Raw genomic sequence first — 53,909 nt, forward strand, 5'->3', positions numbered from 1 at the left:
AACCAATACAGTAGTAAAATGATAATTGTTATAATATAACAATATTGTGAGAATAAAGCGTACTCTTATTTTTATAAAAGCACCTTTCACCACGATATGTTTAGCAAAGGCAGCCGTGTTATCGGCCACCTAAGGTTATTATAAATTCTGTTTGATCAAGCCTAAAACCGTTTGAATTTCCTCATCACTCAATGCACCTTCCTTAACAAACAGTACCTTACCTTGCTTATCTTGAACGATGATCGTTGATAATTCCTCTTTTAAATCCCACGCTTTGGCTACATTTCCCGCTTCATCTAGCACCATGGAAGACCACGGAAACTCTTTCTTGCTGTCTTGAGCGGAAGATTTGACAAACGATCCTGTGCCCCAAATCGCATCATCTTGGTTGATGATCGAGGTGGTTTGATAACTTTCTGCGGGAAATTGTGCGGCCGTAATGGCAGCCATCAATGGTGCATTTAACGCTTTAGCACTGCTGCGACCAGCAATGGCTTGAATGACGCGCACTTTGCCTAGCAGTTGGCTGGTATCCCAAGTTTGAAAGGCCGTTTTATCATCTTGTAGGATGATTTCACCATATTTTTCCACTGAAACATCAGCAACTTGCTGACCTTGGGTAATGTTGTGTGCCATGGCAAGCGCTGGACAGCAGGCCATTAGAATGGCGATCACTCGTTTACTTTTCATTGTAGGGGTCCCTTTTAGTTGAGCAACAAAGGTATAGCATAGAATCAATAAAACCACGAAAAGAGGCCATTAAGCGGTTAACAAAATGCTAACAAAGCCTCAATTCTACACGCTTTATTCGCTGAGCTGGGGTGGGAAGCAGATGCCTGTTCCTCCTAACCCACAATAACCATTCGGATTTTTAGCTAAATATTGTTGATGATAGCTTTCGGCGTAGTAGTAAGGACCAGCGGGTGCAATTTCGGTGGTAATTAAGGCTCGTTGACTGGCTGACAACGCCTGCTGGTATCGCTGCTTTGAGGCTTGTGCTATTTGCTGTTGTTGTTCTGAATAGGTATAGATAGCGGAGCGATACTGAGTGCCTTTATCGTTACCTTGACGCATGCCTTGGGTCGGATCGTGCTTTTCCCAAAAATGACTTAATAGCTTTTCTAATGGCAAGCGCTGTGGATCAAAGATTACGCGTACCACTTCAGTATGGCCAGTTTCACCACTGCATACTTCTTCGTAAGTTGGGTTTGGGGTAAAGCCGCCGGCATAGCCTACTGAAGTCGACACCACACCATCGAGTTGCCAAAATAAGCGTTCAGCGCCCCAAAAACAGCCCATACCAATCACTATTTGTTGCTGATGCTCATTAGGCTGCTCAGTGATGTTGCTGTGGTTAACGTAATGAATTTCCTCCACTGACATAGGGGTTTCTCGTCCTTTCAGTGCTGTTTGTGCGCTGACCATTGTTTGTTTATTGAGCATGAGCTTTCCTTTTGTGTACCGATTTTTGGCTTTATTTATTGTTGTTGAGCCACTGTTTCACATTCAGCCCGAATAATTGACTGATTTCATACAGACGGAGCTTGCTATTGGCGGTATGATTTCCATCCATTAACGATCTGTTTACTCAACTGTTCCTTTAATTAAGCATGAGACGAAAATCATTACCAGTTCTATTCACGATGCTACTTATTTCCACTTCGGTGTATGCCAAGGTGGCGTTAACCATTAATGGTTTAGAGGGTGAATTAGAAAACAACGTTGAAGCCTATTTATCGTCGATTCCAGAGAGCGACTATTCAACGCATCTTCGTTTTCAATCTCGTTTAGAGAAAAGCATGACGGAAGCGCTTGTCGCGTTGGGTTACTACCATCCTCAATTTGAGTTTGTGGTGGTGAGCGATGAGCAAGAGCTGATGGTCAATATCAATCCAGGACTGCTAACAACCATTAAAGAGATGGATGTGGTGATCAGCGGGGAAGCTGAATCTGATGCTGATTTTGCCAATCTCATTAACCGCAATGCCCTTAAAGTGGGCGCGGCGGTTAATCATGGCCAGTACGATGCTTTGAAATCGGGTATCCGCAACTTAGCGTTGCAAAAAGGTTATTTTAACGGGAATTTTGAATTAAGCCGTTTGGAAGTTGCGCCAGAGTTGAATGAAGCTTTCGTACGCCTTCATTTTAACAGTGGTATTCGTTATCATTTTGGTCCCTCGCTCATTACTGGTAGCCAAATTGAAGATCAGCGAGTTCGCTCACTTCAGCCCTATAAAACCAATGATCCTTACCTTGTTTCCAAGGTAGGGGAATATAACCAAAACTTATCCAATACCGATTGGTTTTCCTCTGTTTTTGTTGAACCCGATCTTAGCCAACTGGAGAACGGTCGCGAACTGCCGATGAAGGTTTCCCTTGCACCGCAAGCTCGAAATCAGCTTGAAACCGGTTTAGGTTACTCAACGGATGTGGGAGTGCGTGGTTCATTCAAGTGGAAGAAACCTTGGGTTAACAGCCTCGGCCACAGTTTTGATAGCAGTTTCTCCCTTTCTGCCCCAGAGCAGACCATTACCGCTGGCTACAAAATACCGCTAGAAGATGTGCGGCGTGAATATTATCGAATTCAGTATGGAATGAAGAATGTCGATAACCGTGATACGAAGAGTTTGGAGTCTAACTTATCGTTTGAACGCCACTGGCTGCGTGATGGTGGTTGGCATCGAACCCTATTCGTTCGTTATTTGATAGAAAACTACGAACAAGGTTTGCAAAGCGATGTCGGCCAGTTTGTATTACCGGGAGCGACCTATTCTCGTACGCGTGTTCGTGGTGGTTCAATGCCGATGTGGGGCGATAAACAGAGCATCACACTTGAGTATGGCGATCCAAATTTCGTCTCTGAAACGCGTGTGGTGCGGTTGTTGGCGGGCACTGCTTGGATACGCAGCGCTGGGCAAAACCACCGTGGTTTATTGCGTTTAGACGGCGGCGCAAACTTCAGTGAAGAGTTTGACAAACTCTCGCCTTCTCTGCGCTTCTTTGCTGGTGGCGATAACAATTTACGGGGGTATAGCTATCAATCTATCTCACCTAAAGATGCCAGCGGCGCACTGACTGGGGCCAAATACATCGCCACCAGTTCGTTGGAGTATCAATATCGCTTGGTTGGAAATTGGTGGGGCGCACTGTTTGTCGATTACGGCGATGCCTTTAATAACTCGCCGGATTGGAAAACTGGTGTGGGAGCCGGGATTCGCTGGGCTTCTCCGGTTGGACCGATCCGCTTAGATTTTGCATGGGGGCTTGACGCTAATCCCGGCGATGAATTTCAGCTGCATTTCACCTTGGGGCCTGAACTATGACCAAAGTGATGTTGAAGATAACCAAATGGGCATCGGCGATTTTATTCACCTTGTTGGGCGCGGTATTTATTGCACTCGCAGCCTTGTTGTTTACCAATACAGGGCTTAACGGTCTGTTGTGGGGAGCGCAAAAAGCGCTGCCACAACTGCAGGTTGCCAGCGCTCAAGGTGCAATTTTTCCACGTTTCACGCTCAACCAAGTCACCTTTTCCGATGAAGCATTAAAGCTCGATCTCGATGTACAGCGAGTGACATTAGCCATAAGTGCTAGCTGCTTATTGGAGCCTTCAATTTGCTTAAATGAACTGGCGATCAGTGGATTAAGGCTGGCACTGCCAGAGCTTCCCCCTTCGACGCAAGGTGAGCCTTCGTCTGCCTCTGATCCCATTACGTCAATCTCTACACCGGTGCCAATTAAGGTTGGCCGTGTGGAGCTCAATGATATTCAGCTGGATATTTTGGGTAATACGCTGGCATGGAAGCAATTTTCTACTCATGCCTCATTTCAAGGTAATCGCTTACGGATTGGCAAAACCAGTTGGAGCGATATTCAACTGAAGCTTGCGACCAATGACGAGGCAGATTCAGCCTCAAGCGCACAATCCAAATCCACTCCATCCACAACCGTATCATCGACGGCGGCACCTGCGGTGAAAACGCCCATCACCTTGCCAGAAGTGATCATTCCGCTGCAATTGGAAGTGGAGCGTTTTGATATCAACCAGTTTACTCTTCAGCAAGCTGAGCCTTTGGTTGTCAAGCATCTTGGTTTGGTCGCCAATGCTTATCAGAGCAGTGTTTCATTAAAATCACTTGAGCTTGAGCTGCCACAATTGATTGCCAACCTAAAAGCTGATGCGCAGTTGAAGGGAGACTATCCGCTCAATCTCTCTTTAAAAAGCACGCTCAAAATGGCCGAAGCTCAGGGGCAAATACTGGCACTAGAGGCTTCGGGTAGCTTGGGTGATTTAACGCTCAACGCGAAACTGGGCGGGCTTGCGCAAGCAAACTTAAATGCGCAATTGGCGCTACTGCAACCTGAGATCCCGTTTGATATTTCGTTGGATGATGTTCAAGCACAGTGGCCATTGATTGGGCAAGGAGACTATTTTGTTCGCGTACCGAGTTTAAAAACTCAAGGTTCACTCGACGGATATAGCGTGGCGCTCAATGGCCAACTGCAAGGTAAAGATCTGCCCGATGTGACGCTGGATGTTGCTGGTAAAGGCACTTTACAGCAAATCAACTTAGATTCTTTGCTAATCGACACTTTAGGGGGGCAAATTGCTGGCCAAGTGATGGCCAACTGGCAAGCCCCAATTCACTGGCAAGCGGCGCTGAATTTAGAACAGATTCAGCCGGGATTACAGTGGCCGCAAGCCGAAGGCGTGATCAGCGGTAAGCTCGAAACCACGGGTGAGCTGACCGAGCAGGGCGGTTGGAACGTTGCGCTGCCTATTTTGGATATTGAGGGTGTGTTGCGTGGCTACCCACTGAATATTGAAGGTCAATTAAACGCATCAGATATGACAGGGAAAGGCGCTTTTACTGTGTCGACCAGCGGCTTAACGTTAGCCCATGGACCCAACCAGATTACGGCCAAAGGTGAGCTGGATAAAGAGTGGCGTATGGGCTTATCGGTTGATTTTGCTGATTTGGCGAAAAGTGTTCCTGATTTGCACGGCAAAGTGATTGGCGATATTTATCTGCGTGGTGATTTACAGCAGCCACAAATCAAGCTGCGCCTCAATGCAAATGATCTTGCTTGGCAGCAACAAGCGACTTTAAAGCAGGTGACTTTAACTGGTGATGTTACGCCACTTCCTGTGCCACAAGCCGAAGTGAAATTGCAGGCGAGCCAGTTGAGCTACCAGCAGCAGTTAGTTGATAGTGTGGACTTGCGTTTTTCAGGTACGCAGGCGCAGCATCAACTGAGCTTAGACGTCATTTCAAATCTGATTTCAACCAGCTTGGCGATCAGCGGATCTTTTGAAGATAAGCCGACGATGCAGTGGCAAGGTGCGCTGGAACGAGTACAACTGTCCACAGAACAAGGGCCGTGGCTATTAAACCAAGCGACACCTGTTGCGGTTAATATCGAGAAACAACAAGCTACGATTGCCGCGCATTGTTGGCAGCAAGAGGGAGCATCGCTCTGCTTAGATAAAGACGCGACTGTGGGGCAAAGTGGCGCGGCCGAGCTCTCTCTCAACCATTTTGATTTTCAGCAAATCGCAATGTTTTTACCGCAAGAGACTCAACTTAAAGGCCAAGCCGATGTCAGTCTCACAGCTCAATGGGCGCCCAATACTGCGCCTCAAGCGAAAGTGTCACTCAGCTTAAGCCAAGGTGCAGTCACGCAGCACATCGACCAAGCCATTACTTTAGGTTGGGATAGCGTCACTATTGAAAGTACGCTTGAACAGAACAAGCTGTTTGCTCGTTGGCTAGTGGATGTGACCGATAATGGCGATCTGTCGGGGCAAATAACCATTGCGGATCTAATGGCAAAAGAAAAAATGATGGATGGCGCATTAACGCTTTCCACCTTTAATATTGATTTTTTACAGCCGCTGCTTGGGGATTATAGCCAAGCGAAATCGAAGATTAGCAGTCAACTTGCCTTCAGTGGGCCGATGTTGCACCCGAAAGTGATGGGCAGCGTGGTGGTGGATGACATTGTCGTCAAAGGCGATATTTCGCCGCTGGATGTTACCTCGGGCCGAGTGGCGATGGACTTTAATGGTTACCAAGCCTTGCTCAATGCAGCGATTCAAACTGCGGATGGCGAGTTGAGTATCAAGGGGGATGCCGACTGGCAGAAAATGGAGCAGTGGCGTGCCAACCTGCGCGTGTTGGCCGATGAGCTATTGGTGGATCTACCGCCTATCGTCAAGATTAAAGTTATCCCAGACATGAGCATCACACTAGAACCTCAACTGGCCACTGTGACAGGGAATATTAACCTGCCTTGGGGACGTATCGTGGTAGAAGAGTTGCCTCCGAGCGCGATTGGTGTCTCCAAAGATCAAGTGATATTGGACGCTGCTTTACAGCCTGTGAGCGAGCAAAGCGCCATGCCATTTAACGTTGAAACTAATGTAAACATCTCGATTGGTGATGATTTCCGGCTCAGTGCCTTTGGTTTGCAAGGCGGCTTGATTGGCCGCCTCAATGTGGCGCAAAAGGATAAAGGCCCTTTTATTACTGGAGAAGTAAACATCCAAAATGGTTCGTATCGATCCTTTGGACAAGATTTGCTGATCCAAGAAGGCAAAATTTTAATGAATGGACCGGTTGATCAACCTTATGTTTCGATTAAAGCGGTGCGCAACCCGGATAACACACAAGATGGCGTGATTGCAGGAGTAAAAGTGACCGGCTCTGCCGATGAACCCGCAGTCTCCATTTTTTCAGAACCCGCGATGCCACAAGCTAATGCACTTTCTTACCTACTTCGTGGTCAGAATATTGATGGCGAGGCGGGTGGTAATGCGATGACCACTGCCCTGATTGGTTTGAGCTTGGCACAAAGCGGTAAGGTGGTGGGCGAAATTGGTCAAGCCTTCGGCGTGCAAGATCTGCAATTGGATACGGCCGGTTCCGGTGATGATTCACAAGTGACGGTAAGCGGCTATATTTTACCGGGGCTACAAGTGAAATATGGTGTTGGTATTTTCAGCTCGGTGGGCGAATTTACCGTGCGTTACCGCTTGATGAGGGATTTGTACGTTGAAGCGGTATCCGGTTTAGATAGCGCGGTGGATCTTTTGTATCAGTTTGAATTTAACTAGGGACAGTCATATGCAACATCTGGTTTTTGTCTACGGCACATTACGCCGTGGTGAAAGTAATGCGCATCTGCTTGAGACAAGCGAAATGTTAGGATCGTTCTACACGCCGGCTGACTATGCGCTGTATGATCTAGGTCCATATCCTGGCTTGGCTCAGGGACAGCAATCGATAGTCGGTGAGGTATATCGAGTGGATGAGCAGACACTAGCAAAACTCGATCTTTTAGAAGATATTCCCATCGAATATCGCCGTGAAACGATCGAAACCCCATTTGGCCGTGCGTGGATTTATCTCTATCAAGATCACAGCCGTCTTACTGCTGTGATTGATTCTGGAGACTGGTGCCAACGGGTTTAACGAACGGCGTTGAAAATGGAAATAAAAAAGCCACACCGCATATTAGCAGGATGTGGCTTTTTATTTATAACGACACTTATCCCCTTCCTACTTGAAGCTGCAGCGGTGTTGGCTACGTTCGTTCACCCCAATCACATAGTTTGCCTATGCTAATGGGGACTCACTCACTTGCCGCCTACCTGCAACTCCAAGTTGTTTGGGTATATAACTATCGTGACTGTTTAATGATGGTGACTATTTTTGAGCGCGTTCAAATGAAGTCAGGATTTCAGCTCGCGCGGCAGCGGCATCTTCCCATCCATCGACTTTGACCCATTTGCCCGCTTCAAGCTCTTTATAGCGTTCAAAGAACTGTGTAATTTGCGCCTTCAGTAGTGCTGGCAGGTCATTTACGTCTTGAATGTGGTCGTACTCTTTGGTGAGCTTGGAGTGAGGAACCGCCACCACTTTGGCATCTTCACCAGACTCATCGGTCATCTTCAATACGCCAACTGGGCGGCAGCGAATCACCGATCCTGGCATGAGCGGATAAGGCGTGGGCACCAACACATCGACAGGATCGCCATCGAGCGATAAGGTGTGATTCACATAACCGTAGTTGCATGGGTAGAACATAGGTGAAGACATGAAACGGTCCACAAATACTGCGCCAGATTCTTTGTCGACTTCGTATTTGATTGGGTCGGCGTTGGCTGGAATTTCAATCACCACGTAAATATCATCAGGCAGTGATTTTCCTGCCGGAACGTTGTTTAAGCTCATTTAGCATTTCCTTTTTCGTCGCTGGACTTGAATTGTTTTGGGTTGATTAACAGAACGTAAACGCTTGTGTTGCAACTTTAGCGGTAAATAGGAAACGGTGTAAACCGTAAAAAGAGAGTCTTGCCTCATATTTATCGATAAAAAAAGCGCCTAGAGTTAGGCGCTCATTGAGCTGATTTAATCGCGATTGAGTTCCAAGAACTCTTCCAATTTATGGACCATATTTTTTGAACCGCAGAAGAATGGCACACGTTGATGCAGTTCTGTCGGCTTAATATCCAACACGCGATTAACACCGTCAGAAGCAATACCGCCTGCTTGTTCAATCAAAAACGCCATTGGATTACATTCATACAATAGGCGCAGCTTGCCGTTTGGATGGCTTTGCGTGCTTGGGTATAGATAGATCCCACCTTTGAGCAGGTTACGGTGAAAATCCGCCACTAGCGAACCAATGTAACGTGAGGTGTAAGGGCGATTATCTTCAGGCACATTCTCTTGGCAGTATTTAATGTATTTTTTGACGCCGGTTGGGAAGCGGATGTAGTTACCTTCATTGATGGAGTAAATTTTACCATCATCGAAGGTCATCATATTGGGGTGTGAAAGATAGAAAGTGCCGAGTGACGGATCATAAGTAAAGCCATTCACGCCGTTGCCGGTGGTATACACCAACATGGTTGAAGAGCCGTAAATAACATAACCAGCCGCAACCTGTTTATTACCGGGTTGTAAGAAGTCTTCTTGTGTTGGTGGCGTGCCGACTGGCGATACGCGGCGATAAATAGAAAAAATCGTGCCGACAGAGACATTGACATCGATGTTGGATGAGCCGTCCAGCGGGTCCATCAACACCACGTATTTTGCGTTTTTGTTGAGCTCTTTGCTGAACGCAACCGCTTCATCTTCTTCTTCACTGGCGACACCACACACTTGATCGCGCGCTTCAAGCGCCGCTTTAAATTTTTCGTTGGCGTAGACATCGAGTTTTTGTTGTTCTTCGCCTTGAATATTATCCGTACCAACTGCACCGGTAATATCAGCAAGGCCTGCTTTGTTGATTTCTCTATTAACAATTTTTGCCGCAAGACGAATAGAGGACAACAGAGATGAAAGATCACCGCTTGCGTGGGGGAAGTCATGTTGTTTCTCAACAATAAACTCGCCAAGAGTGCGAATCTCAGACATGTTATTTCCTTAACATAGCTATATAGGGGGGAGTGATTGTTTCACAACGCATCCTCTTGTTGGGATGTCGGCCGAAACGAGTGACCCATTTGATAACGTTTGGGTAACACTGCGATTTTAGGGCTTAGATCTTTTTAATGGTAATGAAGTAACAGATTGAGATCTCAATTTGTTTGTCGACTTTTTAGAAGTTGCAAACATGCTCGCTTTTCTTAAATGGATGGTGATAATGGAGGCAATCACTCACAACGCCATGTGCGAGGCTAGGATTTATGCATATTCACATTCTTGGGATTTGCGGTACGTTTATGGGCGGTGTTGCCGTTTTAGCGCGGCAATTAGGTCATAAAGTTACCGGCAGCGACGCCAACGTTTACCCACCGATGAGTACGTTATTGGAGTCTCAAGGGATCGAGATTATCGAAGGCTTTGACCCTGCTCAATTAGAGCCCAAGCCTGATTTGGTGGTGATTGGCAACGCCATGAGTCGCGGCAATCCGTGTGTTGAATATGTGCTGAACCACAACTTGCGTTACACCTCTGGCCCGCAATGGTTGCAAGAGTTCCTGTTGCATGACCGCTGGGTCCTTGCGGTGGCTGGTACACACGGTAAAACCACCACGTCGAGCATGTTGGCGTGGATCTTAGAAGATTGCGGTTACCAACCGGGCTTTTTGGTGGGAGGCGTACTTGGCAACTTTGGCATTTCTGCGCGTTTGGGCGAAAGCATGTTTTTTGTGGTTGAAGCCGATGAATATGACAGCGCTTTTTTCGATAAGCGTTCTAAGTTTGTCCATTATCATCCACGCACTTTAGTGTTGAATAATTTAGAGTTTGATCATGCGGACATTTTTGACGATCTTGAAGCGATTAAGCGCCAATTTCATCATCTAGTGCGCACTGTTCCGGGCAATGGCCGTATTTTTGCTCCGCAAAAAGAGCGCGCATTAGCGGATGTTCTCGCACGTGGCTGCTGGAGCGAAACCGAGTTTACCGGTGAGCAAGCGCAGTGGAAAGCTGAAAAAATCACGCGTGATGGTTCGCAATTTGATGTGTTCTTTGACAATGAACGCGTGGGGCGCGTGACTTGGGATTTGGTTGGCGATCATAATGTCGATAACGCCTTAATGGCGATTGGCGCAGCGCGTCACGTAGGGGTCACTCCAGATTTAGCCTGTCAAGCTTTGGGCAAATTTATCAATACCAAACGTCGTTTAGAGCTCAAAGGCGAAGTGAACGGTATTACGTTGTATGACGATTTTGCTCATCATCCAACGGCCATTGAACTTACTTTGGGTGGTTTACGTAACAAGGTAGGCGATCAGAAAATTATCGCGGTTTTAGAGCCTCGTTCGGCTACGATGAAGTTGGGCGTACATAAGCAAACTTTAGCGGCGTCATTACAGCAAGCCGATTCAGTTTATCTCTATCAGCCTAACAATCTTGCTTGGTCGGTGCAGGATGTGGCTGACCAATGCTCACAACCAGCGCAAGTGAATGATGATATTGATGCTTTCGTCGTGCAAATTGCGCAGGAAGCTCAGCCGGGCGATCACATTTTGGTGATGAGCAATGGTGGCTTTGAAGGTATTCATAACAAGCTACTGCTTGCGTTGAATCAAGCCATGTAATGCCCGCGACACAAACGAAATAGAGAGTTATGACAACAAAACAGAAAGCCATCACTTTAGCCTTTACTGGCGCTTCAGGTGCTCCTTACGGACTTCGTCTGTTGGAGTGTTTATTGGCTGCAGATTACCGAGTGTATCTGCTGATCTCTTCAGCCGCGCGCGTTGTGCTTGCAACCGAGCACGGTTTGAAGTTGCCCAGTGGGACTGAGGCAGCCAAAGCAGCGTTGGTGGAACATTTACACTGCGATGCCTCACAGCTTGTCGTGTGCGGCAAAGAAGAGTGGTTCTCACCAGTGGCTTCGGGCTCTGCTGCGCCAAAACAGATGGTGGTGTGCCCATGCTCGGCAGGTAGCGTTGCGGCGATTGCCCATGGCATGTCCGATAATTTGATCGAACGTGCTGCCGATGTAGTGATGAAAGAGCGTGGCCAACTGGTGTTAGTGGTGCGCGAAACTCCGTTTTCCACCTTACATTTAGAAAACATGCTCAAGTTGTCGCAAATGGGCGTCACCATTATGCCCGCTGCCCCCGGTTTTTATCATCAGCCGCAGTCAATTGAAGACTTGGTCGATTTTATAGTGGCGCGTATTTTGGACCATTTAGGCGTTGAACAAGGGCTTGTGCCACGTTGGGGATATGACTCACGCCCAACGGTGTAGCTTATTGCGTTAATTCCAATTACAATCCACCTCACTCAACGGGGAGCAAATCATTCATCTCAATGAATGCTGCTGAGATCAAGCGTGAGCTTGGGACCCGTAAACCTGAACCAGATAATGCTGGCGTAGGAATTGGGTTAGGATCTCAGAATAGGAATAATGGAATATTCTCATCCTCCTCAAGCCTGTGCCGCTCAACCAAGGAGAGCGACCAGTTGAACACCACTCTTAATACCATTGCACTTGCCACCATCACCTCTTTTTCAGCGCATGCCGCTGACAATATCCTTACCGTTTATACCTATGACTCGTTCGCATCAGAATGGGGCCCGGGACCGGCGATTGAAAAAGCATTCGAAGCACAATGCGTTTGCGATCTTCAGTTTGTGGCACTCGATGATGGGGTATCGATCCTAAACCGTTTGCGTCTTGAAGGTAATAACAGTAAAGCAGACATCGTACTCGGTTTAGACAACAACTTAATGGCCGAGGCCAAACAGACTGGCTTATTGGCAGATCATAATGTCGAGACGGGCCAAGTCACGCTACCCGGTGGTTGGAGTGATGAAACATTTGTTCCTTATGATTACGGCTATTTTGCCTTTGTTTACAATAAAGAGAAATTAGCAAACCCACCAAAAAGCTTAAAAGAGTTGGTAGAAAAGCGCGATGATCTTAAAGTGATTTATCAAGATCCGCGAACTTCAACACCCGGTCAAGGCTTACTGCTGTGGATGAAATCTGTCTATGGTGAGAAAGCCAATTTAGCATGGCAACAGCTCGCCAATAAGACGGTGACAGTCACCAAAGGTTGGTCAGAAGCCTATGCGATGTTTCTAAAAGGTGAGTCCGATCTGGTGCTCTCTTACACCACCTCTCCAGCTTATCATTTGATTGCGGAAAATGACGCTAAGTACGCGGCTGCCGATTTTGCCGAAGGACACTACATGCAAGTGGAAGTCGCTGCGAAAGTAAAACACAGTGATAACGGCAAATTGGCCGATGAGTTCATGCACTTTATTTTAAGTGATCAATTTCAGTCGGTGATGCCAACCGGAAACTGGATGTATCCTGTGACGTCTGTCGCGCTACCGAAAGGTTTTGAAACGCTGGTTGTGCCACCAAAGGCGCTTACCTTTAGCGCACAAGAGGTGTCTGAGATGCGTAAAGCGTGGATCCGTGAGTGGCAAACCGCCTTAACGTTTTAAGGTTCGATAAAGTTTGAATGCTATTCCTAAAATAGGCATTGGGGTCGCGATGCTTGTCGCGACCTTTGTCATCAGTGCGTTGGCGGCGTTGCTGTTACAAGCACCCAGCTTAAATGTGATGCACGTATGGCAAGACCCGTATTATCGCCATGTTACTCAATTTAGTTTTTACCAAGCCAGCTTGTCGATGCTGCTCAGTGTTGGTTTCGCGGTTCCTGTTGCTCACGCACTTTACCGTCGTCGATTTTGGGGACGTGCGCTGCTGATCAAATTGTTTGCAACGACCTTAGTGCTTCCGGTGCTGGTGGGCGTATTTGGTTTGTTGGCCATTTATGGTAATAGCGGTCTGCTCGCCTCGCTGCTCGCGTGGTTTGATAGCAAACTGCCGTTTTCCATTTACGGATTAAACGGTATTTTACTGGCGCATCTGTTTTTTAATCTCCCGTATACCAGCCGTTTATTGCTGCAAGCGTTAGAGTCGATCCCGGCTGAACAACATAAGTTATGCGCGCATCTTGGCATGAGCCATTGGCACAAATTTCGTTGGGTTGAATGGCCGCGTTTGCGTCAGCAGCTTCCTCATGTCTGTGGTTTGGTGTTCATGCTCTGTTTTACCAGTTTTGCCACTGTGATGGCACTTGGCGGCGGGCCTAAATCAACCACGATTGAGCTGGCGATTTATCAGGCGATCAAATTTGATTTTGATTTACAAGCCGGCGCGCTGCTTGCGCTGTGGCAGATGCTGTTATGTGGGCTGCTGTCTCTATCCATTTCACGTCTAGCGAAGCCGTTAGCCATCACCACAGGGCGTCAAGCGAGTGATTATGTGGTTAGTCGAGACAATCGAAAAGCACAATACTGGGACGGCGCATGGATCTTCCTTGCGTTGCTGTTAGTACTTCCGCCGCTGGTGATGGTCATCTTGAGCGGTTTAAATTCGCAGCTTTTTCACGTCTTGAGCGATGAGCAATTCTGGCGTGCGCTTTGGGCTTCACTGCAAGTGGCGTTATTGGCAAGCGTGGTTGCTGTTTCGGCTGGGGTTGCCATACTGATCACGACTCGCGCTTGGCGCCTGCAGCAGCACAACGGTAAGGCGGACCAATTAGAGTTGATTGGCGCGATTATTTTGGTCACGCCAGGGCTTGTTATCAGCACCGGGCTTTTTCTGTTACTGCGTATCTGGACCGATGCATTTAGCTTAGCGTATTGGGTGGTTTTTTCCGTCAATGGCTTAATGGCATTGCCGTATGTGTTGAAAACATTGGCGCAACCTATGCTGCATATCGCGCAGCAATATCAATGGTTATGTGCCAGCCTTGGCATTAAAGGGTGGCAGCGTTTGCAAGTGATTGAGCTGCGTGCGTTGCGTAAACCCTTAGCGCATGCCTTTGCGATCAGCTTTTTGCTCTCAATGGGGGATTTAAGTGCGATTGCTCTATTTGGTAGCCAAGAGTTTAGAACCTTACCGCTTTACCTGTTCCAACTGCTGGGCAGTTACCAAATGCAAGCGGCGGCGGTGGTTTCTCTTACGCTGTTGCTACTCAGTGTGGGGTGTTTTGCCCTCATTGAGCGGTTATTTCACTCACATTCAAAGGTAAAGCAATGTTAGAACTCAAGGCCGTACATTATGAGTATCAACAGGAGTGGTTTGAATTTTCGCTTTCTGTACCGCGAGGGGCGATTCTCTCTTTGATGGGGCCAAGTGGCGCGGGCAAGTCAACTTTACTGAGCTTAGTTGCGGGCTTTATTGCACCGAAAAGCGGCGATATCCGAGTGCAAGGGCAATCCTTACTTGGGCAGGAGCCACACTTGCGTCCTTTTTCGATGCTGTTTCAAGAGCACAATCTTTTTGCCCATCTCACTGTGCGTGAAAATATTAGCCTTGGGTTACATCCGGGGCTGAAATTAACCACTTCGCAAAAGGCGTTAGTTGAGTGCGCCGCGCAGCAAGTGGGTTTGGCTGCGCTACTTGATCGCTTGCCTGAGCAGCTCTCAGGGGGGCAGCGTCAACGAGTTGCTCTGGCGCGCTGTTTTGTACAACCACATCCTATCTGGCTGCTGGATGAGCCCTTTTCCGCCTTGGATCCGCTGCTCAGAGAAGAGATGCTGCTTTTGGTTAAGCAGTTAGCCGCAGAAAGAGAGATCACTGTAGTGATGGTGACGCACCATATCAGTGATGCCAAAGCGATTGCGAGCCATTTTGCGTTTATGGCTCAAGGACATGTGTTAGTGAGTGATCGCATTGAGGCACTTTCCGCGCAACACGCAGACGCGCAGCTCAGTGATTTTGTGCGTGCAGGGGAATAAAAAAAACCTCACACGTTTAGGTGAGGTTTTTGCGTCTAATCAGCACTATGACAGGTTAAACTGACTTATCGTTATGCTCCCTGAGCACTTGGAAAATCTCTCGTGATGCTCTTGGTGGTTTGCTGTTGGCTTTCTCTTTATTTGCTTGACGCGCTAATTGGCGCAGACGTTGACGATCCATATCTGGATAGAGTGCCATCGCATCTTCAATCGCGCTGTCACCTTTCTCCACAATACGATCACGCATCTGTTCGAGCTTGTGCAGCATGGCGGTATTTTGTGAATGCTTATTGCGCAGTTTATCCAATGCCGCTTGAATCGGTTCGGCATCGATGGTACGCATCATTTTACCAATGTATTGCAGTTGGCGGCGTCTGGCTTCCATGCTAAAACGCTGAGCATCTTTGATGGCATCCATCAAATCTTCAGACATCGGGATTTTTGCTAACTGAGACGGCTTCAGAGCAACCAGCTCTTCACCCAGTTTTTGTAGCTCAGTCATGTCGTTTTTCATTTCGGTTTTGCTAACCCAAATGATCTCCTCTTCTTCTTCCCAAGGAGCTTTTTGATTCTTACGCGCCATTTTCTTCATCTATTGAGTTATGTATGTCAGCTATTTTAGCAAGAATCGTGGGGAGAAAGCGAAATTCTTGTTATCCTAATGGCATTGTTTGCTAATAATTGATGAGATATGGACGTAAAACAACAAGTTGCTCAGCAGCGCATCGAACTTGAAGCGGCGGTTGCTAAGGCATTAGAGATGGCTGCGCTCAGTTCTGATGCTGCTGAAGTGGCGATCACCAAAAGTACCGGCCTGAGTGTTTCGACGCGAATGTGTGAAGTTGAAAACGTAGAATTTAACAGTGATGGGGCATTAGGCATCACTGTGTATCGTGGGCAACGTAAAGGCAGTGCGTCGACGTCAGATCTCAGTGAAAAAGCAATTGCGCAGACGGTCGCTGCAGCGCTTGATATTGCGCTTTACACTTCTGAAGATTCTTATGCAGGCCCTGCACCTAAAGAGCTAATGGTGCGAAATATTCCTGATTTAGATCTCTTCCATCCGGATGAACCTAACCCGGACATGGCCGCTAAAATTGCCATTGCTGCAGAAGAGAAAGCGTTAGCTTACAGCAACAAGATCAAACAAAGTGATGGCGCAAGTTATGACAGCCATTACGGTGTGAAAGTGTATGGTAATAGCCATGGTTTGCTCGCGAGTTATGCCTCTAGCCGTCATAGCATTAGCTGCTGCGTGATTGGTGAGGGTAAAAATGGTGAGATGGAGCGTGATTATAGCTATACCGTTGCACGTCACCGCGACGATTTATGGTCGCCAGAGCTGGTCGGGCAACAAGCCGCAGAAAAAACCATCAGCCGTTTAGATGCAAAAAAACTGAAGACGGGCAAAGTTCCGGTGATGTTTGCCGCAGATGTAGCGACAGGTTTGATTGGCCATTTGGTGATGGCGATCAGTGGTGGCAGCTTGTATCGTAAATCTTCCTTTTTACTTGATAAGTTAGGCGAGAAAATTTTACCCGATTGGTTCAATATTGCCGAAAAACCCCATGTATTACGTGGGTTGGCATCAAGCCCATTTGATAGTGAAGGGGTATTTACTCAAGACCGCCAAATTATTACCGATGGCGTGCTCTCGACTTATCTTCTGAGCAGCTATGCCGCTCGTAAAATGAAGATGACTCCAACTGGTCATGCGGGTGGCATCCATAACTGGTATGTTCAATCCACAGGGCAAAATTTTGAGCAGATGCTCAAAGCGTTGGGTACAGGCTTGTTAGTCACTGAAGTGATGGGCCAAGGTGTTAATGCAGTGACAGGTGATTATTCGCGTGGCGCCGCTGGTTTCTGGGTTGAAAACGGTGTGATTCAATACCCTGTATCTGAGATTACTATCGCGGGCAATTTGAAAGATATGTTCCAGCAAATGGTGGCGGTAGGGAGTGATGTCGAAACACGCTCGCAAATCCAAACTGGGTCTATTTTACTTGAATCGATGAAAATTGCGGGCGAATAATCGCTTAAGCTGAATATAAAAAAGCTTGGTATAACAACCAAGCTTTTTTTATGGGTGGTTTGAGTATGTATCACTATAGGGTTACATCAAAATATGGCTACATCAAAATGGTCGCCAAGCCGAGAAAGACCGAAAGCCCAACCACATCGGTGACGGTTGTTAACGCCATTCCGCCAGCAAGAGCCGGGTCGATTTTCATTTTTTTCAGTAAAATTGGGATGGTGACGCCGGCGATCCCGGCAATGAGTAGGTTGGCCATCATTGCTGCGGAAATGATGCCGCCAAGCATCCAATTGCCTTTCCATGCCACCACAATGCCGCCAATAATGGTAGCCCACATGATGCCATTTAAAAAACCGATTGCCGCTTCTTTGAATAGCAATTCGCGTTGGTTACTGTCACCGATATGTCCCAATGCTAAACCACGAATGACCAAGGCCACGGTTTGGTTACCTGCGACACCACCCATTGAGGGCACTATGGTCATTAGCACGGCAATGGCGGCCATTTGATCCAGTGTTGCTTCAAACATGTTAGAAACAGAGGCTGCGGCGAGGGCGGCCAAAACATTTGCCCCAAGCCAGATGGTCCGTTTACGTGCGGATTTGACTACCGGAGCAAAGGTATCTTCGTCATCGTTCATACCAGCCATGCTCATCATTGAGTGTTCGGCATCTTCACGAATGATGTCAACGACGTCATCAATGGTGATCCGACCGACCAAGTGCTGGTTTTCATCCACCACAGGCGCGGACACCCAGTTGCGACGTTCAAACAGGCTGGCAACATCTGAGTCGCTGGTGGTGACCAAAATCGCCTCATCGGCATCATCCATGACTTCACTTACTGGAATATCCGGTTGCGTGGTCAGCAAGGTGGTGAGTGAGAGATGCCCAATCAGCTTACTTTCATCGTCAATCACGTAAAGTGCATCGGTTGCTTCGGGCAGATCGCCGCGCATGCGTAAATAGCGTAAAACCACGTCAATATCAACATCACCACGAATGGTGATCACGTCGGTATTCATGATCCCGCCGGCTGTTTCCTCTGAATAGGAGAGTGCGGTTTCAACGCGCTGGCGATCAGCGCTGTCCATCTGCGAAAGCACTTCGCGTGACACGTCATCTGGCAAGCTACGCAGTACATAGGCCACGTCATCGGTGTCCATGCCTTCGGTCGCTTCTGCAAGTTTTTCGGGTGCCATTTTGGAAACTAGGGCATCTTTGACGTCTTCGTTGAGCTCATCAAGGATTTCACCGTAGTCTTCTGGGTCGGTGAGTTGCCATAACACCTCCCGGCTTTTACGTGGAGAGGCTTCTAAGAGGTGAGCAATATCTTCTGGCTCCATGTCCTGCAATTGGCGACGGACATGGACAAAACGACCATTTTCTAAAGCTTCGCTGACTTCTTGGAGGGTTAGGTGAGCTTGATCAAATTCAATTTGCTCGGCCATGGTTTCCCCCTACTTAGGATTCTTACAATGTGTTGAATAGTAACTTAATTCTAGGCCTTATTTAATAAGTTCTTATTAAGCACTGAATTTATTTTGACTATCAGGGGCGCGCATGCGCTGTCTGTGGGAGAGTGGAGTGTAAGCCTTGTGCTTACTCGTCTTCATCGAATTTATGTTCAATCAGCGAACTAACCGCTTGCAAAGCAGGCTCTGCTTGTGAGCCTTCAGCATTGATGGTGATGTATTGACCTTGTGCGGATTCGAGCATCAATAAACCCATTACACTATCTGCAGTGGCTTCTTTTCCTTCTTCACTTTGAATGGTGACCACCGCATCAAAAGATTGCGACAGTTCAACCAGCTTAACGGCTGCACGAGCATGAAGGCCCAAGCGATTTTGGATTAAAACCGTTTTACTTAATAGTGGCATACCATCGCTCCTATTGCTGTTTTTCTAATGATGTATGGCGTATCTGTACTTGGTGACCTAATTGAGCAAAGTACTCGCCAAGCTGTTGAGTCAGGTAAACGGAGCGGTGCTTACCACCGGTGCAACCAATCGCAATTGTGAGATAACTGCGGTTGTTTTTTTCGAGCATCGGTAGCCAGTATTCAACAAACTTTTGAATTTGTTGTTTAAGTTCAATTACTTCACTATGGCGTTCAAGAAACGACTTAATTGGTGCATCCAGGCCAGTTAATGGGCGAAGATCGGGTTCCCAATGTGGGTTGGGTAAAAAACGCACATCAAACACGTAGTCTGCATCGCTGGGTAGTCCATATTTGAAGCCAAAAGACTGAAAGACCATCACCAGATCTTTGCGCTCACGTCCTTCAATTCGCATGCGTACGGTTTCGCTCAACTCATGCAACGATTGATTACTGCTATCGAGCACTAAATCGGCTTGCTCTTTGAGCGGCGCAAGCAGCGACTTTTCCAATTCAATCGCTTGCGCAAGTGAAGGTTTATCGGCGTTTAATGAGAGAGGATGGATACGACGCGTTTCGCTGTAGCGCTTGAGTAGTGTCTCTTCACTGGCATCGAGAAACAGCACACTAACATCGTTATTCTGTTTTAGCTGCTCTAAAACATCCGCAACCAAACTAGGCTCTTGGGGCAAGTTACGGATATCAATACTCACCGCGACATTTTGTTTGCTGCCTTGGACTGATTGAATAAACGCATCCAACAAGTTGACGGGAAGGTTATCGACACAATAGTAGCCGAGATCCTCCAGTACTCGTAAAGCAACGCTTTTCCCTGCGCCTGATTGACCACTCACAACGATTAAACGCATAGTTTCGGCTCGGTGGTTATTGGTTAGTCATGATGTCGTACAGCTCTTGATCGCTTTGTGCACTTCGAAGCTGTTTTAAAACTTGTTTGTCATTGAGGCGCTCGGCCATACAAGCGAGCGTTTTTAAATGCTCTTTGCACTGCTCTTCAGGAACGAGCAACGCAAACAGTAGATCGACAGGTCGATTATCAATGGCATCAAACTCAATCGGTTCTTCACACTGCAGCAAAACGGCAATGGCACGATCACTGTTAGTCATTCTTGCATGAGGAATGGCGATGCCATTACCAATACCAGTACTGCCCATTTTTTCTCGGCTGAGCATGCATTCAAACAGCTCGGTGGAATTTTGACCTGAATACTCAGCAGCGATTTCGCTAATGATTTCTAGGGCTCTTTTTTTACTGGTGCATTGGACCGCACTTTTCGTGCAGTCCAATGAGAGTACTTCGCTTAATTGCATGATTAATGACTACTTAGCTTTTCTTTATGCTTGTTGAGTTGTCTTACGAGTTTATCCACTAAACTATCAATGGCAGCATACATATTTTCATTGTCAGCCACGGCGTGGATATCACCTTGATTTATGTGGAGCGTAGCTTCAGCGATCTGTTGTACTTTTTCAACACGTAAAACAACCTGTACGTTATTGATATGGTCAAAAAATCGCTCAAGTTTTTGAAACTTCGAGTTTACATAGTCTTGCATTGAATCGGTCAGATCAATGTGATGGGCATTAATGTTGATTTGCATAGACTTTCCTTCTCTGTTTTGTGCCTTACAGTAGGCGTTTGCGCTGACTCGATGGAGCAATGCCCAACGATTCACGGTATTTAGCTATCGTCCGTCTAGCTACCTGAATCCCTTGGTCAGCCAGTAGATCTGCAATTTTACTGTCACTTAATGGTTTGGCTGTATTTTCAGCGGCCACCAGTTTTTTAATCAGTGCTCGTATTGCAGTCGATGAACACTCTCCCCCGCTGTCGGTACTGACATGGCTGGAGAAGAAGTATTTCAATTCGAAAATACCACGCGGAGTATGCATGTACTTCTGCGTTGTCACCCTTGATATGGTGGATTCATGCATTTCTACCGCTAAAGCAACGTCATTGAGTACCATTGGCTTCATCGCCTCTTCACCATACTCAAAGAAATCACGTTGATGTTCAACAATACACTTGGCAACTTTGAGCAGTGTCTCGTTTCTACTTTCTAAACTCTTAATTAGCCATTTTGCTTCTTGCAAATTGCTGCGAATGTAGTTGCTATCGGCACTGTTACCCTTGCCTAATGCTGCATATTGTTGATTTATCTTAAGTTTTGGTACGCTATCTGGGTTTATTGTTACCACCCATTTGCCGTGATCTTTGTAAACAGACACGTCAGGCACAACGTATTCGGCGTGCTCGGTTGAAATATTATTTCCCGGTCTTGGGTCAAGTTGTTGAATGAGCTGCAATACCTCTCGCAGATCTTCTTCTTTTAACTTGGTTTCTTTGATGATCAACTTGTAGTCACGATTGCCGAGCAGATCAATGTGTTGGATCAGCAGCTGCTTAGCTTCTTCTAACCAAGGGGTACTGGCAGGGTAGGTCGCTAATTGTAAAAGCAGGCAGTCTTGAAGGTTGACTGAAGCCACACCGAGGGGATCAAACTGCTGAACACGTTTACGAACGGCTTCAATTTCATCAAGCTCGATATTTTCATCGGCAAAGCTTTCTAAAATATCATCCAAAGAAACGGTGAGATAACCGTAGTCATCGATGGCGTCAATCAAGGCAAGAGCAATGCTGCGGTCGGTGTCGCTAAACGGTGTGAGATCTAATTGCCACAGTAGATAATCTTGCAGGGTTTGCGTTGTTTCACCTTGGTACACGGGCATGTCATCATCAAGGGCGATCCCTGTGCTGCCTGTGTTCGCGCTGTAGACATCATCCCATGTGGTGTCGATCTCAAGCTCGCTGCTGATTTCGGATTTTTCAATTAAGTCAGAGCTGTCTTGGGGTTCAATATCTAACACCTCAGCACTGGTTTCTTTTTCCTCATTGATGCTATGAACATCGGCGGTGGCATTCTCTTCATAGGCCTCTTCAACATCCAATAATGGATTAGACTCTAGAGCCTCTTGGATCTCTTGTTGGAGTTCCAATGTGGAGAGTTGCAACAAACGAATGGCTTGTTGTAACTGCGGTGTCATCGCTAATTGTTGGCCGAGCTTCAGTTGTAATGAGGGTTTCATTCAGTGCCAGTTACCTTATTATTTTTAGAATTGATGTCACTCTCTACTTAATCATAGACGGAATTGTTCACCGAGATAAACTTGTTTTACCTCTTCATTATTGAGCACGTCATGTGGTGTACCTTCTGCGATCAAACGACCCTGGCTTACAATATAGGCTTTTTCACAGACGTCCAATGTTTCTCGAACGTTGTGGTCTGTGATTAAAACGCCTAAGCCACGATCTCGCAGGTGTTGGATGATCTTTTTAATGTCGATAACGGAAATAGGGTCGACCCCTGCAAAGGGTTCATCAAGCAAAATAAATTGTGGGTTTGCGGCAAGAGCGCGGGCAATTTCAACTCGGCGACGTTCACCACCCGATAGCGCCATCCCCGCACTATGGCGGATATGTTGAATGTGAAATTCTTCTAGTAGATCTTCGAGTTTATCTTGGCGCTCTTCACGTGTCATTGATTCACGGGTTTCAAGTACCGCCATGATGTTATCTTCGACCGATAATTTTCGGAAAATAGACGCTTCTTGAGGTAAGTAGCCGATCCCTAAGCGTGAGCGACTGTGCATAGGTAAAATGCTGATGTCGTGATCATCAATGCTGATCTTACCTTCATCACGAGCGACAAGGCCGACGATCATGTAAAACGATGTGGTTTTTCCTGCGCCGTTAGGGCCGAGTAATCCAACAATCTGCCCCGATTCTACTTGCAAGCTGACGTCAGAGACGACTTTGCGCTTTTTATAGCTTTTCGCTAAATGTTCTGCTTTAAGTATGGCCATAATTATTCTTGTGTCGTAGTGGCTTGCGGCTGAAGCACGGTCGATACTCGCTCGTTAGAGTTACCATCAGCCATCAGTTTCTGTGACGAAATTTTGTAACGAATTTTCGTACCACGGATGATGCTATCGTCTTGTGACAACATGGCTTGATCGATCATCGTCAACTGATCTTCGGCCAATTTGTAATAGAGCTCTTTCGCCTCACCATACAAGGTTTTGCCATCGTCGGTTAATTGCGAAAAAGTGGCGAGGTTGCCATATCCTTCAATTTCTTGAATGGAGCCATCTTTCGCATCACGGGTTACAATCACTTTGTCGGCGTTGATATTGATACTGCCTTGTTTGAGATTGACATTACCAAGGAGTGTCATTTGGTTGCTTTTCATGTCGAGCAGTTGGCTGTCTGCATTCAGATAAATCTGCTGAGCACTGTCGGTAGACAACGCGGATACGTGACCAGAAATCGCTAAACAAGCAATAAGACTAAGGTGTGAGAGTTTCATATCTACCTTGCACATGGTTATAAAGAATAGCGGTATTGTCGGCAAAGTTGCCTTTCATCGCTTGTCCTTGTGTTTCGAATTGTGGCCCAACCAAATCGACCTGATTATCGGCCCAAAAATCGCGATTATTGAGTTGAATGCTCATCTTAATGGTTGAAAGCGTATCAAAACTAGAATCTGCTAATAGGTTTTTTGCCAGTACGTCGTCATACAGTGTGAGTACTTGCTCTTCATCGAGTACGCCGCGTTTAGCGGTAATCTCCCACTCTTGCAAAATACCATCACGGAAGACTTTGAGTATCGGGTACTCGAAAATGGTGTCGCCACTTTTTGCGTAATGATCCAGATGCGTCGATTGAATGATGTAGCTGCGGATACCTTGCTCGTTATAGGTGGTGTTGTCGAGATTTTTTCCACTAAACGACGGTAACTCCAAGTTCGGAGCAACTTGTATATCGGTATTTTGTTCTTTATCGAACAAGTAATAGGCTGACCACGATGCGATAAAAATCAGTATCACATAGAGGACACGAGATAAACTCATACACTTAAGCCTTTGTGCACATCTAACTCACCGCGAGCTTGCAAAATCAAATCACACACTTCGCGTACAGCGCCATGCCCACCTTTTATATGGGTCACGTAGTTTGCGCGTTTAACTAATAGCGGGTGACCATCCGCGACACAGACTTTCAGCGCGACTTTTTCCATTACTGGCCAATCAATCAAGTCATCACCGATATACCCTGTGTGTTCTGGGGCAATATTGAGCTGGCGATAAATATCGTTATAGGCTTTGACCTTGTCATCCTGACCTTGATAAACCAGTGTAATGCCTAATACGGCCATACGGTTTTCGACAATTTTTGACTGCCTACCTGTAATGATCGCCACTTCAATGCCAGCATTCATCAATGATTTTATGCCGTAGCCATCTCGAGTGTGGAAGGTTTTTAGCTCTTCGCCTTGATTGCCCATATAAACTAAGCCATCAGAGAAGACGCCATCCACATCGCAGATCAGAAGTTTTATCTGCTTAGCTATATCGAGAATAGGCGGTGAGACCGGGCCGTAGAGTGTATCAATCATGGTCATCACATCACTCCTGCTTTGAGCAAATCGTGCATGTTTAATGCACCGACCAATGTGCCATTTTCGCACAGCATCAAGCCATTGATTCGTTTATCTTGCATTAGGTTTAACCCTTCGACCGCGAGCATGTTAGGGCTTGCTACCGTTGGGTTTTGCGTCATCACCTCGCTGATTGCCGCGCTGTGAATATCGATTCGTTTGTCTAAGATGCGGCGTAAATCGCCATCAGTAAAGATGCCAATAAGCTGCATGTTGCTGTCTACTACCGCGGTCATCCCCAAGCCTTTTTGACTGATCTCAAGTAAGGCATCGCGGATCAATGCATTTGGTTGCACTGTTGGTAGTGCATCGCCAATGTGCATGATATCAGAGAGCTTGAGCAACAATTTTCGACCTAAAGCCCCACCGGGATGAGACAGCGCAAAATCTTCAGCGGTAAAACCGCGTGCTTGCAAGAGTGCGACGGCTAACGCATCGCCCATCACTAGCGTTGCGGTGGTGCTGGAGGTTGGCGCAAGACCAAGCGGGCATGCTTCTTGTGGGACAGTGATTTGCAAATGAAGATCGGCCAACTTTGCCATATTCGATGACGGGTTGCCTGTCATGCTAATGATGCGAATATTGAGCCGTTTTAGCACAGTAAACAGCGACAAAATTTCCGAGGATTCGCCAGAGTTTGAAATAGCAATTACGATGTCGCCACGCTCGATCATACCAAGGTCACCGTGCGCCGCTTCTCCCGGGTGTACGAAAAATGCCGAAGTGCCAGTACTGGCTAAGGTCGCGGCAATTTTCTTACCGATATGGCCTGATTTACCCATACCCATCACCACAACTTTGCCGTGTTCATTGGCAATGATCATTTCACACGTTTGGCAAAATGAGTCGTCAAAGTATTGCTCTAGCTGTTGTAAAGCCGCCATTTCGGTGGCAAGAACTTGCTGTGCAACGCTGCGATAATCAAACTGATTCGACATTCGATACTCCGAGTTTGGGTTAAGCGGTCATATTCATAAGTAGATAAGCTTGGTATCCGATAAAAGCGAGGAAGAGCACGCCTCCCTCAATGCGGTTAATACTACGCGATTTGCCTAAAGCCATGGCAACCAGTAGCAGAGATACGCCAAGCATCACCCAAAAATCGCGTCCCATCGCATGCTCACTGAGTATCGATGGATTAAGAATGCCGGGTAAGCCCATCACGGCAAGAATATTGAATACGTTCGATCCAATAATATTGCCCACTGCCATATCATCTTCACCTTTCAACACGCTTGTGAGTGAGGCGGCCAATTCTGGCAAGCTGGTCCCAACAGCGATGATCGTCAGACCAATCACCAAATCACTCATACCAAAAAACTTGGCAATGACGACAGCGTTATCGACTAACACGCTGGCAGCAATCGGCAGGATAATAAGCCCAATCACTACCCAAATAGCCGCTTTTGCATTGCTCACGCCTTGCGGTATTTCAGATTCCTGCTCGGCAAGTAGCGCGTCACCATTTTTTTGTTCGTTACGGCTAATGCGTAGCATCGCGATGATAAACACGGCGAAAAGTGCAAACAGCAACACACCTTCATAGAATCCTAAGTGGTTATCCCACAATAACGCACCCGCAAGTAATGTGACCGCAATCATCAGCGGCAGTTCACGGCGGAGCACCGCAGAACTAACTGACAGCGGTTTTATCAGAGCCGTAATACCCAAGATCAAAGCAATATTAGCGATGTTAGAACCGAGTACGTTACCGACGGCAGTATCGGTTTTTCCATCCAAAGCGGCCGTTGCCGATACCATCATCTCTGGTGCTGACGATCCCATTGCTAAAATAGTCATGCCGATCACTAATGGCGAGATGCCGAAGTTGCGAGCAAGCGCGGCAGAACCAAAGACTAACTTGTCAGCGCTCCAGACTAAAAACACCAAACCTACAATGAGAAACGCTACCGCTTCGATCATGATGATACCTAATTAATGAAATGAGTGAAAAAATGATGCAATTAACCGCTAATTTTGACGTGTTGGTTGCGAAAAGGGAAGCTGAAGATCCAATTAATTACGTTCAATTCATGGTTTAGTTAGCTATCCATCAATAAATGACCGGAAGATTGTTTTGGCGAAAGATGATGCTTTACTTTAGGATGTAATTGAACAGTGCTTTTAATTTTAGAACGTTATGCTTATGATTGCCCATCATTTTGGGGCGGACAACAATAGTGAAACACTCATGATGCCAATCAACGATCTTGTCACAATCAAGAATTTAACCTTCTCCCGTTCAGGACGGAAGATTTTCGATGACGTGAGTCTCAGCGTTCCGCAAGGAAAAATTACCGCTATTATGGGGCCATCGGGTATTGGTAAAACCACTTTGCTACGTCTTATTGGCGGACAATTGTTCCCTGAACAAGGTGAGATTTGGTTCGACAAACAAAACATCCCGATGCTCAGTCGCAAAAAGCTGTATCAAGCTCGTAAAAAAATGAGCATGTTGTTTCAGTCGGGCGCGTTATTCACCGATTTAAATGTGTTCGACAATGTGGCTTTCCCTTTACGTGAACACACTCAATTAGATGAATCGCTGATTAAGACATTAGTTTTACTAAAATTAGAAGCGGTTGGTCTGCGCGGTGCCGCCTTGCTCATGCCGAGCGAATTATCCGGTGGCATGGCAAGAAGGGCTGCATTAGCGCGCGCGATTGCGCTGGATCCGGAACTGATCATGTATGATGAGCCGTTTGTGGGGCAAGACCCGATCACCATGGGCGTGCTGGTGGAATTGATCCGCAATTTGAATCAAGCTTTAGGGGTGACCTCGATAGTGGTCTCTCATGATGTTCCTGAAGTGATGAGCATTGCCGATTGGGTTTATTTGCTGGCTGACGGCAAAGTGATTGCCAAAGGAACGCCAAACGATCTTTATCAAAATAGCGATCCTCGCGTACAACAATTTTTACAAGGCGAGGCTGATGGCCCAGTACCATTTCGCTTTCCAGCGCAAAGCCTAGAAAAGGATTTATTCTCATGATGTCTACATTGACTGACTGGATTGAAGGGCTCGGTCGCCGTACGCTCGAATTTTGCCAAGCTTTTGGCAAAGCTAGCTTGATGCTGTTTGGCGCATTAGTGAGCCGCCCACGGCCTATTCAGAATTTTCCATTGTTAGTGAAGCAGCTCTACAGTGTTGGTGTTCAGTCGCTGGCGATTATTGTCGTTTCTGGCTTGTTCATTGGCATGGTGTTGAGCCTGCAAGGCTATGTGATTTTGGTCGATTACGGCGCGGAAGGTAGCCTTGGGCAGATGGTTGCGCTCTCTTTATTGCGTGAACTTGGGCCCGTGGTGACTGCGCTGCTGTTTGCTGGGCGTGCTGGTTCTGCACTTACCGCTGAGATCGGCCTGATGAAAGCCACCGAGCAGCTTTCCAGTTTAGAGATGATGGCGGTTGATCCGCTCAAACGTATTATCGCTCCTCGTTTTTGGGCTGGGCTAATATCAATGCCGTTGCTAGCGATGATTTTTATGGCGGTCGGAATTTGGGGAGGCCAGCTTGTTGGCGTGGATTGGAAAGGGATTGATCACGGCAGTTTTTGGTCTGCGATGCAGTCATCGGTAGAGCTAGGGCAAGATATTGGCAACAGTATGATCAAGTGCGTGATGTTTGCCATCACAGTGACTTGGATTGCACTGTTTAACGGTTACGATGCTATTCCAACCTCGGAAGGTATTAGCCGTGCCACCACAAGAACCGTAGTGCATTCGTCTTTAGCTGTATTAGGGCTAGACTTTGTACTCACCGCATTGATGTTTGGGAATTAATCATGCAGCAAACACGAAAAATAGAACTTTGGGTCGGTAGCTTTGTCCTTGCTGGAATTTGCGCAATTCTGGTGATGATTTTTCAGGTCGCTGACGTAAAAGGGTTGGGTTCCAACCATACTTACCAATTGAAAGCTGAATTTGACAATATCGGTAGTTTAAAAGTGCGCTCGCCAGTCAAAGTGGGTGGTGTAGTCGTTGGGCGAGTGGCCGAGATTAAACTCGATAGAGAGAGCTTGCTGCCTGTGGTTACTATGGCTATTAACAGTCAATATGATCAATTTCCAGAAACGTCGAGTGTGCAAATTCTAACTTCTGGATTGATTGGCGAGCAGTACATTGGGCTTGTGCCCGGTTTTGTCTTTGAAGATGAACAGATGTTAAAAGAGGGCGACTTAATTGAAGACACAAAATCCGCCCTCGTATTAGAAGATTTGATTGGTCAAGTGCTGTATAGCGTCGGTGGTGGCTCACAAGAAAAAGGTAAGGAGTAACAACAGTGTTTAAACGGACGTTGATTTTTGTATTTACCCTCTTTGCCGCTATGTTTGTGCAAGCGGCCAATGTGGATAAAACCCAGCCCTATACCATGATGAAGCAGGTGTCTGAAACGGCATTTACTCGTTTGAAAGCCGAACAAGAAGCGATTCACCACCATCCTGAATATTTGAAAGAAATCGTGGAACAAGAGCTGATGCCTTACGTCAATGAGCAGTATGCGGCACTGAAGTTATTGGGCCCAAACTTAAAAGGGGCCAAGCGTGAAGATGTCGCAACTTTCATCACCGCATTTCGTGCCTATCTTGTCAGTGCATACGCGCAAGTATTGACTCAATACAGTAACCAAATTATTGAGTTCGAGCCTGAACAGGCGGTGTCGGATGATAAACGCATTACCAGCGTGAAGGTGGATATTATTGATACGCCACGACCTAACATCAAACTTGAGTTTAAATTGCGCAAAGAGAAAAATGGCGAATGGCAAGTCTTTGATATGATTGCAGAAGGAGTGAGTTTGCTCTCCAGTAAGCAATCTGAATGGAGCGGTAAAATTCGCCAAGATGGCATCTTAGCGGTTGCCAATGAACTGCAACAATTGGCGGATCAGCCGATCCGTTTTGAAGGTAAAGCGCAATGATTCATCCGCAGTGGCATCAAACTGATATGCCGATTGCGGCTTTGTCGGGCGCATTAGACAGAGAGCATGTGCCTGATTTATGGGCGTTTATCCAAAAGTGGAACCCGGTGAGTACACAGTTTGAGATTGAACTGAAAAACGTTGAGCGCATAGACTCTGCCGGAATGGTGATGTTAATCCACCTAATAGAGCATGCAAAAAAACGAAACTGTCATATAATGCTCAGTTTCGTGCCAGAGCAACTGCGCACACTATTCCAATTGAGCAACATTGATCGTTTAATGGCTCAACATATAAAGAATTAAGCAGGGGAACATTGTGGACAGCGCAAAAGTACAACAGTTATTAGAACAAGCACTAAACCTTGAAGAGATCCACGTCAAAGGTGAAGGTAGCCACTATGAAGTTATCGCTGTTGATGCTTGTTTTGCAGGGATGAGTCGCGTTAAAAAACAACAACTTATTTATGCTCCACTGATGGAGTACATTCAAAGAAACGACATTCATGCCCTTTCTATTAAAGCGTTCACACCAACAGAGTGGGCTCGTGATAAAAAGTTGATGTCGCTGTAAGGTTTATTGATGGAAAAGTTTCGAGTTATTGGGTCAACACAACCTCTTCAAGGTGAAGTGACCATTTCAGGTGCCAAAAACGCTGCACTGCCTATTTTATTTGCGTCTATTTTGGCCTCTGAGCCAGTAGAAGTGGCCAATGTGCCACACCTTCGCGATATTGATACCACAATGGAACTGCTCAAACGTTTAGGCGCTAAAGTCGAACGTAATGGCTCAGTTCATGTCGACCCTAGTCAAATTGATGAATATTGCGCGCCGTATGATTTAGTCAAAACCATGCGTGCTTCTATTTGGGCTCTCGGTCCATTAGTGGCTCGTTTTGGTTATGGCCAAGTTTCGCTACCTGGAGGTTGTGCCATTGGCGCTCGTCCTGTCGATCTGCATATCCATGGTTTAGAGCAGCTTGGTGCCACCATCACCTTAGAAGATGGCTACGTGAAAGCCAGTGTCGAAGGTCGTCTACAAGGTGCACACATCGTCATGGATAAAGTGAGCGTGGGTGCCACCATTACCATTATGTGCGCCGCAACCCTTGCCGAAGGCACAACCGTGCTCGACAACGCTGCGCGTGAGCCTGAAATTGTCGATACCGCACTGTTTTTGAATAAGCTGGGTGCAAAAGTGTCCGGTGCAGGCACCGATACCATTACCATTGAAGGTGTTGAACGTTTGGGTGGTGGTAAACACGCTGTTGTGGCTGATCGTATTGAAACGGGCACGTTTTTAGTCGCGGCGGCTGTTTCTCGCGGAAAAATTGTTTGCCACAACACTCACTCGCATTTGTTAGAGGCCGTGTTAGCGAAACTGGAAGAAGCGGGCGCTGAGATTGAAACGGGCGAGGGCTGGATAAGCCTTGATATGACAGGAAAAGAGCTTAAGGCGGTTTCGATTCGCACTGCGCCTCATCCTGGCTTTCCAACCGATATGCAAGCACAATTTACCCTACTCAATATGATGGCAAAGGGTGGTGGCAAGATCACTGAAACCATCTTTGAAAACCGTTTTATGCACGTTCCTGAACTGATGCGTATGGGAGCAAAAGCGGAGATTGAAGGGAATACAGTGATTTGTGGTGATGTGGAATCGTTGAGTGGCGCGCAAGTGATGGCGACCGATCTACGTGCCTCAGCCAGCCTAGTGATTGCCGGTTGTATCGCAAAAGGTGAAACCATCGTCGATCGCATCTACCATATCGATCGCGGTTACGAAAGAATTGAAGATAAACTGTCGGCTCTTGGCGCTAATATTGAGCGCATTCAAGTCAGCAGTTAAACTCTCGCTCATGCAATGGAGCCGAAATCTCTGGGTTTCGGCTTTTTTATCCTTGCTCATTTTTTATCTTTGTTCCATGGAGAACTGAAATGATTGCTCTTTTGCGTCTATTGGCAGTCGCACTGTTTGCCATTGTGATGTTTGTTTTTGGATGTGGCTACTGTTTACTTAGCCCACGCAATCCCAAACATGTATTTACGTTTGGGCGTTTATTCGCCCGTATGTCAAAATTGATGGGTATTAAATTAGAACTGCGTATCCCAGAAGATGCTTATCAACGCGGCCAGCACATCTACATTGCGAATCATCAAAATAACTGGGATCTGTGTACTGTTGCTGCGGCTGTAACGCCGAAAGTCGTGACAGTAGGAAAAAAAAGTTTAGTTTGGACACCTGTGTTTGGTCAGTTGTATTGGTTAACAGGGAATATTTTAATTGATAGATCCAATCGCAACAAAGCAAAAGGCACCATTGATCAAGTTGTCGATAGCATAAAAACCAGTGATGTGTCTGTGTGGATGTTTCCAGAAGGTACTCGCTCGCGTGGCCGTGGCATGCTGCCCTTTAAAATGGGTGCATTTCATGCGGCAATTGGCGCAGGTGTACCGATTATCCCCATCGTTTGTAGCTCAACTAATGATATTAAGCTGAGCCGTTGGGACAATGGTCATGTGATTGTTGAGATGCTGCCACCGATCAGTATTGAAGGATATGGGAAAGAAAACTTACGGGAATTAGCGACATTATGCCGTGAGCAGATGGTGGCCAAATTAGCGCAGCTGGATGAAGAGGTCGCGATGCTTGATGGTAAGCAGGTCACATCACGCAGTCAGTAACCGCTTTACTAAATGGTGGGAAAAAGAAGTATGAAGGTGGTGCCTTGTCCCACTTCAGATTCGACCTGCATTTTCCCACCATGCTTTTCAACAATACTGTATGAAATCGATAAACCCAAACCCGTCCCTACGCCGACAGGTTTGGTGGTGAAGAAAGGATCAAACACCTTGTTGATGATGTCTTGATTCATGCCATGCCCATTATCCGCCACAGTGACCCTCACCCAGCGTTTCCCTTTTTCGACCACAGAATCGGTGCTAATCGTTAACTTTCCTTGTGCTTCGCAAGCGTGAGAGGCGTTAATAAATAGGTTCATAAACACTTGTTGTAGCTCTGCTGATATCCCATTGATTTTCGGCAAAGCCTCATCCAATCGCTGCTCGACCTCCATCGTATATTTAAATTGGTTCCAGACCATGTGTAGTGTTGATTCAATACACGAATTTAACTCACACTCGACAAATCGGCCATCACTGGAGTGAGAAACGCTTTGTAGGCTAGTGACAATGTCTTTTACGCGGAGCAATCCACCCGAAGTCTCTTGAAGCATGTCAGTTAAATCACTTTCGACAAAACCAATATCATGGCGTTGATAATAATCTTGATAATTGCGGTAGAAATCCGTGTTAGCAATTTCGGCTTTGTGCTGTGCTACCAAAGCGACAATTCCTATATAGGCGTGAGAGTAATCACGCAGCGTATTTAAATTACTCAGACAAAAACCGATTGGGTTATTGATCTCGTGAGCAACGCCAGCCGCCAGCAGACCGACGGAGGCCATTTTTTCTGATTGTACAAGCTGTGCTTGCGCGCTATGAAGTTGATCTAGAGTCTCTTGCAGCTCTAAAATTTTATCGTAGAGCTCGCGGCTTTTTTCTTGCAGTAACCGCTCTGCCAGCAAACGAGCCTGACGCTCACGCTCATAAATGCGTTGATATTGCTCTATTTCACTCATGTTTGCCCTTAAAGATGACAACAATTTCACAAAATGAAGCACCATGATGCATGCATTGGGGCTGCTCGATTTCGACTTCTTCACCAAATTGTTCTGAAGCGCCGATGATGAGTCCTTCCGCCGCAGCGCACAATTTTCTTTTCGAGGTGTAATACATGGTTAATCGATCGCCCTCGCTTTTACATTGAAATTGCGGCAAATAGGCATCGGGGTAGAGCCGCTTCACTTCTTTATGGATCACTTGATCGACCGAAATCAAAAACTCTAATAAGTTGTTTTTATTTGGATAATTTTCAGGAAGGCTGTTGTACAGGCGAGAAAATAGGTATTGCCCATAAAGCCGGACTAAATCATCGGTGGGGATGTTTTTCTGCTTGCTCAAATAAGCCACCATTGCAAGCAGTTCGTCATCGGAGTATTGCTCTCCAGCGGTGTAGATGCCTTGAGAGCTAGGTTTTAAATCCTCGAGCATTTGATCCCAAAACAGTGCGCCAAATTTTTCGATGACTAAATCAGAAAGAACGGTATAGATAATCCCTTGCATCTCACGACCTCGAACGGTTCAAAAGTACGATAAGTGTTGGTGACTAACCCTAAAGTAGCAAGTATGAGGTGTAAAAATTGATTTTTTTTGGATTAAACAAAAACCTCGAACGGGGTTCGAGGTTTGAAAAAGCACATTCACGTCAGAGTGGTATGCTGGTGGTGCTTACACTGTGCTGATTATGAGCAATGCTTACTTACGTACCGCAATCGCTTCAATTTCAATACCCACATCTTTAGGTAAGCGAGCGACTTCTACGCATGAACGCGCAGGGTAGTTTGCCACGTTATGTTCATCAAAAAATTTACCGTAGACTTCATTCACCGTGCCAAAATCATTCAGATCTTTAACAAATACAGTCATTTTTACGATGTCAGAAACCGTTAAGCCAGAAGACTCCACCACGGCTTTTACGTTGTCGAGAGATTGACGAGCCTGCACTGCGATATCTGCTGACACTTCGCCGCTGACTGGGTTGACTGGAATTTGCCCTGAAGTGAGCACCATATTGCCAAGATCGACACCTTGTACATAAGGGCCAATTGCGGCAGGAGCGGATTCGGTATGAAGTACTTTAGTCATGATTGTGTTCCATCTGTTTTTATGGGAAGGGTAGGCGTCAGTTTGCCTTTAAAGAAACGGCAGGTAAAGTGCAAAATGCCCCACTAAAGTGAGGCATCGATAGACTTAAACGGGGTTAATTATGACTCGCGTTCGGTCACAATCTCACGTGAGTAAACTTTCTCACAATACTTACATTTCAAACGAATATCGTTTTTCTTTTCGAAAACCTTAAAGCTGCTTTCGACCGGTTCATTGTGGGAAATACAGTTGCTGTTTGGGCAGGCAAAAACATCATTGATTTGCTCAGGCAGTGTCAACGCTAGCTTTTTCACCACTTGGTAGTTTTCGATTTGGTTGACAGTCGCATGCGGTGCATAAAGTGCTAATTTATTGGCTTGGGCTTCATTAATGAACACATTTTCAATCTTCAGCAGATCTTTTGCGCCCAGCGCGGAAGAGGGTAAATTTAAGCCAATCGTGACACGTTGATGAGAATTGTGCATATCGAATAACTTTAATACTTTAATACCGATTTGCGCAGGAATGTGGTCGATAACCGTGCCGTTTTTAATGGCTTCAACCTGCAATTGAGTCTCTTTAGTCATGGTTGGGGCTCCTTTATTACAGGGTTTCGTTTAACACAAGCGCCAGCAAAGCTTCACGGGCGTAGACCCCGTTTTCTGCTTGTTGGAAAAAGTAAGCGTGCTTCGTTTTGTCCACATCAACGGTGATTTCATCCACGCGCGGAAGCGGATGCAGCACTTTTAAGTTATCGCGCGCACCTTCAAGCATGGCGGCTGTTAAAATATACGCCGATTTTATGTGCGCGTACTCTGATTCATCAAAGCGCTCTTTTTGGACGCGCGTCATATACAGAATATCTAACTGTGGAATAACGCTTTCCATATCGGTGTGCAGGCTGTACTCAATGCCTGCATCATCTAACTCTTCGCAAATATAGTCAGGCATAGCCAGCGCATCCGGCGCAACAAAGAAGAAGCGAATGTGGTTAAATTTAGCCAAAGCTTGAGTTAAAGAATGGACGGTACGGCCATATTTCAAGTCGCCAACAAAGGCGATATTAATGTTATCTAAACGGCCTTGTGTTTCGGCAATGGTGAACAAATCAAGCAGTGTTTGAGTTGGGTGTTGGTTAGCGCCGTCGCCAGCGTTAATCACAGGAACGCCGTTTGAAAATTCAGAGGCTAAACGTGCTGCGCCTTCTTGGGGGTGGCGCATCACAAACGCATCCACATAAGAGGAGATCACTTGTACTGAATCGGCCAGTGTTTCGCCTTTTTTCGCCAGTGACGTATTGCCACCATTATCAAAGCCAATCACGCTGCCGCCGATGCGTTGAATAGCGGTTTCAAAAGACAAACGAGTACGAGTCGACGGCTCAAAAAAGCAGCTTGCTACCACTTTGTGCTTAATCAGCTCTGGTTTTGGTTCCGCTTTGAGTTGGCCTGCGGTTTTCACAATCAATTCCAGCTCGTCACGAGAGAGCTCCGGAATCGAAATAATGTGCTTTTGATAAAGCGAATTCACCATGGTCGTCTTCCCTATAATTTTCTAGTAGCCATAAAAAAGCCCCCCAATAGGGAGGCTTTAAAAATCAAGAGAGGGGAAAAATAACGCGCCCAGTAAGTCAGCACGCTGACCTACATTGAATCGAATTGCGTTGTAGATGTGAATAACAACGTCCGTTTTCATAGCTACCCCTCAGACAAATTGCTGGGAATTATACGCTTTCGTTGTGTGAGCGCAAGCGATTACCTCACAATCCTCTTCATCATTGGCACTGTCGCTGCGTTAGCTGCTTTCACTCACCCGAATCACTTACTCATGTAAGTTTATCGGGCTTCGTTCTCTTGCTGCCTTGCGACAGCACCAATGATTTTGAGGATTAAAAGTCGCTTTGGCACTGTCGCGGCGTTAGCTGCTTTCACTCACCCAAATCACTTATTCATGTAAGTTCATCGGGCTTCGATCCATTGTTGCCTTGTTTTTTTAAGCGCCGAGAGTCGCGACCATCACAGCTTTGATGGTGTGCATGCGGTTTTCAGCTTCATCAAACACAATCGAATATTCAGACTCAAACACCTCTTCGGTGACTTCCAACCCTTTCATACCATATTTTTCCGCCACCTCTTTGCCTACGGTGGTTTCGTCGTTATGAAACGCAGGCAAGCAGTGCATAAATTTTACCTGTGGATTACCAGTTTGCTTAATCACATTCATATTGATTTGGTAAGGCGTCATTAAGGCCACGCGTTCATCCCATGCATCGGCTGATTCGCCCATAGAAACCCAAACGTCGGTATAGAGAAAATCGCATCCTTGCACGCCTTCTTGTACATTTTCAGTGAGCGTGATTTTGGCTCCCGTCTGCTTGGCAATTTCTTGGCAAGTGGTGACGAGAGATGCTTCTGGCCAAAACTGTTTGGGTGCGACGAGGCGAATATCCATGCCCATTTTTGCTGCGCCCACCATCAGTGAATTGCCCATGTTATTGCGTGCATCGCCTAGATAAGCTAGTGACACTTGGTGCAACTGTTTACCACGGCCATGCTCAATCATGGTTAAAAAGTCAGCTAAAATCTGTGTTGGGTGGAACTCGTTGGTGAGCCCGTTCCATACAGGAACGCCAGCATGTGCGCCAAGCTCTTCGACAATTTCTTGTCCAAAACCGCGATATTGGATGCCATCGTACATTCTTCCGAGTACGCGCGCGGTGTCTTTCATCGACTCTTTATGACCAATTTGCGACCCTGATGGCCCGATGTAAGAGACTTGAGCGCCTTGATCAAACGCGGCCACTTCAAATGCACATCGCGTCCGTGTTGAGGCTTTCTCAAAAATCAGCGCAATATTTTTACCCGCTAATCTTTTCTGTTCTGATCCGGCGTATTTCGCTTTTTTGAGATCAGCAGAGAGATCGAGCAGAAATTGGATCTCTTTCGGCGTGAAATCGAGCAGTTTGAGAAAGTTGCGGTTGCGTAAATTGAAAGCCATATCCCAGTCCTAAACGGTGAATGATGAATGGCCTTAGTAAAACATATAAATGCTAAATTTGTGAATAATTATTTTAAAATAAAGGCGAGATATTAATAATATCTCGCCTAATGTGACTATAAATTCTCTTCAGCGAATTCGGCCAAGCGGCTGCGAACGACGCCGTTTAAGTGAATGTTGGCGCTGCCTTCAAAGTTTTTAAAGCGCTCAACCATATAGGTTAAACCCGAGGTCACCGGGGTTAAGTAGTGGGAATCAATCTGCGCTAAGTTACCAGAACAGACAATTTTAGTGCCCTCACCACAGCGCGTGATGATAGTTTTGATTTGGGAAGCGGTTAAATTTTGACACTCATCGAGTAGCACAAAGGCATTTTGGATTGAGCGCCCACGCATAAAGTTGATCGATTTAAACTGGATATTGGCTTTATCGCAGATGTATTTGAGTGAACCTTCGGTGCAGTGATCGTTTTTGTGCAAGGCTTCCAATGTATCCGTAACCGCCGCCAGCCACGGCATCATTTTCTCTTCCTCTGTTCCGGGTAAGAAGCCGATCGATTCTCCGATATCTGGCGTATTACGGGTGACGATAATCTTATCGAACATCTTCTTCTCAATGGTTTGTTCAAGAGCGGCGGCCATCGCGAGCAGCGTTTTCCCGCTACCAGCGGCTCCGGTTAAAATCACCAAATCAATGCTTGGATCAAGTAAGGCATCAAGTGCCATCGCTTGGTAGATATTTTTCGGGGTGATGTCCCACGCTTTGCGGTGCATCATTCTCTCGCGGCCAATATCAAGCAGCGTAATTTTTTCTGCGTTGATTTCATGCACGCGCGCCGAAAAATCGCTCTCTTCATCAATGACATATTGATTAATAAAGGTCGGATCAAACGGCGCTTTATCTAACGTATGGAAGGCTTTTCCGCCGACGGTTCTACTCTCAACTTCATCGACGTTGTTCCAAAAATTTCCTTCACGAACTTGGAAGCCTTTGGTCAGGTACTGCACATCATCAATCAATTGGTCAGTGCGGTAATCCTCAACATAGCGCACGCCTGCACCTTTAGCGCGCAATCGCATGTTGATGTCTTTGGTGATGAGAACCACAGAACGTGGCGCTCGTTTCGCTTGCAGGTAAAGTACAGCGTTGAGGATACGGTTGTCGCCGGCTTTGTCAGCAAAGGCTTTGACGGTTTCTTGCAACTCAAAGTCGGCAAGGATCGAGATAGTTCCCGTCTTGCTGGCCTCTTTAGAAAATGGAATACCTTCGGTAATTTCGTCTGGGGTGGCATCGTGGAATAAGTGCTCTAAAGCACGAATCGCGACCCGCGCATCTCGTGCAACATCGCGTTTGCTGTCTTTGATCCGGTCAAGTTCTTCAAGAACGGTCATCGGAATGACCACATCATGCTCTTGGAAGGAGTAAATGGCTAAAGGTTCATGAAGCAGGATGTTGGTATCAAGTACAAACAGTTTCCGATCGGTATCGCCCATAAGCGTCTCCTTGCTGCTGTGCAGCGTGCTTAACAAAAGGTGCTAGCAAGTAGAGGTTATCGATCAATGGATGCCGGTAGTGACTCGATTGCTCGATGACTTACTGCAAGCCTGTGTTGATACTCATTGTCTGTTTGGTCTGCATGCTTCGTGCCAGAGTCATCCTTTTGGCTGGCAAAGCAAGCATCGTTACAACAAGTATAGCAACCTTGTTTACTACAAATGCCACCGATTTCTTACAGTTTGATGTCAACCAAAAGTTGAAGAAAAAAATCTTGGTTATCCTTCGCTTTACACGTGACCTGTATCACGCCATCAAGTAAGATTAGCGACCTTTTTCTGCACCACACTCCAACAACAATCATAATTAGGAGTTGCCTTCACGTGGTAGCAGATCGATACAATCCATTCCAAATAAATAAGGTAGTCGATTCATGAGTTTTGCTTTGGGGCAACGCTGGATAAGCGATACAGAAAGTGATCTTGGTTTAGGTACTGTGGTAGCGCTTGATGCGCGTACTGTGACCTTGATGTTTGCTGCATCAGAAGAAAACCGCGTTTATGCACGCAGTGACGCCCCGGTAACACGAGTGACGTTCAATAGCGGCGATGTGGTTGAAAGCCAAGAAGGCTGGTCGCTACGCGTTGAGCAAGTTGTTGAAGAACAAGGACTACTCACTTATCTCGGTACGCGCGAAGACAACGATGAAAGCGGCGTGGCGCTACGTGAAATTTTCTTAAGCCACCAAATCCGTTTCAACAAACCGCAAGATAAATTGTTCGCAGGTCAAATTGATCGCATGGATAATTTTGTGTTGCGTTATCGCGCCCTGACTAACCAATATCAACAACACAAAAGCCCAATGCGTGGTTTATGTGGCATGCGCGCGGGCCTGATTCCTCATCAGCTTTATATCGCACATGAGGTTGGCCGTCGCCATGCGCCCCGCGTGTTATTAGCCGATGAAGTGGGGTTAGGTAAAACCATTGAAGCGGGGATGATCATTCATCAACAAGTGCTTTCTGGTCGCGCGGAACGTATTTTGATTGTGGTGCCGGAAACCTTGCAGCACCAATGGTTGGTGGAGATGATGCGTCGCTTTAATCTTCATTTCTCCATTTTTGATGAGGAGCGCTGTGTTGAAGCGTTCGCTGAAGCACACAACCCTTTTGATACTCAGCAATATGTGCTTTGTTCGCTCGATTTTCTGCGTAAAAGTCGTCAACGTTTTGAACAAGCACTTGAGGCGGAGTGGGATCTATTGGTGGTGGATGAAGCGCACCATCTAGAATGGAGCCAAGATAAACCAAGCCGCGAATATCAAGTGGTCGAAGGGCTAGCGCAAAACACCCCAGCGGTACTGCTGCTAACGGCAACGCCGGAGCAATTGGGCCGTGAAAGCCACTTTGCGCGTTTGCGTTTGCTCGATCCCGATCGTTTTTACGATTACGAGGCATTCGTTGAAGAAGAAGAGCAATATGCGCCCGTAGCCGATTCCGTCAGTGCCCTGTTTTCGGGTGAGAAGTTACAAAACGAAGCCAAAAACCAAATCACTGAGCTACTTTCAGAGCAAGATGTTGAGCCGCTGTTTCGCATTATTGAAAGCGATGCCGATGAAGAGAGCAAAGCCTCTGCTCGCCAAGAGCTGATTGATAATCTGATGGATCGCCATGGCACAGGCCGCGTGCTGTTTAGAAACACCCGCGCTGCGATTAAAGGATTCCCTGTGCGTAATGTGCACTTGATGCCGATGGAAATCCCCGCGCAATACACGACCTCGATGCGAGTGGCTGGCATGATCGGCGGTAAGCTCAGTGCTCAGGCTCGCGCGATGAAAATGCTCTACCCCGAAGAGATTTTCCAAGAGTTTGAAGGCGACGATGCAAGCTGGTGGCAGTTTGACTCTCGCGTGAATTGGCTACTTGAAAAAGTGAAAGAGAAACGTAGCGAAAAGATTTTAGTGATCGCTTCTCGCGCTAGCACCGCGTTACAACTGGAGCAAGCACTGCGTGAGCGTGAAGGCATTCGCGCTACCGTTTTTCATGAAGGTATGTCGATTTTAGAACGTGATAAAGCCGCCGCTTATTTCGCACAAGAAGAGGGTGGCGCGCAAGTATTGATCTGTAGTGAAATCGGCTCTGAAGGGCGTAACTTCCAATTTGCTAACCAGTTGGTGATGTTTGATCTGCCGTTTAACCCAGATCTTTTAGAGCAACGCATTGGCCGTTTGGATCGTATTGGTCAACACCGTGATATCGATATCCATGTGCCGTACCTTAAAGGCACATCGCAAGCGATTTTGGCGCGTTGGTTTGATGAAGGCTTGAATGCATTTGCTGAAACCTGCCCAACAGGCCGCGCTGTGTATGATAAATATGCCGATGATCTGATTGACATGCTGGCTTCGGGAAATATCGATACGTTGGATGAGATCATTGAACAGTCGGCAACGCTCAACAAAACGTTGAAGGCTCAGCTTGAACAAGGGCGTGACCGATTGCTTGAAATGCATTCAAACGGTGGCGAAAAAGCATTGAAAATCGTCGAAAGTATAGCATCAACGGATGGCGATACTAACTTGGTTACTTTCGCTTTGAGCTTATTTGATGCGATCGGTTTAAACCAAGATGATCGGGGTGAAAACGCGCTGGTGGTCACACCATCAGAGCACATGATGGTGCCAAGCTACCCCGGTTTGCCGTATGAAGGAGCGACCATCACTTTTGATCGTGATACGGCATTATCGCGTGAAGATATGAATTTCATCAGTTGGGAACACCCGATGATTCAAGGCGGGATCGACCTACTGATGAGCGAAGGCGTGGGAACATCGGCGGTTTCTCTGCTGAAAAATAAAGCTCTGCCTGTTGGGACTTTGCTGCTTGAGTTGATCTATGTGGTGGATGCACAAGCGCCAAAACGCAGTGGTATCAGCCGCTTCCTTCCTCAAACACCGATCCGTTTGATGATGGATGCGCGTGGTAATGATCTCTCTGCTCAAGTTGAGTTTGAAAGCTTCAACCGCCAATTAAGCCCAGTGAATCGTCATTTGGCCAGCAAGCTCGTTACGTCGGTACAAAATGATGTGCATAGCTTAATTGCTGCCAGTGAAAGCCAAGTTGTGAGCCGTGTTGAAGCGATTCGTGAACAAGCGCAAAAAGAGATGCAGTCGAGCTTAAACGGTGAACTGGAGCGCTTATTGGCGCTTAAAGCAGTCAACCCGAACATTCGTGATGAAGAGATCAGCGCGATTGAAGAGCAGATCAACGAGTTAAGCGGTTACATCGGTAAAGCGCAATTCCAACTGGATTCGTTGCGTTTAATCGTTGTGACGCATAACTGATCCCTTTACTTGGCCCTTGTGGCGGACATTAAAAACAACAAAGGCCTTTTTCATAAGGCCTTTGTTTTATCTGCTGTTACATAAGCCACTTCCACCAAATAAACAGCGCTAAAAAGCCAAACAGATAAACAAGCCCTACGATAGACAGCGCTTTGAGTTTTTTTCCTACTGCGAGTTCAGCCGGTAAAGGTGTTTTAGTCACCAGAATATAGTTGAGCAGCGCAAAAATTGGCGTGGTCATAAATGCCATGATCATCGCAAAATTCAGCATTGGCATCAGTGCTGAAGCCCAAAAGGCAATGATGGCCAGCGCTAAAGCCGATACCACGATAACCCAAGCTTGGTAGCAACGTGGGCTTTGGCTCTCTTTGTTTTGCAAAAGACGTTGTGATTCTGCAATCACTCGTGAATAGCCATCAATGACGGTGATGGTACTGCCAAAAATACAGAAAAAGGCGATCACTGCAATTAAATAACGTGACCACTCACCTATGGTTGAAGCGTACAATCCGACCAATTGATGCGAAAAGCCGACGCCAGATTTCGAGAGCTCAACGCCTGTTCCGTGTAGTACTAAGGCACCTAGCGCCAAAAATACAATCGCCAAGATTGCAGTACCGATATAGCCCACATTGAAATCAAATAGTGCGGATTGCGGCGTCACTTGCTGCTCTTGGCATTGACGCTTGAGCCACACCGAAGTGATGCTCGAAATCTCAATGGGTGCGGGCATCCAGCCCATTGTCACCACCAAAAAACCGATCGCGGCGAGTGTCCAAGGTGAAGGTGAAATGGTTTCTACCACTATCTGTGCTGGGGTTGCGACGGCAATCACCACGGCGAGTAAGGTGGCGATTGTCAGTACTGCCATAATCATTTTAGAAAGTGAGTCGAGCGCGCGAAAGTGGCCTGCAAAAAGGATCAGCAAACAAGTGGTCAGCACAATCACGGAAAGAACAATATTGCCCAGCTCAAAAGGGACAAAATAGGCCAGTAAGCTGGCGCTAAACAGCAGTAACGCGGCGGTGTTTATAATGGCCGATACCACGCTTAAGATGGCAAAAACCCATAAGTAAGCACGCCCGAGATGAGCATAGCCTTGTACTAAACTTTTGCCTGTCCCCATGGTGTATTGAATGCCAGCCTTAAAAAAGGGGTATTTTAATAAGTTGACCAGCAAAATGAGGCCTGCGAGTTGCCAGCCATAAATTGCACCTGCTTGAGTTGACGCGACGAGATGAGAGCCGCCGACGGCTGCTGCTGCCATCATAATGCCCGGCCCGAGTGAACGAAGCAGTTGTGGCAGGGTTAAACGTTTGGCCGATTGATAAGGGACGCTGTGTTCCATTCTTGTTCCTTAGACTTGATGTTGTGTTATTTATAATTCTTGCTTTTGAAGCTGACTTTAATGTCAAGCTCATCAATCAATATCACACCCAGTTAATCTGTCAATTTTAAGTTACATTTCAAGTGATATTTCTAAGCAAGGCTAACTTACTGACGATTTCGTGATTTAACGAAACTAAGATGACTCTTCTCTATTGGCTTGGCGGAGAGGTTGTTATAATGCGCCGATTTTTTTAGGAGAAACCTTCGATGGCTATGCTTGAATACACGCCGCCCACAGATCCTTGGATTGATATTGTCTATGAAGATGATCAGATTCTCGCGGTGAATAAACCTTCAGGTCTGCTGTCGGTTCCAGGACGCTTGCCTGAGCATCACGACAGTATGTGGAGTCGTTTGGCTGAGCAATATCCAGAGATCCAAGTTGTGCATCGTTTGGATATGTCGACTTCTGGCTTGATGGTGCTGGCAAAAAATAAATACGCGGAAGGGGCATTGAAAAAGCAGTTTCAATACCGTTTAACGCATAAAATTTATTACGCTCGCGTGTGGGGCGTAATGGAGCTTGACGAGGGGGTGGTTGAGTTACCCCTGATTTGCGATTGGCCAAATCGGCCTAAACAGAAAGTCTGCTTTGAAGATGGGAAACCATCAAAAACTTTATATCAAGTAGCGAAAAGAGAAGAAAAAACGACAATTGTACGTCTTTTTCCTGTGACTGGCCGTTCGCATCAATTACGTGTGCACATGCAAGCTTTGGGGTATCCGATTGTGGGTGATGAGTTTTATGCCCCGCAAGAAGCGCAAGATTTTTCCGATCGCTTAGCGCTGCATGCCGCAGAGCTCAGTTTTTATCACCCAAAGAGTCATTGGCTGCGCAATATTTTTGTCGGCTGTGATTTTTATCCCGAAGCACAAGAGCAAATTTTGCAACACTTTGATCCTGAGCGAAAATTACCAGATTACAAAACGTTGCCCCGACCTTAGTGTGATGTGGGTGGCGACAAGGAGCTGATATGTCACTACCCACGGTTGTCTTTCTCGATAGGGCCACAATCCCTGCTTATATTCGATTGCCAAGCTTACCTTTTGCTCATCATTGGCTTGAGTTTGACTTTACTTCTGCCGAACAAGCGCTCGATCGCCTATCTCAAGCCGATATCGTAATCACCAATAAAGTGGTGCTGGATAGGGCGCTACTCTCACAATGTCCGAAATTGCGCTTGATTGCTGTGTCGGCCACAGGCGTCAATAATATCGATGTCGATTACTGTCGTGAAGCAGGCATCGCACTGGTGAATGTTCAAGGCTATGCCACTCGTTCTGTTCCGGAACATGTCGTTGGGATGATTTATGCCTTAAGGCGTCACCTGTTTGCTTATCATCAAGATATTGCCAATGGCGAGTGGCAGCGCAATCAACAATTTTGTTTTTTTACCCATCCGATAGGGGATGTTGCAGGTTCAACGCTTGGTATTGTGGGGAGTGGTGCGCTCGGACAGGCAACCGCAACGTTGGCACGAGCGATAGGCATGCAGGTGATATTTTCTGAACGAAAGGGGGCCAAGTTATGCCGACAAGGTTTTATGCCCTTTGAACAAATGTTAGCTGAGGCGGATGTTGTGAGTTTACATTGCCCATTGAGCGAGCAAACCCGAAACCTGATAGGTGAGAACGAATTAAAGATAATGAAGCCTAATGCATTGTTGATTAACGCAGGCCGTGGTGGTTTGGTTGATGAGCAAGCACTTGTGACAGCATTGAAATCTGGGCAAATTGCTGGCGCTGGAGTGGATGTATTCAGTCGAGAACCAGCGGACAAAACAAATCCCTTACTAGCCAATATGGATTTGCCAAATTTGTTGCTCACACCACACGTGGCATGGGGTAGTGACTCAGCTATTTCACAATTGGCAACGATTTTGATGGATAACATTGCCGCGTTTGAGCGTGGAGAGCACAAAAATCGCGTCTGCTGATGGCGTGAATAAATAAAAAAGGTCGGTATTTTCACACCGACCTTTTTAATGGTAACGCAATCGCGATTATAGCGCGGCTATGGTCGCTTTCTGTTCTTCCAGTTTAACCAAGGTATCTTGATAGCCATTCAGCTTTTGACGCTCGATAGCGACAACGGCTTCGGGTGCTTTAGCGACGAACCCTTGGTTATTGAGTTTGCCTTCAATGCGTTTGATTTCGCCTTGAGTTTTAGCAATCTCTTTTGCTAAGCGCTCTAGCTCCGCATCTTTATCAATCAAGCCAGCCATTGGGATCATCAGCTCAGATTGACCAACCAGCGCCGTTGCACAAGCAGGAGTCTCTTCACCCTCTTCAAGAACGCGTAGAGCCTCCAGTTTAGCCAGTGACAACAGTACCGCTTTGTTCGCTTCTAAACGTGCCACTTCTTGCTTGTTGGCGGCTTTTAGCATCACGTTAAGAGGTTTGCCTGGGTTGATATCGTACTCGGCACGCAGGTTGCGAATGCTAGTAATAAAGGCTTTCACCCATTCGATATCATCCAGCGCTGCTTGGTTGAAGTTCGTTTCATCGTACTGAGGCAGCGCTTGCAGCATGATGGTGTCACCTTCAACGCCGTCCACTAATGGCTTAATGCTTTGCCAAATAGTTTCAGTGATATACGGGATCACTGGGTGCGCGAGGCGTAATGTTTTCTCTAATACCGTAATTAATGTACGGCGCGTTGCACGTTGCTGCGCTTCACTGCCTTTCCACAATACGGGTTTAGTCAGCTCTAAGTACCAGTCGCAGAATTGGTTCCAGATGAATTCGTAAAGGGTATTTGCCGCCATATCTAAACGGAAGTTGTTGATATGGTTGTTGAACTCTTTAGCCGTCAATTCAAATTGAGACTCGATCCATTTATCGGCTAACGAATACTCAAGCTCGCTACCTGCGTTAAAGCCACAATCGAGATCTTCGGTATTCATCAACACGTAACGGCTCGCGTTCCAGAGTTTGTTACAGAAGTTGCGGTAACCTTCTAGGCGTTTCATGTCCCAGTTGATATCACGACCGGTTGAAGCCATCGCTGCTAGCGTGAAACGCAGTGCGTCGGTTCCATAAGGTTCGATACCATTTTCAAAGGTTTTACGTGTATTTTTCTCGATCTTGGCTGCAAGCTGTGGCTGCATCATGTTGCCACAACGTTTTTCAACCAGAGATTCAAGATCAATACCATCGATCATGTCGATAGGATCAAGCACGTTGCCTTTAGATTTTGACATTTTGTCGCCGTTTTCATCACGGATAAGGCCTGTGACATAAACAGTTTTAAATGGCACTTGTGGTTTGCCATTCTCATCTTTACAGAAGTGCATGGTCATCATGATCATGCGTGCAACCCAGAAGAAGATGATGTCAAAACCAGTAACAAGAACGTCAGACGGGTGGAATGTTTTTAGTGCCTCAGTATTTTCTGGCCAGCCTTGTGTACCAAAAGTCCAAAGAGCAGATGAGAACCAAGTGTCCAATACATCATCATCTTGGCGCAGTACCACCACTGGGGCTAGGTTGTTTTGTTCGCGCACTTCTTCTTCGCTACGGCCGACATAAACGTTGCCGTCGTTGTCATACCAAGCAGGAATACGATGACCCCACCAAAGTTGGCGTGAGATACACCAATCTTGCACGTCACGCATCCATGAGAAGTACATGTTTTCGTACTGCTTAGGCACAAATTGAATCTCGCCATCTTCAACGGCTTTGGTTGCGACTTCCGCTAGTGGCGCTGTGCGTACGTACCATTGGTCGGTCAGCATCGGTTCGATAACCACACCACCACGGTCACCGTAAGGAATGGTGAGGTCGTGATCTTTGATTTCTTCAAGCAGGCCGAGAGCTTCAAATTCAGCTACGATGGCTTTACGTGCCGCAAAGCGCTCCATGCCTTGGTATTTAGCAGGTAGATCGCTGCTGTAAGCGTCACTTGGTTCACCATTGGTGTTGAACACTTCGGCGGCGTCACGAATGTTGGCATCAAAGGTGAAAATGTTGATCATCGGCAGTTGGTGGCGCTTACCGACTTCATAGTCATTGAAGTCGTGAGCAGGGGTGATCTTCACACAGCCTGTGCCTTTTTCCATGTCGGCGTGCTCATCGCCCACGATAGAAATGCGGCGATTGACGATTGGCAACATGATCTCTTTGCCGATCAGAGCTTGGTAGCGTGGATCTTCAGGGTTAACCGCTACACCTGTGTCACCCAGCATGGTTTCAGGACGAGTGGTCGCAACAACAATGTAGTCTTTACCGTCTGCTGTTTTTACGCCGTCAGCCAGTGGGTAACGGAAGTGCCACATGTGACCTTTGACGTCTTTGTTTTCTACTTCTAGATCAGAAATTGCAGTGTGCAGTTTTGGATCCCAGTTCACAAGACGTTTACCACGGTAGAGTAAATCTTCTTGGTAAAGGCGAACAAACACTTCTTGAACGGCATTGGATAGGCCCGCATCCATAGTGAAGCGTTCACGATCCCAGTCTACCGATGCGCCAAGGCGGCGAAGCTGTTTAGTGATGGTGCCACCTGATTCGCCTTTCCATTCCCAAATTTTGTCGATGAAGGCATCACGGCCGTAATCGTGTTTGGTTTTGCCTTCTTCTGCGGCAATTTTACGTTCAACCACCATTTGGGTAGCAATACCGGCGTGGTCTGTACCCACTTGCCATAAGGTATTTTTGCCTTTCATGCGTTCGCAGCGGATCAAAGTATCCATAATGGTGTCTTGGAATGCGTGACCCATATGAAGGCTACCAGTGACGTTCGGCGGTGGGATCATGATGCTGTACGCTTCTTTTGATGTATCACCGTGAGGCTTAAAGTAGCCGTTCTCTTCCCAAGTCTGATACAGAGCTTGTTCGATTGCTGTTGGGTTATATGTCTTTTCCATAGTGCTCTTAAATGGATACTGTGAATGGTTAATCTTAGTCAAACTTCATAAGTGAAGGATCTTGTTAAAGATCGCCTTAACTATAAGGTTTGACCTATGGATGTTGGATCTCGATTGTTTGCAATTGGTAGCCAGCTTGACGGTAGATTTTATACCTTTCGCGTGCTCGTTGCTTTGCTTTTTCTTCGCAGGGGACGAAGTCTACCACCTCAGCAAAGGCGTTCGCAAAGGTTGTATGATTATCCGCCACATTTATTACCAGTTGACGATTCCAATTGGGTTTGACGTTGGGGTAGCCAATCTCGATATGAGTAGAGTATTTCGGGCCTTCACCCACCAGATTGTGCGCGACAAACTGTTCAGCAGGTACTTGCCATAAATGTTCGGCAAACTGTTCAGCGTGAGTTTTATCATCACAATGCAGATAAATTTTTGCCCCTTGTTTGGCGAAGTGATGAGCCAGAAATAGGACATATTGCTCAAAGCCTGCCAGTGTTGCTTGAGGGCTTTCTTCGTTCACAATGTAAAAGGTGGCTCGCTGCATGTTGTCACCTACTATCTAATCGCTCATCAACAAAAAAGGGCCTTGCGGCCCTTTTCACATTTTGAGGTTATTCCTCAGACTCTTGGCCGCTGCGGTTCAATAAGAACTGGACGAGCAATGAGACGGGACGACCTGTTGATCCTTTTGCTGGACCTGACTTCCATGCCGTGCCTGCAATATCCAAATGCGCCCAGTTATATTTCTTAGCAAATTTAGATAAGAAGCAGCCAGCGGTAATCGTACCACCAGGGCGACCACCGATGTTTGCCATATCAGCAAATGGGCTCTTTAGCTGCTCATGGTACTCGTCGGCCATTGGTAGACGCCATGCGCGATCACTTGCTTGTTCTGAAGCATTAACCAATTCATGCGCCAATGGGTTGTGGTTTGAAACCACGCCACTGATGTGGTGACCTAATGCTATCACACAAGCGCCAGTTAGTGTCGCCACATCTACCACGCAATCGGGTTCAAAACGCTCAACGTAAGTGAGTGCATCACATAGAACTAAGCGACCTTCGGCATCGGTATTGAGTACTTCAACTGTTTGGCCAGACATAGTCGTGAGAATGTCACCAGGGCGATAGGCATTGCTGCCTGGCATGTTTTCACAGCCGGCTAAGATACCCACGACATTTAATGGCAATTTCAATTTAGCCAATGCTTTCATTGCGCCAAAGACTGACGCTGCACCGCACATGTCATACTTCATTTCATCCATGCCTTCGCCTGGTTTTAATGAAATACCGCCGGAATCAAACGTTAGGCCTTTACCCACCAACACAATTGGTTTTGCATCTGGATCTGGGTTGCCTTTGTACTCAATGACCGACATCATCGACTCATTTTTTGAGCCACGACCGACGGCGAGATAAGAGGTCATGCCCAACTTTTCCATCTCTTCTTCACCAATGATTTTGGTGGTGACGCTCTCGTAGTCGTCCGCTAAGCGGCGCGCTTGAGATGCAAGATAAGCTGGGTTGGCAATGTTGGGTGGCATATTGCCGAGATCTTTCGACGCTTTCACACCGGATGCAATCGCAAGGCCGTGTGTAATCGCGCGCTCACCTAAGTTAAGCTCACGGCGAGTCGGTACGTTAAAGACAAGTTTGCGCAGTGGGCGGCGAGTCTCAGGTTTCACGCTCTTGAATTGATCAAAGGTGTACAGACCATCTTTCGTTGCTTCAACCGCTTGGCGTACTTTCCAATAAGTATCGCGACCTTTAACGTGTAGTTCAGTCAGAAAACATACGGCTTCCATTGAACCCGTTTCGTTCAGTGTGCTAATGGTTTTTTGAATGATTTCTTTGTACTGACGCTCGCCTAATTCGCGCTCTTTACCACAACCTACCAGTAAAACGCGTTCAGACAGAACACCAGGGACTTGATGCAGCAGTAGCATCTGGCCGGGTTTACCCTCGAGATCACCACGGCGAAGTAGTGAACTAATATAGCCGTCGCTGATTTTATCAAGCTGCTCTGCTACTGGAGAAAGGCGGCGTGGTTCGAACACTCCAACAACGATACATGCGCTACGTTGTTTCTCTGGACTGCCACTTTTTACACTGAACTCCATGCGTACTCCTACATCCTGAAGACAAATAGAACTAAATGTTAGATAATGCGCTCTTAGTGGTTGAATCCGAGTTTGGATCTACTTTTAATTGAACGCCTAACAGTTAGTGAAAATTTTAAAAATAAAAGGTTCAACGGGAAATTATAGTGATTCAATCAAAAAAACAAGTTTTGTATAGGTAATTTCAGCGTGATTATTGTTAGATATTTGATCCGCGAGACACTCAAGAGCCAATTTGCGATCTTTTTCGTACTGTTTCTCGTGTTTCTTAGCCAACGATTTATTCGCGTTTTGGCTGAAGCTTCCGATGGTGACATTCCGGCACGAATGATCTTATCTATTGTGAGTTTAAATATGCCCGCAATGGGGTTATTAATGCTGCCTTTGAGTTTGTATATCGGCATCTTACTGACTTTTGGGCGTTTGTACGCAGAAAGCGAAATTACGGTGATGAATGCCACTGGTATCGGCAATAAATTTTTGATCCGTGCTGCGCTCTATTTGGCTTTGATCACTTCAGGTGCTGCAGCATTTAACGCATTCTGGTTGGCACCTTGGAGCCAAGACAAAGAAGCACAATTAATGGATCAGCTCGCAGCAGAAAATAGTGTTGATTTGCTACAGAAAGGACAATTTCAACGCACACCAGATGGTTCCTCAGTAGTTTTCATCGAAAATATTGAAAACAAAAAACTGCATAATGTGTTTGTTGCGCAGCTTGCACCAAAGGATTCGATACTCCCAAGTGTGATGTTCTCTAATTCTGGTGATGTTAAAGAGCTCAGTGATGGCCGTCAGATGATCACCATGTATGACGGGATTCGCTATGAAGGCGTGCCAACACGCGTTGATTATATGATCACAAAATTTGACGAATACGAAGGTTTAATTGGGCAGCGTGAAGTTAAACCCAAAGGACGCGATTGGGAGGCGTTACCGACATCCAATCTGCTTTCCAACCCGGATCGAAGAGCGAAAGCTGAGTTACAATGGCGAATTTCTCTGGTGATTTGTATTCCGTTACTCACCATGCTGGTGGTCCCTTTGTCGGCGGTTAACCCTCGGCAAGGACGCTTTGCGAAAATGGGACCTGCAATCTTAATTTATTTGGCCTATTTTATGGCCATCAGCGCAACCAAGTCCGCCATTGAAGATGGCTCACTTGCTACGGTGATCGGTATGTGGCCAATCAATGCTGCGTTACTTTTGGCGGCGATTTCAGTGAATATCATGGACAGTGTGCCAGTGCGGCGCTTCAAAGATAAACTAAGACTAAAGAAGGCAGCATAACGCGTGTTTAAGATTTTAGATTTATACGTTGGCCGTACTATTGTTGCGACAACCTCGCTAGTGCTGGCGACCTTTGTTGGTTTGTCCGGCATTATCAAATATGTTGAGCAATTGAGAAAAGTCGGGGAAGGAAGCTACGATTTACTGCAAGCTTTACTGTTTGTGGTGTTGAGCATTCCTCGTGATATCGAGATGTTTTTTCCTATGGCCGCCTTACTCGGTGCGTTGATTGGGTTAGGTATGTTGGCATCAAGTTCTGAGCTCGTTGTCATGCAAGCTGCGGGGTTTTCTAAGCTTAATATCGGTATGTCGGTATTAAAAACCGCAGTGCCATTAATGATCATTGTCACCTTGCTTGGCCAATGGGGAGCACCCCAAGCGCAGAAGATGGCGCGAGATCTGCGCGCTTTTTCTCTCTCTGGCGGTAGTATTGTTTCAGTGCGTAGCGGTGTGTGGGCTCGCGATGTGAATGATTTTATCTTTATTGGTAAAATTGATGACAACAAACTCTATGGCTTAAATATGTGGCGCTTTGATAACAATAAGAGTTTGCAAAACATCCTTTTTGCCGAAGAGGTGGATTACGATAAAGACAATCAATGGGTAATGAAAAATGTTCAAATCACCGACATGCGCGATGATGTATTGATAACAAAGCAAACATTACCCGAATATCGTTGGACGACTTCATTAGCTCCAGACAAACTAGCAGTGGTCACGGTCAAGCCTGAAGAGTTGTCACTGAGTGGCTTGTATGATTATGTCAGCTATTTAAAAACGTCGGAGCAAGATGCTTCACGGTACGATCTGGCGTTGTGGCGTAAAATTACTCAACCTTTTTCTATTGCTGTGATGATGCTAATGGCACTATCGTTTATTTTTGGGCCATTGCGCAGCGTTACTATGGGCGCAAGGATTTTGTCAGGCGTGATTGCAGGCTTTACATTTTATATTTCCAGTGAGTTTTTCGGCCCACTGAGTCTTGTTTATGGTATCCCACCAGTGTTTGGTGCCGTCGCACCCAGTTTGGTGTTTCTCAGCGTTGCCGTAATGTTGTTAAGACGAAAACTCTAAAAATGACAGGTAAGAACTATTAACAAAAAGGAAGGGCAAACCCTGTCTCTTATACACAAATCCCCAAGCCTCTGCTTGGGGATTTTTTTGAACTAATTTTATGTTTCATGATCTGATCATCTAAGCAATAACAAGGATGATTAGAATGACTTATATAGAACCAACCCTCTGGGCACAAAAGCAATTTGGTCAAGCTCACCTCAATGACCCAAGACGTACTCAAAGACTCGTTGCCCTAGCAGCCTCTCTGGCCGAGCAACCTGGCGTACCGGTCTCGAAACTCATCATCTCCCCTGCTGATATGGAAGGGGCTTATCGCTTTATTCGTAATGAGCAAATCAAAGCAGAAGATATCGCTGAAGCGGGCTTTCATGTCACAGCGCAAGAGGCTTTAGAGCAACAAACACTTCTTGCATTAGAAGATACGACTTCTCTAAGTTACTCCCATCGCAGCATACAAGATGAACTTGGGCACTCCAATCAAGGCAATCGAAATCGAGCTATGTTCATACACTCGACCTTACTTTTTGCTCCCGAAACTCAAGTGGTTGTTGGCTTAATTGAACAACAACGCTGGACTCGAGATATTGAAAAGCGTGGACAAGGACACCAGTACGCCACTCGACCATACAAAGAGAAAGAAAGCTATAAATGGGAGCAAGCTTCTCGCCATGTCGCAGAGCGACTTGGCGAGAAAATCTCAGATGTTATTTCTGTGTGCGATAGAGAAGCCGACCTATTTGAATACCTCACTTACAAGCAAGAGCAACAACAGCGATTCCTCGTTCGCTCAATGCAAAGTCGCTGTATAAAAGAGCATGATAATCGTCTTTATGACTACGCTTCCAAGCTGCAATCAGCAGGAGAAAGAGTGCTCGACATACCGCAAAAAGGCGGCCGTAAAGCTCGCACGGTTCACCTAGACATCAAATATGCCCCCGTGACACTCAAATCTCCCGCGAATAAAAAAGAGTTCAATAACATTCC

50 protein-coding genes, 1 pseudogene and 1 riboswitch are annotated in these 53,909 nt (G+C 46.5%); of the genes and pseudogenes, 23 read left to right on the top strand and 28 right to left on the bottom strand.

From position 1 onward, the window contains the following. Nucleotides 1–138: 138 nt before the first annotated feature. Together AACU59_RS04115 and msrA are read right to left on the bottom strand one after the other, a co-directional pair. Nucleotides 139–690, bottom strand: a complete 552-nt coding sequence (locus AACU59_RS04115) for a YtfJ family protein (RefSeq protein ID WP_176428511.1) — start codon at nt 688–690, stop codon at nt 139–141. A 114-nt stretch (nt 691–804) separates the two neighbouring features. After that, a complete protein-coding gene (msrA, locus tag AACU59_RS04120; protein ID WP_088729165.1) occupies nt 805–1,443 on the bottom strand; it encodes a peptide-methionine (S)-S-oxide reductase MsrA in 639 nt (212 codons plus the stop codon). Between the two features lie 167 nt (nt 1,444–1,610). On the opposite strand from msrA, the gene tamA reads away from it, so the two are divergent. The 3 genes from tamA to AACU59_RS04135 are packed head-to-tail and all read left to right on the top strand — an operon-like array spanning nt 1,611 to nt 7,475. Further along, entirely contained in the window at nt 1,611–3,323 is a 1,713-nt protein-coding gene (gene tamA, locus AACU59_RS04125) for an autotransporter assembly complex protein TamA (RefSeq protein WP_094144736.1), read from the top strand. Further along, nucleotides 3,320–7,117, top strand: coding sequence for an autotransporter assembly complex protein TamB (tamB, locus tag AACU59_RS04130; protein ID WP_094144735.1), 3,798 nt, complete (start codon nt 3,320–3,322; stop codon nt 7,115–7,117). Before tamA ends, tamB begins: the two co-directional genes overlap by 4 nt. 10 nt (nt 7,118–7,127) lie before the next feature. After that, complete coding sequence (locus tag AACU59_RS04135) at nt 7,128–7,475, top strand: gamma-glutamylcyclotransferase family protein (protein WP_029190032.1); 348 nt, start codon at nt 7,128–7,130, stop codon at nt 7,473–7,475. A gap of 234 nt (nt 7,476–7,709) precedes the next feature. Here the strand turns inward: AACU59_RS04135 and ppa are convergent, their stop codons facing one another. Further along, nucleotides 7,710–8,237 carry an inorganic diphosphatase gene (gene ppa / locus AACU59_RS04140; RefSeq protein WP_010318803.1) on the bottom strand — a complete coding sequence of 176 codons (528 nt, stop codon included), beginning with the start codon at nt 8,235–8,237 and terminating at the stop codon, nt 7,710–7,712. A gap of 177 nt (nt 8,238–8,414) precedes the next feature. Then, entirely contained in the window at nt 8,415–9,425 is a 1,011-nt protein-coding gene (fbp, locus tag AACU59_RS04145) for a class 1 fructose-bisphosphatase (protein WP_013855958.1), read from the bottom strand. 272 nt (nt 9,426–9,697) lie between these two features. On the opposite strand from fbp, the gene mpl reads away from it, so the two are divergent. From mpl to thiQ, 5 genes are all read left to right on the top strand, one after another. Continuing rightward, the gene (gene mpl / locus AACU59_RS04150) at nt 9,698–11,056 is read left to right on the top strand and encodes a UDP-N-acetylmuramate:L-alanyl-gamma-D-glutamyl-meso-diaminopimelate ligase (protein ID WP_094144725.1); all 1,359 of its coding nucleotides are present in this window, start codon (nt 9,698–9,700) and stop codon (nt 11,054–11,056) included. 29 nt (nt 11,057–11,085) lie between these two features. Beyond that, nucleotides 11,086–11,715 carry a flavin prenyltransferase UbiX gene (locus tag AACU59_RS04155; RefSeq protein ID WP_094144724.1) on the top strand — a complete coding sequence of 210 codons (630 nt, stop codon included), beginning with the start codon at nt 11,086–11,088 and terminating at the stop codon, nt 11,713–11,715. Nucleotides 11,716–11,744: 29 nt separating this feature from the next. Then, nucleotides 11,745–11,864, top strand: a riboswitch (TPP riboswitch). Nucleotides 11,865–11,930: 66 nt separating this feature from the next. Further along, the gene (gene thiB / locus AACU59_RS04160; RefSeq protein WP_094144723.1) at nt 11,931–12,923 is read left to right on the top strand and encodes a thiamine ABC transporter substrate binding subunit; all 993 of its coding nucleotides are present in this window, start codon (nt 11,931–11,933) and stop codon (nt 12,921–12,923) included. Nucleotides 12,924–12,936: 13 nt separating this feature from the next. After that, a complete protein-coding gene (gene thiP, locus AACU59_RS04165; RefSeq protein WP_094144722.1) occupies nt 12,937–14,532 on the top strand; it encodes a thiamine/thiamine pyrophosphate ABC transporter permease ThiP in 1,596 nt (531 codons plus the stop codon). Continuing rightward, nucleotides 14,526–15,230 carry a thiamine ABC transporter ATP-binding protein gene (gene thiQ / locus AACU59_RS04170; RefSeq protein WP_094144721.1) on the top strand — a complete coding sequence of 235 codons (705 nt, stop codon included), beginning with the start codon at nt 14,526–14,528 and terminating at the stop codon, nt 15,228–15,230. Before thiP ends, thiQ begins: the two co-directional genes overlap by 7 nt. A gap of 55 nt (nt 15,231–15,285) precedes the next feature. Here the strand turns inward: thiQ and yjgA are convergent, their stop codons facing one another. Continuing rightward, the gene (gene yjgA / locus AACU59_RS04175; protein ID WP_272925449.1) at nt 15,286–15,813 is read right to left on the bottom strand and encodes a ribosome biogenesis factor YjgA; all 528 of its coding nucleotides are present in this window, start codon (nt 15,811–15,813) and stop codon (nt 15,286–15,288) included. A gap of 108 nt (nt 15,814–15,921) precedes the next feature. Here yjgA and pmbA point away from each other — a divergent pair, with 108 nt between their 5' ends. Then, entirely contained in the window at nt 15,922–17,265 is a 1,344-nt protein-coding gene (gene pmbA, locus AACU59_RS04180) for a metalloprotease PmbA (protein WP_094144720.1), read from the top strand. Between the two features lie 97 nt (nt 17,266–17,362). On the opposite strand, the gene mgtE is transcribed toward pmbA, so the two are convergent. From mgtE to AACU59_RS04240, 12 genes are all read right to left on the bottom strand, one after another. Continuing rightward, on the bottom strand, nt 17,363–18,718 hold the full coding sequence (gene mgtE / locus AACU59_RS04185; RefSeq protein WP_013855966.1) for a magnesium transporter: 1,356 nt from the start codon (nt 18,716–18,718) through the stop codon (nt 17,363–17,365). Nucleotides 18,719–18,869: 151 nt separating this feature from the next. Next, nucleotides 18,870–19,148, bottom strand: a complete 279-nt coding sequence (locus tag AACU59_RS04190; protein ID WP_013855967.1) for an HPr family phosphocarrier protein — start codon at nt 19,146–19,148, stop codon at nt 18,870–18,872. 10 nt (nt 19,149–19,158) lie between these two features. Then, the gene (gene rapZ, locus AACU59_RS04195) at nt 19,159–20,016 is read right to left on the bottom strand and encodes an RNase adapter RapZ (protein ID WP_094144719.1); all 858 of its coding nucleotides are present in this window, start codon (nt 20,014–20,016) and stop codon (nt 19,159–19,161) included. 16 nt (nt 20,017–20,032) lie between these two features. Beyond that, nucleotides 20,033–20,479, bottom strand: coding sequence for a PTS IIA-like nitrogen regulatory protein PtsN (ptsN, locus tag AACU59_RS04200; protein ID WP_013855968.1), 447 nt, complete (start codon nt 20,477–20,479; stop codon nt 20,033–20,035). 2 nt (nt 20,480–20,481) lie between these two features. Then, nucleotides 20,482–20,769: a ribosome hibernation promoting factor gene (hpf, locus tag AACU59_RS04205; protein ID WP_013855969.1), complete on the bottom strand. Its 288-nt coding sequence runs from the start codon at nt 20,767–20,769 to the stop codon at nt 20,482–20,484. Nucleotides 20,770–20,794: 25 nt separating this feature from the next. Beyond that, the gene (locus AACU59_RS04210; protein ID WP_069212112.1) at nt 20,795–22,255 is read right to left on the bottom strand and encodes an RNA polymerase factor sigma-54; all 1,461 of its coding nucleotides are present in this window, start codon (nt 22,253–22,255) and stop codon (nt 20,795–20,797) included. A 51-nt stretch (nt 22,256–22,306) separates the two neighbouring features. Beyond that, on the bottom strand, nt 22,307–23,032 hold the full coding sequence (gene lptB / locus AACU59_RS04215; RefSeq protein ID WP_013855971.1) for an LPS export ABC transporter ATP-binding protein: 726 nt from the start codon (nt 23,030–23,032) through the stop codon (nt 22,307–22,309). A gap of 2 nt (nt 23,033–23,034) precedes the next feature. Continuing rightward, nucleotides 23,035–23,535, bottom strand: a complete 501-nt coding sequence (gene lptA, locus AACU59_RS04220; protein WP_017047032.1) for a lipopolysaccharide transport periplasmic protein LptA — start codon at nt 23,533–23,535, stop codon at nt 23,035–23,037. Then, nucleotides 23,516–24,079: an LPS export ABC transporter periplasmic protein LptC gene (gene lptC / locus AACU59_RS04225; protein WP_017046456.1), complete on the bottom strand. Its 564-nt coding sequence runs from the start codon at nt 24,077–24,079 to the stop codon at nt 23,516–23,518. Before lptC ends, lptA begins: the two co-directional genes overlap by 20 nt. Continuing rightward, nucleotides 24,076–24,630 carry a 3-deoxy-manno-octulosonate-8-phosphatase KdsC gene (kdsC, locus tag AACU59_RS04230; RefSeq protein WP_202598792.1) on the bottom strand — a complete coding sequence of 185 codons (555 nt, stop codon included), beginning with the start codon at nt 24,628–24,630 and terminating at the stop codon, nt 24,076–24,078. Before kdsC ends, lptC begins: the two co-directional genes overlap by 4 nt. After that, nucleotides 24,630–25,604 carry an arabinose-5-phosphate isomerase KdsD gene (gene kdsD, locus AACU59_RS04235; RefSeq protein WP_094144717.1) on the bottom strand — a complete coding sequence of 325 codons (975 nt, stop codon included), beginning with the start codon at nt 25,602–25,604 and terminating at the stop codon, nt 24,630–24,632. Before kdsD ends, kdsC begins: the two co-directional genes overlap by 1 nt. Before the next feature lie 19 nt (nt 25,605–25,623). Next, the gene (locus AACU59_RS04240; protein WP_010318823.1) at nt 25,624–26,589 is read right to left on the bottom strand and encodes a calcium/sodium antiporter; all 966 of its coding nucleotides are present in this window, start codon (nt 26,587–26,589) and stop codon (nt 25,624–25,626) included. Nucleotides 26,590–26,860: 271 nt separating this feature from the next. Between AACU59_RS04240 and mlaF the strand changes: the two genes are divergently transcribed. The 8 genes from mlaF (at nt 26,861) to AACU59_RS04280 (ending at nt 32,268) form a co-directional block, all read left to right on the top strand. Beyond that, nucleotides 26,861–27,658: a phospholipid ABC transporter ATP-binding protein MlaF gene (mlaF, locus tag AACU59_RS04245; protein ID WP_026029128.1), complete on the top strand. Its 798-nt coding sequence runs from the start codon at nt 26,861–26,863 to the stop codon at nt 27,656–27,658. Then, complete coding sequence (gene mlaE / locus AACU59_RS04250) at nt 27,655–28,446, top strand: lipid asymmetry maintenance ABC transporter permease subunit MlaE (RefSeq protein WP_013855979.1); 792 nt, start codon at nt 27,655–27,657, stop codon at nt 28,444–28,446. Before mlaF ends, mlaE begins: the two co-directional genes overlap by 4 nt. 2 nt (nt 28,447–28,448) lie before the next feature. Then, a complete protein-coding gene (gene mlaD, locus AACU59_RS04255; RefSeq protein ID WP_010318826.1) occupies nt 28,449–28,940 on the top strand; it encodes an outer membrane lipid asymmetry maintenance protein MlaD in 492 nt (163 codons plus the stop codon). Between the two features lie 5 nt (nt 28,941–28,945). Then, complete coding sequence (mlaC, locus tag AACU59_RS04260) at nt 28,946–29,584, top strand: phospholipid-binding protein MlaC (protein WP_026029129.1); 639 nt, start codon at nt 28,946–28,948, stop codon at nt 29,582–29,584. Then, nucleotides 29,581–29,889 carry an STAS domain-containing protein gene (locus tag AACU59_RS04265; protein ID WP_010318828.1) on the top strand — a complete coding sequence of 103 codons (309 nt, stop codon included), beginning with the start codon at nt 29,581–29,583 and terminating at the stop codon, nt 29,887–29,889. The genes mlaC and AACU59_RS04265 overlap by 4 nt, the downstream gene beginning before the upstream one ends. 13 nt (nt 29,890–29,902) lie before the next feature. Next, a complete protein-coding gene (ibaG, locus tag AACU59_RS04270) occupies nt 29,903–30,157 on the top strand; it encodes a BolA family iron metabolism protein IbaG (protein ID WP_013855981.1) in 255 nt (84 codons plus the stop codon). A gap of 9 nt (nt 30,158–30,166) precedes the next feature. Beyond that, nucleotides 30,167–31,432: a UDP-N-acetylglucosamine 1-carboxyvinyltransferase gene (murA, locus tag AACU59_RS04275; protein ID WP_026029130.1), complete on the top strand. Its 1,266-nt coding sequence runs from the start codon at nt 30,167–30,169 to the stop codon at nt 31,430–31,432. 89 nt (nt 31,433–31,521) lie between these two features. Continuing rightward, entirely contained in the window at nt 31,522–32,268 is a 747-nt protein-coding gene (locus AACU59_RS04280) for a 1-acylglycerol-3-phosphate O-acyltransferase (RefSeq protein WP_094144716.1), read from the top strand. 8 nt (nt 32,269–32,276) lie between these two features. Here AACU59_RS04280 and AACU59_RS04285 read toward each other — a convergent pair whose 3' ends face one another. The 7 genes from AACU59_RS04285 to AACU59_RS04315 all read right to left on the bottom strand — a co-directional run bounded on the left by AACU59_RS04285 (nt 32,277) and on the right by AACU59_RS04315 (nt 38,840). Then, a complete protein-coding gene (locus AACU59_RS04285; protein ID WP_017047037.1) occupies nt 32,277–33,224 on the bottom strand; it encodes a sensor histidine kinase in 948 nt (315 codons plus the stop codon). Next, the gene (locus AACU59_RS04290; RefSeq protein WP_094144715.1) at nt 33,217–33,768 is read right to left on the bottom strand and encodes a heme NO-binding domain-containing protein; all 552 of its coding nucleotides are present in this window, start codon (nt 33,766–33,768) and stop codon (nt 33,217–33,219) included. Before AACU59_RS04290 ends, AACU59_RS04285 begins: the two co-directional genes overlap by 8 nt. Before the next feature lie 192 nt (nt 33,769–33,960). Next, nucleotides 33,961–34,350: a RidA family protein gene (locus tag AACU59_RS04295; RefSeq protein ID WP_017046463.1), complete on the bottom strand. Its 390-nt coding sequence runs from the start codon at nt 34,348–34,350 to the stop codon at nt 33,961–33,963. 119 nt (nt 34,351–34,469) lie between these two features. Beyond that, a complete protein-coding gene (gene pyrI, locus AACU59_RS04300) occupies nt 34,470–34,937 on the bottom strand; it encodes an aspartate carbamoyltransferase regulatory subunit (RefSeq protein ID WP_010318833.1) in 468 nt (155 codons plus the stop codon). A gap of 16 nt (nt 34,938–34,953) precedes the next feature. Beyond that, a complete protein-coding gene (gene pyrB / locus AACU59_RS04305) occupies nt 34,954–35,883 on the bottom strand; it encodes an aspartate carbamoyltransferase (RefSeq protein WP_013855987.1) in 930 nt (309 codons plus the stop codon). A gap of 459 nt (nt 35,884–36,342) precedes the next feature. Then, nucleotides 36,343–37,347, bottom strand: coding sequence for an ornithine carbamoyltransferase (gene argF / locus AACU59_RS04310; protein ID WP_013855990.1), 1,005 nt, complete (start codon nt 37,345–37,347; stop codon nt 36,343–36,345). Nucleotides 37,348–37,463: 116 nt separating this feature from the next. Beyond that, entirely contained in the window at nt 37,464–38,840 is a 1,377-nt protein-coding gene (locus tag AACU59_RS04315; protein ID WP_026027812.1) for a PhoH family protein, read from the bottom strand. 434 nt (nt 38,841–39,274) lie between these two features. Between AACU59_RS04315 and rapA the strand changes: the two genes are divergently transcribed. After that, on the top strand, nt 39,275–42,184 hold the full coding sequence (rapA, locus tag AACU59_RS04320) for an RNA polymerase-associated protein RapA (RefSeq protein WP_013855992.1): 2,910 nt from the start codon (nt 39,275–39,277) through the stop codon (nt 42,182–42,184). A gap of 76 nt (nt 42,185–42,260) precedes the next feature. On the opposite strand, the gene AACU59_RS04325 is transcribed toward rapA, so the two are convergent. Further along, a complete protein-coding gene (locus tag AACU59_RS04325) occupies nt 42,261–43,532 on the bottom strand; it encodes an NRAMP family divalent metal transporter (protein WP_094145227.1) in 1,272 nt (423 codons plus the stop codon). A 248-nt stretch (nt 43,533–43,780) separates the two neighbouring features. Here AACU59_RS04325 and AACU59_RS04330 point away from each other — a divergent pair, with 248 nt between their 5' ends. Continuing rightward, nucleotides 43,781–44,518: an RluA family pseudouridine synthase gene (locus tag AACU59_RS04330; protein ID WP_017046467.1), complete on the top strand. Its 738-nt coding sequence runs from the start codon at nt 43,781–43,783 to the stop codon at nt 44,516–44,518. Nucleotides 44,519–44,547: 29 nt separating this feature from the next. After that, entirely contained in the window at nt 44,548–45,510 is a 963-nt protein-coding gene (locus AACU59_RS04335) for a D-2-hydroxyacid dehydrogenase (RefSeq protein WP_094145228.1), read from the top strand. A 66-nt stretch (nt 45,511–45,576) separates the two neighbouring features. On the opposite strand, the gene AACU59_RS04340 is transcribed toward AACU59_RS04335, so the two are convergent. The 3 genes from AACU59_RS04340 to pepA form a co-directional block, all read right to left on the bottom strand. Next, entirely contained in the window at nt 45,577–48,438 is a 2,862-nt protein-coding gene (locus tag AACU59_RS04340; RefSeq protein ID WP_094145229.1) for a valine--tRNA ligase, read from the bottom strand. 94 nt (nt 48,439–48,532) lie between these two features. Next, nucleotides 48,533–48,982 carry a DNA polymerase III subunit chi gene (locus tag AACU59_RS04345; protein ID WP_017043380.1) on the bottom strand — a complete coding sequence of 150 codons (450 nt, stop codon included), beginning with the start codon at nt 48,980–48,982 and terminating at the stop codon, nt 48,533–48,535. Nucleotides 48,983–49,049: 67 nt separating this feature from the next. Continuing rightward, nucleotides 49,050–50,558 carry a leucyl aminopeptidase gene (gene pepA, locus AACU59_RS04350; RefSeq protein WP_094145230.1) on the bottom strand — a complete coding sequence of 503 codons (1,509 nt, stop codon included), beginning with the start codon at nt 50,556–50,558 and terminating at the stop codon, nt 49,050–49,052. A 189-nt stretch (nt 50,559–50,747) separates the two neighbouring features. Here pepA and lptF point away from each other — a divergent pair, with 189 nt between their 5' ends. The 3 genes and pseudogenes from lptF to AACU59_RS04365 all read left to right on the top strand — a co-directional run. After that, nucleotides 50,748–51,848 carry an LPS export ABC transporter permease LptF gene (lptF, locus tag AACU59_RS04355; RefSeq protein ID WP_094144811.1) on the top strand — a complete coding sequence of 367 codons (1,101 nt, stop codon included), beginning with the start codon at nt 50,748–50,750 and terminating at the stop codon, nt 51,846–51,848. Between the two features lie 3 nt (nt 51,849–51,851). Next, entirely contained in the window at nt 51,852–52,922 is a 1,071-nt protein-coding gene (lptG, locus tag AACU59_RS04360; RefSeq protein ID WP_013855998.1) for an LPS export ABC transporter permease LptG, read from the top strand. Nucleotides 52,923–53,067: 145 nt separating this feature from the next. After that, nucleotides 53,068–53,909, top strand: a pseudogene (locus AACU59_RS04365) (IS4-like element ISVa18 family transposase); the annotation flags it as partial.

The organism is Vibrio sp. V23_P3S9T160 (assembly GCF_963886625.1).
Classification (GTDB): Bacteria; Pseudomonadota; Gammaproteobacteria; order Enterobacterales; family Vibrionaceae; genus Vibrio; species Vibrio anguillarum.

Coding starts and splice junctions, on each gene's coding strand:
- ppa (WP_010318803.1), bottom strand. CDS start 8,237: ATGAGCTTAAACAACGTTCCGGCAGGAAAATCACTGCCTGATGATATT.
- pyrI (WP_010318833.1), bottom strand. CDS start 34,937: ATGACTAAAGAGACTCAATTGCAGGTTGAAGCCATTAAAAACGGCACG.
- lptC (WP_017046456.1), bottom strand. CDS start 24,079: ATGAGTTTATCTCGTGTCCTCTATGTGATACTGATTTTTATCGCATCG.
- ptsN (WP_013855968.1), bottom strand. CDS start 20,479: ATGCAATTAAGCGAAGTACTCTCATTGGACTGCACGAAAAGTGCGGTC.
- pepA (WP_094145230.1), bottom strand. CDS start 50,558: ATGGAGTTCAGTGTAAAAAGTGGCAGTCCAGAGAAACAACGTAGCGCA.
- pyrB (WP_013855987.1), bottom strand. CDS start 35,883: ATGGTGAATTCGCTTTATCAAAAGCACATTATTTCGATTCCGGAGCTC.
- hpf (WP_013855969.1), bottom strand. CDS start 20,769: ATGCAAATCAACATTAATGCCCATCACATTGATCTGACCGATTCAATG.
- tamA (WP_094144736.1), top strand. CDS start 1,611: ATGAGACGAAAATCATTACCAGTTCTATTCACGATGCTACTTATTTCC.
- rapZ (WP_094144719.1), bottom strand. CDS start 20,016: ATGCGTTTAATCGTTGTGAGTGGTCAATCAGGCGCAGGGAAAAGCGTT.
- AACU59_RS04265 (WP_010318828.1), top strand. CDS start 29,581: ATGATTCATCCGCAGTGGCATCAAACTGATATGCCGATTGCGGCTTTG.
- mgtE (WP_013855966.1), bottom strand. CDS start 18,718: ATGGCCGAGCAAATTGAATTTGATCAAGCTCACCTAACCCTCCAAGAA.
- thiQ (WP_094144721.1), top strand. CDS start 14,526: ATGTTAGAACTCAAGGCCGTACATTATGAGTATCAACAGGAGTGGTTT.
- AACU59_RS04325 (WP_094145227.1), bottom strand. CDS start 43,532: ATGGAACACAGCGTCCCTTATCAATCGGCCAAACGTTTAACCCTGCCA.
- AACU59_RS04345 (WP_017043380.1), bottom strand. CDS start 48,982: ATGCAGCGAGCCACCTTTTACATTGTGAACGAAGAAAGCCCTCAAGCA.
- AACU59_RS04285 (WP_017047037.1), bottom strand. CDS start 33,224: ATGAGTGAAATAGAGCAATATCAACGCATTTATGAGCGTGAGCGTCAG.
- AACU59_RS04335 (WP_094145228.1), top strand. CDS start 44,548: ATGTCACTACCCACGGTTGTCTTTCTCGATAGGGCCACAATCCCTGCT.
- AACU59_RS04295 (WP_017046463.1), bottom strand. CDS start 34,350: ATGACTAAAGTACTTCATACCGAATCCGCTCCTGCCGCAATTGGCCCT.
- mlaF (WP_026029128.1), top strand. CDS start 26,861: ATGCCAATCAACGATCTTGTCACAATCAAGAATTTAACCTTCTCCCGT.
- AACU59_RS04240 (WP_010318823.1), bottom strand. CDS start 26,589: ATGATCGAAGCGGTAGCGTTTCTCATTGTAGGTTTGGTGTTTTTAGTC.
- AACU59_RS04190 (WP_013855967.1), bottom strand. CDS start 19,148: ATGCCACTATTAAGTAAAACGGTTTTAATCCAAAATCGCTTGGGCCTT.
- AACU59_RS04115 (WP_176428511.1), bottom strand. CDS start 690: ATGAAAAGTAAACGAGTGATCGCCATTCTAATGGCCTGCTGTCCAGCG.
- rapA (WP_013855992.1), top strand. CDS start 39,275: ATGAGTTTTGCTTTGGGGCAACGCTGGATAAGCGATACAGAAAGTGAT.
- AACU59_RS04210 (WP_069212112.1), bottom strand. CDS start 22,255: ATGAAACCCTCATTACAACTGAAGCTCGGCCAACAATTAGCGATGACA.
- AACU59_RS04280 (WP_094144716.1), top strand. CDS start 31,522: ATGATTGCTCTTTTGCGTCTATTGGCAGTCGCACTGTTTGCCATTGTG.
- pmbA (WP_094144720.1), top strand. CDS start 15,922: ATGGACGTAAAACAACAAGTTGCTCAGCAGCGCATCGAACTTGAAGCG.
- argF (WP_013855990.1), bottom strand. CDS start 37,347: ATGGCTTTCAATTTACGCAACCGCAACTTTCTCAAACTGCTCGATTTC.
- msrA (WP_088729165.1), bottom strand. CDS start 1,443: ATGCTCAATAAACAAACAATGGTCAGCGCACAAACAGCACTGAAAGGA.
- AACU59_RS04340 (WP_094145229.1), bottom strand. CDS start 48,438: ATGGAAAAGACATATAACCCAACAGCAATCGAACAAGCTCTGTATCAG.
- yjgA (WP_272925449.1), bottom strand. CDS start 15,813: ATGGCGCGTAAGAATCAAAAAGCTCCTTGGGAAGAAGAAGAGGAGATC.
- mlaD (WP_010318826.1), top strand. CDS start 28,449: ATGCAGCAAACACGAAAAATAGAACTTTGGGTCGGTAGCTTTGTCCTT.
- kdsC (WP_202598792.1), bottom strand. CDS start 24,630: ATGACCATGATTGATACACTCTACGGCCCGGTCTCACCGCCTATTCTC.
- lptB (WP_013855971.1), bottom strand. CDS start 23,032: ATGGCCATACTTAAAGCAGAACATTTAGCGAAAAGCTATAAAAAGCGC.
- tamB (WP_094144735.1), top strand. CDS start 3,320: ATGACCAAAGTGATGTTGAAGATAACCAAATGGGCATCGGCGATTTTA.
- AACU59_RS04155 (WP_094144724.1), top strand. CDS start 11,086: ATGACAACAAAACAGAAAGCCATCACTTTAGCCTTTACTGGCGCTTCA.
- kdsD (WP_094144717.1), bottom strand. CDS start 25,604: ATGTCGAATCAGTTTGATTATCGCAGCGTTGCACAGCAAGTTCTTGCC.
- AACU59_RS04290 (WP_094144715.1), bottom strand. CDS start 33,768: ATGCAAGGGATTATCTATACCGTTCTTTCTGATTTAGTCATCGAAAAA.
- mlaE (WP_013855979.1), top strand. CDS start 27,655: ATGATGTCTACATTGACTGACTGGATTGAAGGGCTCGGTCGCCGTACG.
- fbp (WP_013855958.1), bottom strand. CDS start 9,425: ATGTCTGAGATTCGCACTCTTGGCGAGTTTATTGTTGAGAAACAACAT.
- mpl (WP_094144725.1), top strand. CDS start 9,698: ATGCATATTCACATTCTTGGGATTTGCGGTACGTTTATGGGCGGTGTT.
- murA (WP_026029130.1), top strand. CDS start 30,167: ATGGAAAAGTTTCGAGTTATTGGGTCAACACAACCTCTTCAAGGTGAA.
- lptA (WP_017047032.1), bottom strand. CDS start 23,535: ATGAAACTCTCACACCTTAGTCTTATTGCTTGTTTAGCGATTTCTGGT.
- AACU59_RS04330 (WP_017046467.1), top strand. CDS start 43,781: ATGGCTATGCTTGAATACACGCCGCCCACAGATCCTTGGATTGATATT.
- AACU59_RS04315 (WP_026027812.1), bottom strand. CDS start 38,840: ATGGGCGATACCGATCGGAAACTGTTTGTACTTGATACCAACATCCTG.
- AACU59_RS04135 (WP_029190032.1), top strand. CDS start 7,128: ATGCAACATCTGGTTTTTGTCTACGGCACATTACGCCGTGGTGAAAGT.